This is a genomic window from Pedobacter sp. R-06 (assembly GCF_049913135.1).
Lineage (GTDB): Bacteria > Bacteroidota > Bacteroidia > Sphingobacteriales > Sphingobacteriaceae > Pedobacter.
Genome location: NZ_CP183977.1, coordinates 865070 through 922740, shown reverse-complemented (window position 1 = coordinate 922740; position 57671 = coordinate 865070). Strand labels below are relative to the sequence as shown.

Annotated in this window: 61 protein-coding genes and 1 pseudogene (2 of these 62 running past the window's edge); 37 read left to right on the top strand and 25 right to left on the bottom strand. The window is 37.2% G+C overall.

Features of this window, described 5'->3' with window-relative positions; all coding sequences use genetic code 11:
* Positions 1–1517 carry the 5' portion of a L,D-transpeptidase family protein gene (locus tag ACN9MR_RS03995; protein WP_426328335.1) on the bottom strand. It extends 46 nt beyond the left edge of the window, so 1517 of the gene's 1563 nt are visible here — the first part of the coding sequence; it begins with the start codon at positions 1515–1517; the stop codon falls past the left edge of the window.
* Between the two features lie 275 nt (positions 1518–1792).
* On the opposite strand from ACN9MR_RS03995, the gene hisG reads away from it, so the two are divergent.
* The 10 genes and pseudogenes from hisG (at position 1793) to ACN9MR_RS03945 (ending at position 10845) form a co-directional block, all read left to right on the top strand.
* Entirely contained in the window at positions 1793–2644 is an 852-nt protein-coding gene (gene hisG, locus ACN9MR_RS03990) for an ATP phosphoribosyltransferase (RefSeq protein ID WP_086545283.1), read from the top strand.
* Positions 2645–2693: 49 nt separating this feature from the next.
* The gene (hisD, locus tag ACN9MR_RS03985) at positions 2694–3974 is read left to right on the top strand and encodes a histidinol dehydrogenase (protein ID WP_426328334.1); all 1281 of its coding nucleotides are present in this window, start codon (positions 2694–2696) and stop codon (positions 3972–3974) included.
* Between the two features lie 98 nt (positions 3975–4072).
* On the top strand, positions 4073–5113 hold the full coding sequence (gene hisC / locus ACN9MR_RS03980; RefSeq protein ID WP_426328333.1) for a histidinol-phosphate transaminase: 1041 nt from the start codon (positions 4073–4075) through the stop codon (positions 5111–5113).
* Between the two features lie 139 nt (positions 5114–5252).
* On the top strand, positions 5253–6386 hold the full coding sequence (gene hisB, locus ACN9MR_RS03975; protein ID WP_426328332.1) for a bifunctional histidinol-phosphatase/imidazoleglycerol-phosphate dehydratase HisB: 1134 nt from the start codon (positions 5253–5255) through the stop codon (positions 6384–6386).
* Between the two features lie 183 nt (positions 6387–6569).
* Complete coding sequence (hisH, locus tag ACN9MR_RS03970) at positions 6570–7202, top strand: imidazole glycerol phosphate synthase subunit HisH (RefSeq protein WP_426328331.1); 633 nt, start codon at positions 6570–6572, stop codon at positions 7200–7202.
* 1 nt (position 7203) lies between these two features.
* Positions 7204–7953, top strand: a complete 750-nt coding sequence (gene hisA, locus ACN9MR_RS03965; RefSeq protein ID WP_029278668.1) for a 1-(5-phosphoribosyl)-5-[(5-phosphoribosylamino)methylideneamino]imidazole-4-carboxamide isomerase — start codon at positions 7204–7206, stop codon at positions 7951–7953.
* Between the two features lie 45 nt (positions 7954–7998).
* A pseudogene (locus ACN9MR_RS03960) lies at positions 7999–8388 on the top strand (endonuclease domain-containing protein); the annotation flags it as partial.
* Between the two features lie 9 nt (positions 8389–8397).
* Entirely contained in the window at positions 8398–9195 is a 798-nt protein-coding gene (gene hisF, locus ACN9MR_RS03955) for an imidazole glycerol phosphate synthase subunit HisF (RefSeq protein WP_426330214.1), read from the top strand.
* A 42-nt stretch (positions 9196–9237) separates the two neighbouring features.
* Positions 9238–9861: a bifunctional phosphoribosyl-AMP cyclohydrolase/phosphoribosyl-ATP diphosphatase HisIE gene (gene hisIE, locus ACN9MR_RS03950; protein ID WP_426328330.1), complete on the top strand. Its 624-nt coding sequence runs from the start codon at positions 9238–9240 to the stop codon at positions 9859–9861.
* An 81-nt stretch (positions 9862–9942) separates the two neighbouring features.
* Positions 9943–10845: a WD40 repeat domain-containing protein gene (locus tag ACN9MR_RS03945; RefSeq protein ID WP_426328329.1), complete on the top strand. Its 903-nt coding sequence runs from the start codon at positions 9943–9945 to the stop codon at positions 10843–10845.
* Between the two features lies 1 nt (position 10846).
* On the opposite strand, the gene ACN9MR_RS03940 is transcribed toward ACN9MR_RS03945, so the two are convergent.
* Genes ACN9MR_RS03940 through ACN9MR_RS03930 form a run of 3 tightly spaced genes read right to left on the bottom strand, consistent with a single transcriptional unit; the run spans position 10847 to position 13169 of the window.
* Positions 10847–11569 carry a carboxypeptidase-like regulatory domain-containing protein gene (locus ACN9MR_RS03940; RefSeq protein WP_426328328.1) on the bottom strand — a complete coding sequence of 241 codons (723 nt, stop codon included), beginning with the start codon at positions 11567–11569 and terminating at the stop codon, positions 10847–10849.
* A 17-nt stretch (positions 11570–11586) separates the two neighbouring features.
* Positions 11587–12345, bottom strand: coding sequence for a hypothetical protein (locus ACN9MR_RS03935; RefSeq protein WP_426328327.1), 759 nt, complete (start codon positions 12343–12345; stop codon positions 11587–11589).
* A gap of 38 nt (positions 12346–12383) precedes the next feature.
* Positions 12384–13169 carry an NlpC/P60 family protein gene (locus ACN9MR_RS03930; protein ID WP_426328326.1) on the bottom strand — a complete coding sequence of 262 codons (786 nt, stop codon included), beginning with the start codon at positions 13167–13169 and terminating at the stop codon, positions 12384–12386.
* A 110-nt stretch (positions 13170–13279) separates the two neighbouring features.
* On the opposite strand from ACN9MR_RS03930, the gene ACN9MR_RS03925 reads away from it, so the two are divergent.
* Positions 13280–13729, top strand: a complete 450-nt coding sequence (locus tag ACN9MR_RS03925) for a universal stress protein (protein WP_057932517.1) — start codon at positions 13280–13282, stop codon at positions 13727–13729.
* 20 nt (positions 13730–13749) lie between these two features.
* A complete protein-coding gene (locus ACN9MR_RS03920) occupies positions 13750–14322 on the top strand; it encodes an adenylate kinase (protein WP_426328325.1) in 573 nt (190 codons plus the stop codon).
* 21 nt (positions 14323–14343) lie between these two features.
* Here the strand turns inward: ACN9MR_RS03920 and ACN9MR_RS03915 are convergent, their stop codons facing one another.
* Positions 14344–14694 (bottom strand): 4Fe-4S dicluster domain-containing protein, encoded by a 351-nt coding sequence (locus ACN9MR_RS03915; RefSeq protein WP_025143125.1) that lies wholly within the window; start codon positions 14692–14694, stop codon positions 14344–14346.
* Between the two features lie 78 nt (positions 14695–14772).
* Between ACN9MR_RS03915 and ACN9MR_RS03910 the strand changes: the two genes are divergently transcribed.
* From ACN9MR_RS03910 to ACN9MR_RS03870, 9 genes are all read left to right on the top strand, one after another.
* Positions 14773–15789 carry an acyl-CoA reductase gene (locus ACN9MR_RS03910; RefSeq protein ID WP_426328324.1) on the top strand — a complete coding sequence of 339 codons (1017 nt, stop codon included), beginning with the start codon at positions 14773–14775 and terminating at the stop codon, positions 15787–15789.
* A gap of 76 nt (positions 15790–15865) precedes the next feature.
* Entirely contained in the window at positions 15866–17815 is a 1950-nt protein-coding gene (locus tag ACN9MR_RS03905; protein WP_426328323.1) for a gliding motility-associated C-terminal domain-containing protein, read from the top strand.
* Between the two features lie 51 nt (positions 17816–17866).
* Positions 17867–18070, top strand: a complete 204-nt coding sequence (locus ACN9MR_RS03900; protein ID WP_057932355.1) for a hypothetical protein — start codon at positions 17867–17869, stop codon at positions 18068–18070.
* Position 18071: 1 nt separating this feature from the next.
* Complete coding sequence (locus ACN9MR_RS03895) at positions 18072–18755, top strand: cell division ATP-binding protein FtsE (RefSeq protein WP_029278680.1); 684 nt, start codon at positions 18072–18074, stop codon at positions 18753–18755.
* A 128-nt stretch (positions 18756–18883) separates the two neighbouring features.
* Positions 18884–19465, top strand: coding sequence for a nucleotide exchange factor GrpE (locus ACN9MR_RS03890; protein WP_426328322.1), 582 nt, complete (start codon positions 18884–18886; stop codon positions 19463–19465).
* Between the two features lie 155 nt (positions 19466–19620).
* Positions 19621–20781, top strand: a complete 1161-nt coding sequence (dnaJ, locus tag ACN9MR_RS03885; RefSeq protein WP_029278682.1) for a molecular chaperone DnaJ — start codon at positions 19621–19623, stop codon at positions 20779–20781.
* Positions 20782–21238: 457 nt separating this feature from the next.
* Positions 21239–21535, top strand: coding sequence for a hypothetical protein (locus ACN9MR_RS03880; protein ID WP_426328321.1), 297 nt, complete (start codon positions 21239–21241; stop codon positions 21533–21535).
* 33 nt (positions 21536–21568) lie between these two features.
* Positions 21569–22285 carry a DUF72 domain-containing protein gene (locus ACN9MR_RS03875; protein ID WP_426328320.1) on the top strand — a complete coding sequence of 239 codons (717 nt, stop codon included), beginning with the start codon at positions 21569–21571 and terminating at the stop codon, positions 22283–22285.
* A gap of 315 nt (positions 22286–22600) precedes the next feature.
* Positions 22601–23515 (top strand): exopolyphosphatase, encoded by a 915-nt coding sequence (locus tag ACN9MR_RS03870; RefSeq protein WP_426328319.1) that lies wholly within the window; start codon positions 22601–22603, stop codon positions 23513–23515.
* A gap of 55 nt (positions 23516–23570) precedes the next feature.
* Here the strand turns inward: ACN9MR_RS03870 and ACN9MR_RS03865 are convergent, their stop codons facing one another.
* The 10 genes from ACN9MR_RS03865 to ACN9MR_RS03820 form a co-directional block, all read right to left on the bottom strand.
* Positions 23571–24248: a carboxypeptidase-like regulatory domain-containing protein gene (locus ACN9MR_RS03865; RefSeq protein WP_426328318.1), complete on the bottom strand. Its 678-nt coding sequence runs from the start codon at positions 24246–24248 to the stop codon at positions 23571–23573.
* 52 nt (positions 24249–24300) lie between these two features.
* Positions 24301–24867 (bottom strand): Maf family protein, encoded by a 567-nt coding sequence (locus tag ACN9MR_RS03860; RefSeq protein ID WP_426328317.1) that lies wholly within the window; start codon positions 24865–24867, stop codon positions 24301–24303.
* Between the two features lie 69 nt (positions 24868–24936).
* A complete protein-coding gene (locus ACN9MR_RS03855) occupies positions 24937–25326 on the bottom strand; it encodes a hypothetical protein (protein WP_426328316.1) in 390 nt (129 codons plus the stop codon).
* A 102-nt stretch (positions 25327–25428) separates the two neighbouring features.
* On the bottom strand, positions 25429–26259 hold the full coding sequence (locus tag ACN9MR_RS03850) for a universal stress protein (RefSeq protein ID WP_426328315.1): 831 nt from the start codon (positions 26257–26259) through the stop codon (positions 25429–25431).
* A gap of 423 nt (positions 26260–26682) precedes the next feature.
* The gene (locus ACN9MR_RS03845) at positions 26683–27210 is read right to left on the bottom strand and encodes a KdsC family phosphatase (protein WP_426328314.1); all 528 of its coding nucleotides are present in this window, start codon (positions 27208–27210) and stop codon (positions 26683–26685) included.
* Positions 27211–27281: 71 nt separating this feature from the next.
* A complete protein-coding gene (iscX, locus tag ACN9MR_RS03840; protein WP_426328313.1) occupies positions 27282–27524 on the bottom strand; it encodes a Fe-S cluster assembly protein IscX in 243 nt (80 codons plus the stop codon).
* A 97-nt stretch (positions 27525–27621) separates the two neighbouring features.
* Complete coding sequence (locus ACN9MR_RS03835; RefSeq protein WP_029275355.1) at positions 27622–27954, bottom strand: 2Fe-2S iron-sulfur cluster-binding protein; 333 nt, start codon at positions 27952–27954, stop codon at positions 27622–27624.
* A 40-nt stretch (positions 27955–27994) separates the two neighbouring features.
* The gene (locus tag ACN9MR_RS03830) at positions 27995–28759 is read right to left on the bottom strand and encodes a Rossmann-like and DUF2520 domain-containing protein (protein WP_426328312.1); all 765 of its coding nucleotides are present in this window, start codon (positions 28757–28759) and stop codon (positions 27995–27997) included.
* 4 nt (positions 28760–28763) lie between these two features.
* A complete protein-coding gene (locus tag ACN9MR_RS03825) occupies positions 28764–31229 on the bottom strand; it encodes a heme lyase CcmF/NrfE family subunit (RefSeq protein WP_426328311.1) in 2466 nt (821 codons plus the stop codon).
* 5 nt (positions 31230–31234) lie between these two features.
* The gene (locus ACN9MR_RS03820; RefSeq protein ID WP_426328310.1) at positions 31235–31669 is read right to left on the bottom strand and encodes a cytochrome c maturation protein CcmE; all 435 of its coding nucleotides are present in this window, start codon (positions 31667–31669) and stop codon (positions 31235–31237) included.
* 254 nt (positions 31670–31923) lie between these two features.
* Here ACN9MR_RS03820 and ACN9MR_RS03815 point away from each other — a divergent pair, with 254 nt between their 5' ends.
* From ACN9MR_RS03815 to ACN9MR_RS03805, 3 genes are all read left to right on the top strand, one after another.
* Positions 31924–32604 carry a hypothetical protein gene (locus tag ACN9MR_RS03815; RefSeq protein ID WP_426328309.1) on the top strand — a complete coding sequence of 227 codons (681 nt, stop codon included), beginning with the start codon at positions 31924–31926 and terminating at the stop codon, positions 32602–32604.
* 145 nt (positions 32605–32749) lie between these two features.
* Entirely contained in the window at positions 32750–34750 is a 2001-nt protein-coding gene (locus ACN9MR_RS03810; protein ID WP_426328308.1) for a hypothetical protein, read from the top strand.
* Positions 34751–34820: 70 nt separating this feature from the next.
* The gene (locus tag ACN9MR_RS03805) at positions 34821–36221 is read left to right on the top strand and encodes a hypothetical protein (protein ID WP_426328307.1); all 1401 of its coding nucleotides are present in this window, start codon (positions 34821–34823) and stop codon (positions 36219–36221) included.
* 736 nt (positions 36222–36957) lie between these two features.
* On the opposite strand, the gene ACN9MR_RS03800 is transcribed toward ACN9MR_RS03805, so the two are convergent.
* The 4 genes from ACN9MR_RS03800 to ACN9MR_RS03785 form a co-directional block, all read right to left on the bottom strand.
* Positions 36958–38379: a Glu/Leu/Phe/Val family dehydrogenase gene (locus tag ACN9MR_RS03800; protein ID WP_167293375.1), complete on the bottom strand. Its 1422-nt coding sequence runs from the start codon at positions 38377–38379 to the stop codon at positions 36958–36960.
* Between the two features lie 654 nt (positions 38380–39033).
* Positions 39034–39252 (bottom strand): CcmD family protein, encoded by a 219-nt coding sequence (locus ACN9MR_RS03795; protein ID WP_215125768.1) that lies wholly within the window; start codon positions 39250–39252, stop codon positions 39034–39036.
* 1 nt (position 39253) lies between these two features.
* A complete protein-coding gene (gene ccsA, locus ACN9MR_RS03790; RefSeq protein ID WP_426328306.1) occupies positions 39254–39916 on the bottom strand; it encodes a cytochrome c biogenesis protein CcsA in 663 nt (220 codons plus the stop codon).
* Between the two features lie 89 nt (positions 39917–40005).
* Positions 40006–40671, bottom strand: a complete 666-nt coding sequence (locus tag ACN9MR_RS03785) for a heme exporter protein CcmB (RefSeq protein ID WP_307531777.1) — start codon at positions 40669–40671, stop codon at positions 40006–40008.
* 120 nt (positions 40672–40791) lie between these two features.
* On the opposite strand from ACN9MR_RS03785, the gene ACN9MR_RS03780 reads away from it, so the two are divergent.
* Positions 40792–41271: a methylated-DNA--[protein]-cysteine S-methyltransferase gene (locus ACN9MR_RS03780; protein WP_426328305.1), complete on the top strand. Its 480-nt coding sequence runs from the start codon at positions 40792–40794 to the stop codon at positions 41269–41271.
* Positions 41272–41292: 21 nt separating this feature from the next.
* A complete protein-coding gene (locus ACN9MR_RS03775) occupies positions 41293–41682 on the top strand; it encodes a hypothetical protein (protein WP_426328304.1) in 390 nt (129 codons plus the stop codon).
* Positions 41683–41720: 38 nt separating this feature from the next.
* On the opposite strand, the gene ACN9MR_RS03770 is transcribed toward ACN9MR_RS03775, so the two are convergent.
* The 4 genes from ACN9MR_RS03770 to ACN9MR_RS03755 form a co-directional block, all read right to left on the bottom strand.
* Positions 41721–42119, bottom strand: coding sequence for a hypothetical protein (locus tag ACN9MR_RS03770; RefSeq protein ID WP_426328303.1), 399 nt, complete (start codon positions 42117–42119; stop codon positions 41721–41723).
* A 188-nt stretch (positions 42120–42307) separates the two neighbouring features.
* Positions 42308–42643: a gliding motility protein GldC gene (gene gldC, locus ACN9MR_RS03765; RefSeq protein WP_029275370.1), complete on the bottom strand. Its 336-nt coding sequence runs from the start codon at positions 42641–42643 to the stop codon at positions 42308–42310.
* Between the two features lie 99 nt (positions 42644–42742).
* Entirely contained in the window at positions 42743–43015 is a 273-nt protein-coding gene (locus tag ACN9MR_RS03760) for a hypothetical protein (RefSeq protein ID WP_426328302.1), read from the bottom strand.
* A 265-nt stretch (positions 43016–43280) separates the two neighbouring features.
* Positions 43281–44627 carry a DEAD/DEAH box helicase gene (locus ACN9MR_RS03755; RefSeq protein ID WP_426328301.1) on the bottom strand — a complete coding sequence of 449 codons (1347 nt, stop codon included), beginning with the start codon at positions 44625–44627 and terminating at the stop codon, positions 43281–43283.
* 292 nt (positions 44628–44919) lie between these two features.
* Here ACN9MR_RS03755 and ACN9MR_RS03750 point away from each other — a divergent pair, with 292 nt between their 5' ends.
* From ACN9MR_RS03750 to ACN9MR_RS03735, 4 genes are read left to right on the top strand one after another with little or no spacing between them, the layout of a single operon-like run.
* Positions 44920–46254, top strand: a complete 1335-nt coding sequence (locus tag ACN9MR_RS03750) for a dihydroorotase (RefSeq protein WP_426328300.1) — start codon at positions 44920–44922, stop codon at positions 46252–46254.
* Positions 46255–46289: 35 nt separating this feature from the next.
* A complete protein-coding gene (locus ACN9MR_RS03745; protein ID WP_426328299.1) occupies positions 46290–46487 on the top strand; it encodes a DUF2683 family protein in 198 nt (65 codons plus the stop codon).
* Positions 46478–46747, top strand: coding sequence for a Txe/YoeB family addiction module toxin (locus ACN9MR_RS03740; protein ID WP_426328298.1), 270 nt, complete (start codon positions 46478–46480; stop codon positions 46745–46747). Before ACN9MR_RS03745 ends, ACN9MR_RS03740 begins: the two co-directional genes overlap by 10 nt.
* Positions 46748–46749: 2 nt before the next feature.
* The gene (locus tag ACN9MR_RS03735) at positions 46750–47823 is read left to right on the top strand and encodes a DUF3810 domain-containing protein (protein WP_426328297.1); all 1074 of its coding nucleotides are present in this window, start codon (positions 46750–46752) and stop codon (positions 47821–47823) included.
* 43 nt (positions 47824–47866) lie between these two features.
* Here ACN9MR_RS03735 and ACN9MR_RS03730 read toward each other — a convergent pair whose 3' ends face one another.
* Positions 47867–48448 carry a tRNA-(ms[2]io[6]A)-hydroxylase gene (locus ACN9MR_RS03730; RefSeq protein ID WP_108200728.1) on the bottom strand — a complete coding sequence of 194 codons (582 nt, stop codon included), beginning with the start codon at positions 48446–48448 and terminating at the stop codon, positions 47867–47869.
* 150 nt (positions 48449–48598) lie between these two features.
* Here ACN9MR_RS03730 and ACN9MR_RS03725 point away from each other — a divergent pair, with 150 nt between their 5' ends.
* The 5 genes from ACN9MR_RS03725 to ACN9MR_RS03705 all read left to right on the top strand — a co-directional run bounded on the left by ACN9MR_RS03725 (position 48599) and on the right by ACN9MR_RS03705 (position 54630).
* Positions 48599–49834 (top strand): glycosyltransferase, encoded by a 1236-nt coding sequence (locus ACN9MR_RS03725; RefSeq protein WP_426328296.1) that lies wholly within the window; start codon positions 48599–48601, stop codon positions 49832–49834.
* Positions 49835–49982: 148 nt separating this feature from the next.
* The gene (hscA, locus tag ACN9MR_RS03720) at positions 49983–51839 is read left to right on the top strand and encodes a Fe-S protein assembly chaperone HscA (protein WP_426328295.1); all 1857 of its coding nucleotides are present in this window, start codon (positions 49983–49985) and stop codon (positions 51837–51839) included.
* A 307-nt stretch (positions 51840–52146) separates the two neighbouring features.
* A complete protein-coding gene (locus tag ACN9MR_RS03715) occupies positions 52147–53073 on the top strand; it encodes a M28 family peptidase (protein ID WP_426328294.1) in 927 nt (308 codons plus the stop codon).
* A 10-nt stretch (positions 53074–53083) separates the two neighbouring features.
* Positions 53084–53518 carry a hypothetical protein gene (locus tag ACN9MR_RS03710; protein WP_426328293.1) on the top strand — a complete coding sequence of 145 codons (435 nt, stop codon included), beginning with the start codon at positions 53084–53086 and terminating at the stop codon, positions 53516–53518.
* Positions 53519–53598: 80 nt separating this feature from the next.
* The gene (locus tag ACN9MR_RS03705; protein WP_426328292.1) at positions 53599–54630 is read left to right on the top strand and encodes an Atu2307/SP_0267 family LLM class monooxygenase; all 1032 of its coding nucleotides are present in this window, start codon (positions 53599–53601) and stop codon (positions 54628–54630) included.
* Position 54631: 1 nt separating this feature from the next.
* Here ACN9MR_RS03705 and ACN9MR_RS03700 read toward each other — a convergent pair whose 3' ends face one another.
* Positions 54632–55075 carry a DUF4395 domain-containing protein gene (locus ACN9MR_RS03700; protein WP_426328291.1) on the bottom strand — a complete coding sequence of 148 codons (444 nt, stop codon included), beginning with the start codon at positions 55073–55075 and terminating at the stop codon, positions 54632–54634.
* A gap of 337 nt (positions 55076–55412) precedes the next feature.
* Here ACN9MR_RS03700 and ACN9MR_RS03695 point away from each other — a divergent pair, with 337 nt between their 5' ends.
* Both ACN9MR_RS03695 and ACN9MR_RS03690 read left to right on the top strand, forming a co-directional pair.
* Complete coding sequence (locus ACN9MR_RS03695; protein ID WP_426328290.1) at positions 55413–55772, top strand: endonuclease domain-containing protein; 360 nt, start codon at positions 55413–55415, stop codon at positions 55770–55772.
* A gap of 259 nt (positions 55773–56031) precedes the next feature.
* On the top strand, positions 56032–57671 hold the 5' portion of the coding sequence (locus tag ACN9MR_RS03690) for a DUF2339 domain-containing protein (RefSeq protein WP_426328289.1). 739 nt of this gene lie beyond the right edge of the window; only the first 1640 of its 2379 coding nucleotides appear in the window; its start codon is at positions 56032–56034; its stop codon lies off the right edge, out of view.

The window sequence follows — 57671 nt, the reverse complement described above, 5'->3', positions numbered from 1 at the left end:
TAAACATCAGGTCTGTATTCAATCTTATCGTTTTGCGACCAGGCAGTAATGTAGGTAATGATTAATGGAACATTTTTCTTTGGGGCAAACCAAGCTGGTTTTAATTGAAATGCTTTGGTGGTATCTGCCTTTTGGGCCATGCGTTTTTTATACCATTTTACGTGTGTACTATCTATCGGCGGCAAGTCTACTTCTGCCCTAAGTTTATCATATGTGTAAGAATCTTTAACCAAGAGTTCGGCAAATTCTAATGGCTTTTCGATGCGTACGCAGCCATGACTAATTGCCCGGTTACTCAAATTAAATCCGTTCTTATTATTGGTATCGTGCAGGTAAATACTCGAGCTATTATCGAAGATGAATTTGAATTTTCCTAAAGCGTTTCCACCGCCAGATCCCTGTTTAAATTTAAAGGGTAATTTATCACGCGAATACCTGTTCCAATTGATGGTATCAGGCTCACCAATCAGCTTATCTTTATAGTACACTTTGATGTTACTATTTGATAAATAATATGGATCTTTTCTTGCCATCCAATAGATCTCACTTTGCGCAATACTTACCGGAATATTCCAGATCGGATTGGCCTGAATAGAATTGATTTTGCTGAACAATAAAGGTGTCTCATGGTTCTTTGGTTTATCGTCCAGGTTGCCCGATTTTGCAAAGGCTTTCAACTTCTCTTCGTAACCACTTTCACGCTTCCCACCCACACAAACTTTCATCGTAATTACAGTATCAGATTTATCAAACCAGGTTAACCTAAAATCGGGAATATTTACCTGCACATAGCTGTCTCCTGTCTCTGGCATTTTCCAACGGAAACGTTCCATATTCAATAGTAAAATCCGCTTCTCATTTTCTGCATCTGTATTTAAATAGGCAGACTGCAAAGCTTTATACTGGGCTGATTTTGGCTGGACGGACCTTAAGGTATCCACAAGACTTTTACTATTTAAAAGATTAGTCATCCCCATGCTATCCGGGCGTTTAACTTTAATATAATAACGCGAAAAAATAGTACGTGGATTTACCACTCCATATTTAAGGTAATTATTGTAGTTCAGATAGGCATTAGCCGATAACAGCTCCAATTTGGCTATTACAGGATAACTTTCCTCAACCTTTTTAAATTTATTGGCCGTTAACGCTGCTAACAAACTTTTAATCTCATCTCCCTTAAAAATCTTTGGATTAAAGCCATGCACCTTACTCTGATCTAAATAATTCGCCAACGAGTCTAACTCGCCATTGATGTAAAACTGTGTAACCAGCTTAGGTTGAGCATAATTATTGGCATAAAAGGCCTTAATTGTTTTTGGATTGACGAACTTGCCCGAAAGACTGTCCATTGTTTTCACAAAAATGCTATCATAAGCTACAGTATCGAAATCTTTGTAGATCTTGTTTTTGAAATGTTCAGACAATACTTTCCCGATCTCAGGTGGGCTTTTAAACCATCCACAGGCAGAAACAAATAAAATAAAGGGCAGAATTAGAAAGCGAAACTTTTTCAAAAGAATAAAATTTTAATACAAAATAAGGGTTATTGGCAATAAAAACAGCATAATGGCAAATTAAGTGCCATTATTTTTTGTTTTCCCATTTCAAACACTATATTTGCCAGCGCTTATCAGCTAAAGCATTGATACTGGCAGAAATAATTTATGAATTTAACTTTGAACCATCACTTACATTTACACCATCGCCGATAGGCGATATGATATGTTTGTTTTGTACTTCAAAACTTTTTTCCGTAAAATAATTTCCTGTTCACTCTATATTCAATACTTTGAAAACACTTAAAATCGCTATCCAGAAGTCGGGTAGGTTAAACGAAAAATCTGTAGAAATACTTAAAAACTGTGGTTTATCTTTCGAAAACTATAAAAGTTCCCTCATCTCAACCGTTACCAATTTTCCTTTAGAAATTCTTTTCCTTCGGGATGATGATATTCCTGAATATGTACAGGATGGCATTGCAGATTTGGGTATAGTTGGAGAAAACGTAATTGTAGAAACCAAAGCCGAAGTAGATTATCTACAAAAATTAGGCTTCGGAAAATGTACCCTAAAAATTGCTGTTCAGGCTACCAGTAATATCCAAAAGCTGGAAGAGTTAAATGGCAAAGCGATTGCTACTTCTTACCCGGTGATACTCGAAAAATTCTTACAGGAAAAAGGAATAAAATCTGATATCAGAACCATTTCCGGATCCGTAGAAATTGGTCCAGGTTTAGGCTTAAGCGATGCCATTTTTGATATCGTATCAACAGGTGGAACATTAAAAAGCAATGGACTAAAACCTTTCGCTGATGTGATGCAATCGGAAGCTGTTTTAATCGGAAACAAATCGATAGCCGACAATCCAGAAGTTGCAGAATTGCTTCAGCGCATCCGCTCTGTACTCAGTGCAAAATCTAACAAATATGTGGTACTAAATGTATCAAAAGATAACCTTCAAAAGGTAGTCGATTTACTTCCGGGTGTAAAAAGTCCAACCGTAGTTCCACTCTTCGAACCGAACTGGGTAGCCGTTCACTCTGTAATTGCCGAGGAAGATTTCTGGGATAAAATCAACAGTTTAAAAGCAGCAGGTGCTGAAGGAATTTTGGTCATGCCAATCGAGAAAATAATCAGATAAAATCGTTTAAACTCACATTAACTATTAGTTAATTTTAAATTATAAAACATTGAAAATCTACAATTATACAGATTTATCTAAATCAAAAATTGAAGAACTTTGTTCGAGGCAGATTGAAGACGACAAACTGGTTGAAGAACGGGTAACCGACATCATCAGCACCGTAAAAAAAGATGGCGATCAATCCCTTTTCAACTTCGCAAAAACATTTGATAAAGTTGATCTCGATAAGCTGTTTTTGGATGCAGAAGAATTAAAAGCAATTGCATCTACCATTCCTGCTGAAGCGAAAAATGCGATTGATACGGCTTATCTAAATATCAAAACTTTTCACCAGTCGCAGTTAAAAACTGAAGATAAAATCGAAACAATGCCAGGCGTTGTTTGCTGGCGCGAATCGAGGGCGATTGAAAAAGTTGGCCTTTATATTCCCGGTGGAACTGCTGTTTTACCAAGCACTTTTTTAATGCTGGCTACTCCGGCAATCATCGCAGGCTGTAAAGAAATTGTGGTGTGTTCTCCCCCACAAAGTGATGGCAAAACCAATTGTTATCTGGCTTACTGTGCAGTGCTACTGGGTATCGAAAAAGTATTCTTGATTGGAGGCGCACAAGCTATTGCCGCAATGGCTTTCGGAACGGAAAGTGTACCACAGGTGTATAAGATCTTTGGCCCTGGCAACCGTTATGTAACCACAGCCAAAACCATGGTTCAAAATAAAGTAGCTATCGATATGCCCGCCGGACCATCGGAGGTATTGGTTATCGCTGATGAAACTGCCAACCCATCATTTATTGCTGCAGATCTACTTGCGCAGGCTGAACATGGAACTGATAGTCAGGCTATTTTAGTGGCTACTTCTAATCAGATCATTGCTGATACCTTAAAAGAAATTGAAAATCAACTTGCTATCCTCCCACGCAATGAGATAGCGGCCAAAGCAATTGCCAATTCTTATGCAGTTTTTGCTGAAAATCTGGATGAGGCGATGCAATTTTCTAATGAATATGCGCCAGAGCACTTAATATTGGCTACTGAACATTTCCAAAGCCTTATTCCGTCAATTATCAACGCTGGATCGGTGTTTTTAGGCAACTTTACACCAGAAAGTGTTGGCGATTATGCCTCTGGAACCAATCATACTTTACCAACCAGTGGTTTTGCTAAAGCTTATTCGGGCGTATCAACTGATGCTTTTTTGAAAAAGATCACTTTTCAGCATCTATCGGCTGATGGATTAAATAACATTGGCAATACGGTTGAAATTCTTGCAGAAGCTGAGGGATTACATGCGCATAAAAATGCCGTAACGATAAGACTTAAAAATTAGATAAATTTCTTCATTATACGTCATGCTGAATTTATTTCAGCATCTATATAATAAAAAGACCCTGAATTAAATTCACGGTGACGAATAAAAATATTAAAATGGACATTAACGATTTAGTAAGAGAAAATATAAAAAACCTTCGCCCCTACTCTACCGCAAGGGACGAATTTAAAGGTCAGGCATCAGTTTTTTTAGATGCAAACGAGAACAGTTATGGCTCGCCATTACCAGCAAATTACAACCGTTATCCTGATCCATTGCAGCTTGATCTGAAGGATGCGATCAGCAAAATAAAAGGCGTGCCAATTGAGAACACTTTTTTAGGAAATGGTAGCGATGAAGCAATAGATTTATTGTTCCGCGCTTTTTGTAATCCTGGAAAAGATAACGTAATTGTGCTGCCACCAACCTACGGCATGTACGAGGTTTCGGCCAACATAAACGATGTAGAAATACGCAAAGTTAGCCTGCTCCCGAACTTCCAATTAGACATGGAGAAGATCGCAGAAACGATCGATAAAAACACGAAATTAATTTTCATTTGTTCACCAAATAATCCGACCGGAAATTCCATAAACCGCGAAGATATTGAAACCATTCTAGCCAACTTTAATGGCATCGTTGTGGTGGATGAAGCGTATATTAATTACGCCCGACAAAAGACCTTTATTCAGGAGTTAACCGAGTACGGAAATCTGGTAGTTTTACAAACTTTTTCGAAAGCCTGGGGGCTTGCCGCATTACGTTTAGGCATGGCATTTTCTTCAACAAAAGTGATTGATGTTTTGAACAAAATTAAGCCACCCTACAACATCAATCAGGCTACGCAGGATTTAGCTTTTGAAGCGCTAAAAAACATCGCTCAGGTGAACGATTGGATTAAAGAATCTGTTGCAGAAAGAGACCGTTTAAGTAAGGCTTTAACTACACTAAATATTGTTAAAAAAGTATATCCTTCTGATGCTAATTTTATCTTGGTAGGAGTTACCGATGCTTTAAAAATTTACGACACTTTGGTTGATCAGGGTATCATTGTACGCGACCGCTCTAAAGTAACTTTGTGTGAAGGATGTTTGAGGATTACAGTGGGTACAAAAGAAGAAAACGACAAACTATTAACTGTTCTAGAAAATTTTTAAAATGAAACCATCATGAGCATACCGCTCGCAAACAGCAATGAACCGAACCTGCGAGCTCTTGAACACAAAAATCAAATAGAAAATTGTGAAAAATATGCTCATGATAGCTTCATTACCGTTAGAAACAAATTATATTCCAATGAAAAAAGTATTGTTTATAGACCGCGATGGAACGTTAAATATAGAGCCTGAAGATGAACAGGTAGATAGTTTTGCGAAGCTTAAATTCTATCCGCGCTCATTATATTATTTATCGAAAATTGCCGCCGAACTGGATTACGAACTGGTAATGGTTACCAATCAGGATGGATTGGGAACACCTTCAAATCCTGAAGAAAATTTCTGGCCGATCCACAATTTTATGTTGGATACTTTTGAAGGCGAAGGCGTTCATTTTAGTGAAATTGTGATTGATAGAACTTTTGCGAAAGACAACGCGCCTACCCGCAAACCGGGCACTGCTTTATTAACCAAATATTTTAGCGAAGATTACGATCTAAAAAATTCTTTTGTAATTGGAGACCGACTAAATGATGTGGTTTTGGCCAAAAATTTGGGCGCTAAGGCAATTTTCCTTCGTCAGAATGATGCATTGGGTTCTACTGAAGCATTAGACAAACATGAAACGTTGTTGGATGTGATTATTCTGGAAACCAAGAAATGGGAAGATATCTACAACTTGCTTAAAGCAGGAAGCAGAAAAATTCACCACGAACGCAAAACCAACGAAACCGACATTACCATTAACCTTGATCTGGATGGAACAGGAAAAGCCAAAATCGAAACCGGTTTAAATTTCTTCGATCATATGCTTGATCAGATTGCCAGACATGGAAGTGTAGATTTAGAGGTTATTGCTAAAGGCGATTTACATATTGATGAGCACCACACCATAGAAGATACTGGAATTGCGCTTGGAGAAGCCTTTGCTAGAGGATTAGGCAATAAACTAGGTATTGAGAGGTATGGTTTTTGCTTACCTATGGACGATTGTTTGGCACAGGTTGCCATCGATTTTGGGGGAAGAAACTGGATTGTTTGGGATGCTGAATTTAAACGTGAGAAAGTTGGCGATATGCCTACAGAAATGTTTTATCATTTCTTTAAATCGTTCAGTGATGCTGCAAAATGCAATTTAAACGTAAAAGCAGAAGGTGATAACGAGCACCATAAGATTGAAGCTATTTTTAAAGCATTTGCGAAAGCAATTAAAATGGCAATCAAACGCGATGCAGAGAAAATGGTTTTGCCAAGCACAAAGGGACTATTGTAAGAAAGGTGGAAGGCTGAAAGGTTTAAGGCGGAGGGTTTTGACCCCCATCCGCTGTTAATAAACCCGATAGCAGTGGAAAGCTCCCGATTCTTCATCGGGACTTGAAACGAATAGCGGGACTACAGCACTTTGAAAAGCTGACATTCATTTTCAAAACAAGAACAAAAATATAATGCAAATTGTATGAACGATAAAAATTCAAAGTCCCCTTCAGGGGATTTAGGGGTTGGAATAGTAAATTACGGAGCAGGCAACATCTTCTCCCTTACCGCAGCATTAGATCGCTTAAATGTAACCTACGGCATGGTAAACACCGAAAACGACCTCGAAAAATATAGCCGCATCATCATCCCTGGAGTTGGCCATGCGGGGGCAGCCATGGAAAAACTGAAAGGAACAGGATTGGTTGAAGCCATTAAAAAACTAACAAAACCCGTTCTTGGCATTTGTGTGGGCATGCAGCTTATTACCGAACATTCAGAAGAGGGCGATGCAGCGCTTTTAAATATCGTTCCGGTTAAAACCAAAAAATTTGATAAGTCGCTGAATATCAAAATACCACACATGGGATGGAATGCGGTGAGTCCGAAAAACAATTCACTATTTGAAGGTGTTGAAGATAATACACAATTTTACTTTGTGCATTCGTACTTTATTGAATATAACCCTACTTTTGACATCGCATCTGCTGATTATGGTTTAAAGTTTTCGGCAGCGGTACAAAAAGACAATTTTTACGGCGTTCAGTTCCACCCTGAGAAATCGGGAAAAGCCGGCGAACTAGTATTAAAAAATTTTTCAAACTTAAGCTTATAAAATGTACATAATACCTGCTATTGATATTTTGGATGGAAAAGTTGTCCGTCTTCGTGAAGGCGATTACAACCAAAAAACAGAATATGATGTTTCGATCCCCGAAATGATAGAAAAATACCGCTCAAATGGTACAGATTTCATCCATATTATTGATTTAAACGGAGCCAAAGGCGATTTTAGCAATCAAAAAGCACTTTTCGAGATTATTAAAAAAACCGAAATGAAGGTGCAGTACGGTGGTGGTATCAGAACCATTGAGCAAGTGACCAATTTGCTTGATGCCGGGATACACCGCGTAATTGTAGGTACACAGGCCATTACCAACCCTGATTTCCTACCTCAATTAAGCGAAGCTTTTGCTAAAAAAGACGATTACGCCAACCGCATCGTTATTGCAATCGATGTTTTGGATGAGGTAATTAAATATTCGGGCTGGATGGAAAGTTCGCCGATTAAACTAATGGATTACGTTGACAAATGTCTTTCACTGGGTTTTTTCCGTTTCTTATGCACCGATATCAGCAAAGATGGAAAATTAGGCGGTGCAGCGATAGATTTATACGAAAAACTGCTTGAACATTCGCCTATGATTAAACTGATCGCATCAGGTGGTGTAAGTTCGATGCAGGATATCTACGACCTGGCCAAGTACCCAATTAGAAGTGTAGTGGTTGGAAAAGCAATTTACGAAGACCGCATTACCATCGAAGAAATTAAAGAGTGGAATTTGAAGGCCTTGTCAAGTATCTAACCCCCCAGCCTCCTAAAGGGGGAGTTAATAGCATAGTTAATAAAGATGACCTATAAAATAAATGAGGATGATTTTGATTTTTTACAAGTCAATGAACCTAATATGTTTTATGGTGCATCAAATATAATTTTTGAAAATGCTAAACGCCTAAGAAATAATGTTACTGAAGCAGAAAATTTGCTATGGCAAGTCATCAGTAATAAACAATTAGGAGTAAAATTTAGAAGACAACATCCCATTTCATGTTTTATCGCTGACTTTTACTGTCATGAGGTAAAATTAATTATTGAATTAGATGGAAGCATTCATGATCTACCGGAAGTTTCCAATAATGATATTGAAAGACAAAGGATTATCGAACAATTTGGAATAAAGATAATTAGATTTAAAAATACTGAACTTTACAATAATTTAGACTCAGTTTTGGAAAAAATAAAAGAAACCATACAGGCTAAACAGCTTGCATCTCCCCCTTTAGGGGGCGGGGGGCTTTCGAAAAGAATAATCCCTTGTTTAGACGTTAAAGACGGCCGTACAGTAAAAGGTGTAAACTTTGTTGATTTACGTGATGCTGGCGATCCGGTTGAACTGGCGGCACAATACGCACAACAAGGTGCCGACGAATTGGTTTTTCTGGATATTACGGCCACTCACGAGCGTCGTAAAACGATGATTGAAATGGTTAAATCGGTTGCTCGTCAATTAAACATTCCTTTTACCATTGGCGGGGGAATAACAGAAATTGCGGATGCCGAAGCATTATTAAATGCAGGGGCAGATAAAATCAGCATCAATTCGGCAGCAGTTCGGAATCCTAAATTAATAGAAGATCTGGCTAAAACCTTTGGTGTGCAGTTTGTGGTTTTGGCAGTCGACACTAAATATGTAAACGGTAAAAACATGGTCCACCTAAATGGAGGAAGGCTAATTACCGAACTGGAAACCGAAAACTGGATTAAACAGGCTGAAGATTTAGGCGCAGGAGAAATTTTGTTAACCTCGATGGACCATGATGGCACAAAAGCAGGTTTTGATTGTGGATTGCTCAGTAAAGTTAACCAAATGATCAATATACCGATTATAGCATCAGGTGGAGCTGGTAATATGGAGCATTTTACCGAGGTTTTTCAAAAAGCCAATGTTGATGCCGCACTGGCAGCGTCGGTATTTCATTATGGCGAAATCCTGATCCCTGATTTAAAACAAGAATTGAAAAGAAACAATATTCCTGTTAGAATATAAACCCCTAAATCCCCTAAAGGGGACTTAAAAAAAAATACTTAAATGATTAAAAAAAAAATAGATCTTAGCCAAGTTGACTTTGGCAAAACTCCCCCTTCAGGGGGCTGGGGGGTTCCTGTAATCATTCAGGATTACAAAACTTTAGAGGTTTTAATGCTGGGTTACATGAATGCTGAAGCACTGGAAAAAACCCAAGCCGAAGGCAAAGTAACTTTCTTTTCACGCTCTAAAAACCGCCTTTGGACAAAAGGTGAAACCAGCAACAACTTTTTATTTGTTAAAGAACTTTTTGTAGACTGTGATAACGACACCATTCTGATTAAAGCGGATGCCGTTGGTCCAACATGCCATACCGGAAGCCGCAGCTGTTTTAAAACAGATTTTAACCAAAACTTTATTTTCGAACTCGAAAACATCATCAACGATCGATATGAAAATCCGGTTGAAGGTTCTTACATTAACAAAATGCGTAGTAAGGGACTAAATAAGATTGCCCAAAAAGTTGGTGAAGAAGGTGTAGAAACCGTAATCGCCGCCCTTGCTGAATCGGAAGAAGAACTCATTGGAGAAGCATCTGATCTTGTTTTCCACCTCTTATTTTTATTGAAAGAAAAAGGATTATCGATTCAGGATATTGCTAAGAATTTAGAAAAAAGACATAAATAAGGTTTGAGGTAAAAGATGTAAGGTTTAAGGTGCCAGATGCCCAACCTTACACCCTAAACCCTAAACCCTAAACCTCAAGAAATGCTCAAACACCTACAAACCCTTCCTGGACACCAAAATCCTGTTTATGCACTTGCCAACTCAAATGAGGATGGCGTATTTTTTAGTGCGGGGAACGATAAGGGGGTTGTAGAGTGGTCGTTAAATACCATGGCTTTTGTAAAGGTTAAAATGCCTGTACAGAGCTCGGTATATTGTTTACACTATTATAATAAACAATTATTTATCGGTGAACGCAGTGGTGCATTTAGCGTTTATGATTTTGATGATCAGAAAGTAATTGCCAGAATCAATGCACATACCAAACCCATTTTCAATATACAAACCGTAAAGGGTAAAAATGAACTTCTAACCACTGGTGAAGATGGAACGGTTGCGGTTTGGTCGTTAATAGATTTTACAGAGATTTATCGTTTTCAGGTGGCTTACGATACGGTTAGGGCCATTGCAATTGCACCTAATGAAAGTGAAGTAGCCTTTGGTTGTAAAGATCACCTGATCAGGATTTATAACCTGGCTGATTATAGCCTCAAACAATCTCTCGAAGGGCATTCATTACCTGTTACCTCTTTGGCATACCATCCTACAGGTAAATACTTAATTTCGGGAAGCAGGGATGCACAGCTAAAAATATGGGATCTGCCCAATTACGGACTCAGAGAAACCGTTCCGGCACATATGTTTACTGTTTACGATATTGCCTTTCACCCTACCCTGCCTTATTTCGCTACAAGCAGCCAGGATAAAAGCATTAAACTCTGGGATGCAGAGAACTTCAAGTTATATAAAATTTTAAGTTTAGAGAAAGCAGGCATAGGCCATACCCATTCGATAAATAAAATTATCTGGAGCCATGATGGTAAATACCTCATTTCTACAGGTGATGACCGACAGGTAATGGTTTGGAAGATGGAATATGTTTAACCTAGCCATTTAACAACTGGCTCATTCGCTCTAAAAATGTAGGTTGCTTAATAATGCCCAGTCCACCTAAAATAGATTGATCCATTTTCATTTTAACAAAAATAACATCATTTTTACCGAGATTTACTTTTAGCTCTTTACTTTCAAATCCAATATACCTGATATCCAGAATTACATTATTATTAAAATCTTTTCTATTCAGTCTTAACTCAAAGTCTCCATTTCTATCAGTAGTTGTTCCAATCTTTGAATTTTTAATCCTGATACTCACGGCAATTAACGGCAGCTTATCTTCTTTACCGATAACTTTACCTCGTATGGTAACAAAATAATCTTCGCCGTTTTCTTTTAAAACATCATCTTTTATTAATTTCTTATTATCCGTCTGAACTGTGGGGTATGATGAAGAAATATTTGCATTACCCAATTTCGGAAAACTCAAAAAAGCCAATAAAGAAGCAGCAATCAGGCTAGGTTTAAATCGGCTAATTGCAAAATTCGATTTTACACGAATTAAACGATCAAGCTGTTCGGGCTTAAATCTTCCACAGCTTTTGCCCTGGTTTTCTGTAAACCAAATATGTAATTCGCGATCGGAGAAATTGGTAAAATCAACAACTGATTTTTGACATGAACTGCAGAATTTCCCCGTATTATTATCGATCATCTCGCCCCATTTTTCATGACAAGGATTGGAAATCTGGATTTTAAAATTTGAGCTCATAAAATTTAATTTGCTAATTATCTAAAGATATTTATAACACCGCTCACAATCCTCCTGCTTACAGTTGTTTTTATCGAAATACCACCAAGCCTTCCTTCCAATTGTTCGCTTATCTTATCAACAACCATTTTGTTTATAAAATCCATTTGCATTGCATGTTGTAAAACAACAGAGATCTCTTTTTCCTCTCCTAAAAGAAATAAACTCTTTTTAGTCTCAAATGCGTTCGAAGTAAAAATTAATTCGCCAATGGTGCTGTTTCTTGGTTTTTTAATTTTAATATAGAAGGAGCCATCGGCGGCCGTTTCAGCATAAATATTTTGATTTTTTAATTCGATGTTTATATGATTTAAGCCAATTCCTTCCAGATTATATACTCTTCCTTTTATAAAAGTATATTCCATCTCTAAATCTTCCGAAACTTGCTTGTACTGAAGAAATCCAGTTTCTAATGCATCTACATGTTTTGCGTAACCGAGTTTAGGAATACTTAAAAATGCAAAAATTGAAGCTGCGATTAAACTGGGTTTAAAAACTTTGAAAAATGCTACAGTTTTGCCACCTATATAACGATCAAGCTGCTCGGGCTTAAATCTTCCACAACTATTCCCTTGATTTTGGTTAAACCACCGTTTTAACTCTGTATCGGTAAAATGGGTAAAATCTATTACAGATTTTTGGCAGGAGCTGCAAAATTTCCCGTTTGAATCAGCTTGCATTCCTGCCCACTCTTCATGACAAGGATTTGAGATTTGAATTTTAAATTTAGATGGCATAAAAAATGTATCTTTTATATAGGATACATTTTCAGCTATTATTCCACAAAACGTTTGATAATTCTCAATTTGTGCGAATATTTTCCCAATTCTTTATTAAAAATCCCCTGATCATCAATCGGATCAATTTTTACCTTGGCTGAGGAATGGATAATTTCGTTCGGGCTTAACATAATTCCTACATGGGTAATCCGGCCTTCGTCGTTATCAAAAAAAGCAACATCTCCAGCTTTGCATTCAGCCAGGAAACCCACCAGTTCACCCTGTTCGGCCTGCTGTGAAGCATCGCGGTTCAACTTAATGCCTAACATCTTAAATACGGTTTGTACAAAACCAGAGCAATCTAAGCCAAACAAATGTCTTCCACCCCATAGGTATGGGATATTTTGAAAAAATTTGGCTGTTTCGGCAACTTTATTGGTAAAATCTACAGCACTATTGTCGTATGCTTCGAAATTCAGTTTAAATTTTTCCTCGCCTGCATAACAAAAACCGTCTTTTAAAAAAGGAAGGTTACTTGCCGGACTTAAATGATACGAACTTCCATCTGCAGCTGTTAATACATTATTGAAACTTAATGGAGCAAGTAGTTTACAATCGTGCATTGCTGCAAACTGACTTTGGGTAATCGGGGCCAGTTGTCTGAAATCCATCCAACCTTCGTAACCATCGTAGCCATTTTGAATGAGCCACCAGCGTTCTTCCTTCTGAATAACTTCTACATGATCGCCGAATAAAAGTTGCGAAACAATTTCTGCTTTATCTGATGCATCAGCTCTTAATGCCGCTACAGCAACCCTACAAATACCGTATTGATTTTCCATTTAAATATGCTCGTGAAACTATTGTAAAACTAATAAAATACATCCATTGCCTAACATTTTGCGCACAAATTTGTTATTTTTATGATGATCACCCTTTAAATCTGCTCGCCATGAATTTTAAAAAAATATTAATTGCCGTTGATAACAGTACCTGCTCAGAAAAAGCGGCCAAAGCCGGTTACGACATGGCTGAAAAATTTGGAGCAGAAGTAGCATTGGTTAACATTATCGAGCCTATTCCGGCTAACGTAAACCCCGATTTAACCTTGGCGCCGGTGTTTTTAGAAACATATGACAACAGCGAAGAAAACAGCCATATTTTGCTTAAAGAAATGGAGACGAAATATAGCAAAGGTGCAAAAACCACTTATTTAAGTGTTGTTGACACCGCAGCGCATGGTATTATCCAACAATCGGACGAGTGGGGATCAGATTTAATTGTTATTGGCACTTATGGACGTACGGGCTTGTACCATTTTTTAATGGGAAGTGTTGCCGAACACGTGGCGAGAAAATCTGCTTGTCCGGTTTTGATTATTCCTAATAAATGCGATGTTTGAGCTAAATTCAGTTCAAACAAATGAAAATTCACATATTTGGAGCTTCTGGTTCTGGCGTAACTACACTGGGCAAAGCCTTGGCAAAAAAATTAAACCTCACCTATTTTGACAGTGATGAATACTTCTGGATACCTACAAATCCTCCATTTACAACAAAACGGAATCCTAAGGAAAGAAATGACCTCATAAAAATGGCTTTAACAGAAAGTGATCATTGGGTTTTTGGTGGCTCAAGTTTGAGCTGGGGCGATGATATTTTTCCAGAATTTGATCTGATTGTATTTCTTTGGCTTCCTCCAGAAGTGAGGTTGAATAGATTAAAAAAAAGAGAATTTGAACGTTACGGATCTGTAATTTATCAGGATCCTGAAAGAATAAAAAACTATCAGGATTTTATCGAATGGGCAACTAACTATGATATTGATCCGATCAAATCTGGCTTCACAGGCAGGTCGTTAAAAGTACATGAGGATTGGATTAAAGATTTAAACAAAGAAATTTTACAGATTAGAGGTGATTTTACCGTTAAAAAAAGAATAAAAAAAATTATAGATTATCTGGAAACTAAAAAAGGCACCAAATGGCGCCTTTAATATGTATATATTTTATAAAGCTTATCCTTCCTGGTGTAACCAAGCTTTCTTCGCCAATAATTCTTCTTCTGTTTCACGGATATCTTCGTCGTCTACGCAACAATCTACCGGACATACTGCCGCACACTGAGGTTCATCATGAAAGCCCTTACACTCTGTACACTTATCGGATACAATATAATAAACTTCATCCGAAACTGCTTCTTGAGCTGCATCAGCTTCAATTTGTTGATTACCAAAATCAATGATACCATTTAAATTTGTACCATCAGAAAAACGCCATGCAGTACCGGCATCGTAAATTGCGTTATTAGGACATTCTGGTTCGCAAGCCCCACAATTTATACACTCATCTGTTATTTTAATCGCCATGTTTTCGTCTAATTCTTTTGCTTAGTTTACCTTTGCGCTGCAAATATAAGATATAATCACTTAATAATAATTCTAAATATGTCAGCATTAACTCAAGAAAAAGTAATAATCGCGTTCAGCAAACTGGGCAAATTGCTTACAAACCCTACTGACATACTAGGAAATGCATTTTATAGTGCCGAAAGTACTAATGCATGGTTTACCTCAGAGAACATAAAAAAATCTATTTTATCTTTTGCTGAAATGTTAAATGAGGCTGATTTGGCCATTTGGTTCAAATCGGTTAAGTTTAGCACAACTCCAAAAAAGGTTGGTTTAATACTGGCAGGGAATATTCCAATGGTGGGTTTACATGATGTTTTAAGTGTATTGGCCACAGGTAATATTGCTTTAATCAAACTTTCTTCGGCTGATGATAAATTAATTAAAGCCGTAATTGCCGAACTGATTAAAGTAGAACCTGCTTTCGGGGATAAAATAGAATATGTAGAGCGTTTAAAAGATTTTGACGCTGTTATTGCAACCGGAAGCAACAATTCATCCCGCTATTTCGACTATTATTTCAGTAAAGTGCCCAATATTATCAGAAAAAACAGGAACAGTGTTGCAGTTCTAGATGGTTCGGAAAGTTTCGAGGACATTCAAAATCTTGGTAACGATATTTTTGATTATTTTGGCTTAGGCTGTAGAAATGTTTCTAAAATCTATATCCCAAAAGGATATGATATTGCTAATTTTTACGAAGGTATAGAAAGTTTTCAGCCTATTATTAACCACTTTAAATACAATAATAATTACGATTACAATAAATCTATCTATCTGGTTAATGCGGCTAAACACTTCGACAATGGCTTCTTGTTATTAAAAGAAGATAAGCACCTGACATCGCCCTTGGCTGTTCTTTTTTATGAAGAATACGAGCAGTTACAGGAGCTTGAAGATAAACTGAAAAACCAATCAGAAAACATTCAATGCGTGATTAGCAAATCGCCTTTAAGTTTAAACACTTTCGGTTTTGGCCAAAGCCAGCATCCCAAACTTTGGGACTATGCAGATAATGTAAATACCGTTGAGTTTTTGAATGGGTTAAACTAATATGGTGAGTGACTTTGCTCATTGATGGCATTTAGATTTTAAATTTATTTAATATTGCATAAACCTGAGCCAGTAAATGCACTCTCTATCAAAAGCGTTATTTTTTCTTTCTATCCTCCTGTTTGCAAATTTTGCAAAAGCGCAGCTTTGTAGCGGAACTTTTGGACAACCCCTCATTAGTCAGACCTTTGGGCAGGGAAACAATACCGACAGCTGGTATGGACCATTGGAGCAGTATGCACCAGGCGCTTCTACTTATACAACTTTTGTTGGTCCTCCGGGAGTAAGCCCACGTAATTTAACTGCCAACCAATCGGGTTTAGTTAAAACACCTGCTACCCCTGGTAATCCATACCCTATTTACTGGCAGCCACATGCTGATCATACCGGAGATCCCAATGGTTTGATGCTTTTAATTGATGGTATAGCAACTCGAACTGTATTTTTTGAGCAGCGAATGGATAATCTATGCCCAAATACCACTTTACGTTTATCCATTTGGGTATTAAATACAAATTCGCCTGCTGCCAATGCTCAAAATCCAAATATGATCTTGCGTATAACCGATCCCAATAATAATATATTAGGCGAAAAACCAACCGAAAATGTACCCGCAGATGGAACATGGCATCAATATTCCGTTGACTTTAGTAATAGCAATAGCCCAACGGTAATCTTACAGTTGATTAATAACACACCAACAAATAGTGGTAATGATTTTGCTTTGGATGATATCACCGTACAAGCTTGTGGCCCAGCTATCGCTCCATTTTTTAACACGAATGCCTCTTTATTAAACATGTGTGAGGGGAATACCAGCAATTTCATTTTAGATGCAAATATTACTGCAGGATATACAAACGCATTTTATCAATGGCAGGAAAATACAGGTAGCGGTTGGGCTGACATTGTTGGCAAAACAACGAAACAAGCTGCTATAGATTTTTCAGATCGCATAGCTGGCACTTATCAATATCGGTTAATTACGGCTATGAATGGCAATATCGATAGAACTTACTGCAGGGCAGTATCAGAGCCGATAGAGGTTACTGTAAATCCTTTACCCACTGCCAAAGCCGAAAATTCTGGCGAAGTTTGTATTGGTGGCACCATTCGATTAAATGCCTCTGGAGGAACAAGTTATAAATGGTATGGTCCAGATGGTCAGTTCCTTTCTGCTGAGAAGAACCCAACGATAACCAATGCAACTAAAGCAATGGAGGGCATTTATACTGTTCAGGTGGCTGCAAATGGGTGTACATCACCTGCAACAACAACCGTTGAGGTTTTTGAGCCAGTAATTCCAATAACCAATATTCAAAATGCAACCATTTGTGAAGGCCAATCTGTTCAGTTAGAAGTGTCAGGTGGTTCTGCCTACCTTTGGCACCCATCAAAAGGCTTGTCTGATCCACAAATCCCTAACCCAATCGCCGCACCAACTGAAACTACGACATATACGGTTCAGGTATCTAATTACAGCTGTACTACGTATGCACAAATCACTGTCAACGTAAATAAAAATGTAGTGGCCAATGCAGGTGCAGATCAAACAATCGTAACCGGACAATCAACAATTTTAAATGGTAAAGTGAGTGGCGATGATTTTACCTATTTCTGGACACCATCAGATTATCTTGACGACCCCACCAAACTTAGTCCCATTGCTACACCAACTGAAGATATTACCTATACTTTACATGCGAGTTCAAATTTGGGCTGTAACAGTAGTAGCGATGAGGTTTTCATCAAGGTTTATCCAAAAGTGGTAATCCCCAATACCTTTACGCCAAATGGCGATAATGTAAATGATATGTGGAATATTCCGTCTATTACATCTTTCCCCAATTCAATTGTGAAAGTAACCAACCGATATGGCCAGCTCGTTTACCAGAGCACCGGAACTTTTAAAGCCTGGGATGGGAAAATGAATGGGAAAGATCTTCCTCCGGCAATATATTATTATAGCATTTATTTAAACAAAGATTTTAAAACCTATACCGGCTGGGTAATGCTGATGAGATAAAAAGGACTTCTTACTTTCGCTTATCATTTGGAAATGCTATTTTTGGGCACAATGTATATCGTTAAAGTTAAAGGCATAGCCAAAATTCCAGATTACGTACAGTTAAGAGATGACAAGTTTACACTTTTAGCTTATTTTAGGGTTGATAGGCCTGATAAATCGCTGGAAAAACTCGGACTTGGCGACAAGCAAGAATACATTATGGAAATGGTTAAAGATTTGCCTTTCGGGCAGATTGCAAAATTAGAAATATAATATGGCAGGCAACTCAGTAATTCATTTAAGCAATGTTGATGTTTTTCAACAGAAACATCTAGTCCTCTCAAACGTAAATTTACACATCGAAAAGGACGAATTTGTCTTCCTGATCGGTCAAACAGGTTCGGGCAAGAGCAGTTTGCTTAAAATATTATATGGCGACTTACATATTGGTAATGGCGAAGGTAATATTGCTGGTTTCGACCTTAAAAACCTGAAGGAAAGTCAGGTGCCGTTTTTACGCCGTAAATTGGGAGTAGTTTTTCAGGATTTTCAATTGCTTACCGATAGAACCATTGAAAAAAACCTTGAATTTGTGCTTAAGGCAACAGGTTGGAAAGACGAAAAACTAATTAATGAACGCATTAAAGATGTTTTAGACAAAGTTGGTTTGCGTTCTAAAATCAAAAAAATGCCACACGAAATTTCTGGTGGCGAGCAGCAGCGTATTGTTATTGCGAGAGCTTTGTTAAATGATCCGGAAATTATTCTTGCTGATGAGCCTACAGGAAATTTAGATCCGGAAACATCAGAAGAAATTGTAACCCTTTTAAAACAAATTAGCCAGGCCGGAACTGCGGTATTAATGGCTACACACGATTACCATATCATCCGCACTTTCCCTTCGCGCATTATTAAATGTGAGAATGGAGTTGTGCATGAAGATGCACAAATCGTATAAAAAATTCTGACATCCGTCAGCTAATCAGCCAATCTGTTCAGATAAATACAAATAAATCTGACAGCTTGGCTGATTTCCGTTTATGGCAAAATAGTTGAGATCAAAACAAAAAAATTCAGCCCAGTATTATGTTTAATAAGAAGAAAAATAACGATAAAGAAGAAAATATAATGAATCCTGAAAATACATCAGAAAATACTGCTGAGAATGTAGAGAATACTGATGCTCCTATCGCTGAAACTGAGCAGGCGCCCGAATTATCTGCAGAAGAAAAATTGCAAGCGGAAGTTCAACAACTTAACGACAAATATTTACGCTTATATGCTGAGTTCGATAATTATAAACGTCGTACACAAAAAGAACGCGTAGAATTGTTGCAAACGGCAGGTAAAGATGTAATTGTTTCACTTTTACCTGTTTTAGATGATTTTGACCGTGCATTAAAAGCAATGGAAACTGCTACTGACGTTGCCCCGGTTAAAGAAGGCATTTTATTGGTAAGCACAAAGCTAAAAAACACTTTAGCACAAAAAGGATTGAAAGATGTAGAAAGCATCAGTCAGCCTTTCAATACCGATTTCCACGAAGCAATTACCAATATCCCTGCTCCTAGCGATGATCTTAAAGGGAAAGTGATCGACGAAGTTGAAAAAGGTTATACCTTAAATGATAATGTAATCCGCTTTGCTAAAGTTGTAGTTGGAGCGTAAGGAAATTGAAAAGTTGGAAGGTTAAAAGTTGGAAAGTTGCAGTAGCAATAGCAACAATTAACCCCAAGCAAGAAAATTAATAAAACTGGTGTTTGTTTTTGGGTCAGGAACATTAAACGTTTCAACTTTCAAACATTTCAACGTTTATAAAGAAGATGAGTAAAAGAGATTATTACGACGTATTAGGCGTAACTAGGGGCGCAGCCGCTGATGAGATAAAGAAAGCTTATCGCAAGATGGCGATTAAATATCATCCGGATAAAAATCCAGGAGATAAAGCTGCTGAAGATAAATTTAAGGAAGCTGCCGAAGCTTATGAAGTTTTAAGCAGTCCAGATAAAAAACAACGTTATGATCAATACGGTCATGCGGGTGTTGGAGGCGCAAGTGGCGGTGGTTACGGCGGTGGCGGCATGAACATGGACGATATTTTTAGCAATTTCGGCGATGTATTTGGCGGTCACAATCCTTTCGAAAGCTTTTTCGGTGGTGGTGGCGGTCAGCAACGTGGTGGTCGTCGTGTAGCCAAAGGCTCTAACCTACGTATAAAAGTTAAATTAACACTTGAGGAAATTGCACATGGTGCAGAAAAGAAAATCAAGGTTAATAAACTAATTGTTTGTAAAACCTGCGATGGCTCTGGTGCGAAAGATAAATCATCGGTAAGTACTTGTGGTACCTGCGGTGGTAGTGGCCAGGTACGTAGAGTAACCAATACAATTTTAGGCCAGATGCAAACAGCATCTACCTGCCCTACCTGTAACGGTAGCGGTCAGCAAATTACCTCAAAATGTACAGTTTGTCATGGAGATGGTGTTGTACGTGGCGAAGAAACCATTACCATCAATATTCCTGCAGGTGTAAGTGAAGGTATGCAATTAAGCATGAGCGGAAAAGGAAATGCTGCACCTAATGGCGGTATCCCAGGCGATTTAATTATCTTAATTGAAGAAACGCCACACGAAACCTTAAAACGCGAAGGCAACAATATCGTTTACGATTTACATTTAAGCTTCGTTGATGCTGCTTTAGGGATGAGCATTGAAGTACCAACCATTGATGGTAAAGCAAAAATCAAAATCGATCCGGGTACACAAAGCGGAAAATTATTACGCTTAAAAGGTAAAGGTTTACCAGAAGTGAATTCTTATCATAGAGGTGATGAGATTATCCACATCAACATCTGGACACCAAAAGCTTTAAGTAGTGATGAACGTAACGCTTTAGAGAAATTACGTGAATCGCCAAACTTTAAGCCTCAACCGGGTAAAAATGATAAAAGTTTCTTCGAAAGAATGAAAGAATACTTCGAGTAATTGATTAAATATAAATCGAAAAACCGGTGCCGCAAGCATCGGTTTTTTGTTTTATAAAGCATCGTACCAAAAGTCCCTATTTTTTAGTGAAGTCAGATGTTACCATCTGACTATAAGAACCATTCCAATAAACTTGGGTAATCCACATTTGCCGTATCAGATGGTAACATCTGACACCACGAGTATTTAGTGAAGTCAGATATTACCATTTGACTATAAAAACTATTCCGGTAAACTTTGATAATCCATTTTTCACCCTATCAGATGGTAACATCTGACACCACGGGTATTTAGTGAAGTCAGATGTTACCATCTGACTATAAGAACCATTCCAGTAAACTTGGGTTAATCCATTTTTGCCGTATCAGATGGTAACATATGACACCACAGATATCTGAACATAAATTGCTTACTTTTTTGGGTTACATATCCATAAAACCGGTATTAATTTCAGAACATGAACGAACTCACTACCATTTTCAGAAAGTACCCAATAGCATCGATAATATTTGTATTGTATTTAATCGGTTGGATTTCACCAGTCCTCATTGAGGTTTTCTTTGCTTCGACAAAAAACGAATCGCAATTAAAAAACAATCATCCACCGTTTACTGGATATTTAGCACTTTCAATGCTGTACTTATTAACGATGGTGGTATTAGGTTTTCTAAATAAAAAAGGCAACATTTACTTAAAACTATCAGGCTATATTGGCGTCTCGTTGATTATTTTCGCCGCAATTAATAACGGATAATAAACCTTTCCATTTATAGTCTGTTTTCTATATATGAAATGGAGAATTGGTTGCTCAGGCTTTTATTATCGTGAATGGAAAGAGATTTTCTACCCAAAAGGTTTGGCACAAAAAGATTGGTTTAAATATTACTGCAGACATTTTAATACAATAGAGATCAATTCTACCTTTTATAAAATGCCAACTCAAAAATCGTTCGATAAGTGGTATAATGAAAGTCCGAGTGGTTTTTTATTTACAATTAAGGCGCCGCGATTGATTACACATTATAAACAGTTCAATGAATGCGAACAGCTCATAAGCGATTTTTACGAGGCTATTCAAATCGGACTAAAAGAGAAATTAGGATGTATACTGTTTCAGTTTCCACCAAAGTTCGATTATAATGCAGAACGGTTCAACCTATTGATCGAAAATTTAACACCAGATTTTAAAAATGTGGTAGAGTTTCGCCACATCAGTTGGTTTGATGAAGAAATCTATAAAAAATTCGCTCAAAACAACATCATATTTAGCGGCCAAAGCTATCCTTCTTCTCTACCTGACGATGCGATTCAGAATGTAGAGACTATGTATTACCGTTTTCACGGAAAGCCCGTATTGTATAAATCAGAATATGATATAAATACGATTAAGGGCTTTAAAAATCAGGTTAAAGATAATATTAATGAAGTTTTTGTATATTTTAACAATACCTGGGGAGTTGGAGCATTGCATAATGCAAAACAATTGCAGACTTTGATAAAATAGTATTTTTGTGATGTCAGATGTTACCATCTGACTATCTCGATCATATTAATAAAATTGGATGAAGATTGTTGTTTGATTTTTATATGTAAGATGGTAACATCTTACACCATGGGAAATTTATGGGAACCTGGCAAGAGCATAAACTTATAAGCCACTTGCTATCCTGCTAAAACCAACAGCCACTGAAAAATAAACCTGTTAGCAATGGTATTTCGTTCTACTACCCTTAATTTAGCAATACGAAATTTAATGGATAGCAGGAGGACAGTTACTAAATAACCACTGCAAAGCTTTCCAAAACACGAAATATAAACTATGCGCATTGCAGTTATCGACCTGGGTACGAACACCTTTCACTTACTTATTGCTGAAACAACAGGAAATCAGCCGGAAATTTTATACAAAACCAATGTGCCTGTTAAACTGGGAGAAGGAAAAATTAACGACAATATTATCATTCCTGCAGCCCTTGAAAGAGGTGTGAACTGCCTGGAAACGTTTAGCCATACAATTGTTGAATATCAGGTTAATGAGGTAAGGGCTACGGCTACTTCTGCAGTTAGAAGCGCAGAAAACGGACAAGATTTTGTACATGCAGTAAAGGAAAGAACCGGAATAAACATCGAAACGATTAGCGGCGATGAAGAAGCTGAATTAATTTACCAAGGTGTAAAACTGAGCGGAGCAATTACAGAGACATCTTTGATTATGGATATTGGTGGCGGAAGCGTAGAATTTATCCTGTGCGATCCCGAAAAACTGATCTGGAAGAAAAGTTATAACATTGGGGTGGCACGTTTAATGCAGCAGTTCTTTAAATCAGATCCTATATCCGACAATGAAAAGAATGCCATTTTATTTCACATTCAAAATCAACTTGCAGATCTTTTCGAGATCTGTGAAAAATACCATCCTGAAATCTTAATCGGATCTGCTGGGGCCTTCGAAACATTTGCTGAGCTCATTATTAGAAAAAACAACTTAAAAGCAGACATTAAAACAGCCAAAACTTTTGCATTCAATTTCGATGATTACATTTCAACTTCGATCAAACTACTCAATGCTACGCATAAAGAAAGGGCGGAAATGCCTGGTATGATCCCTTTAAGGATTGATATGATTGTGATTGCGGCGCTAATTACCAACTATGTATTGGGCAGAGCGAAAATAAACCGATTAACACTTTCTACCTACGATTTAAAGATGGGTGTTTTGGCCAGCCTGTTATAAAAAATGATCCATATAAGCTATGGATCATCGGGAGTTTAGAGAATATTAATTTAGGCTATTTCTTTTTTGGTGCAATCATTATCTTGCCCATAATCATCGATTCGGCCTTTTTAAGTTTAAGTTTGTTCTGTTTTTCCTTAGAAAAATCGAGCGTTAGAAACGCGGCATATTGTATACTATCAACCACTAATTGGTTTTTACTAACATCAAACTTATCGCCTAAAGTAATTTCGTAGCGGCCATTTTTATCAGTGAGCGCGAAAAAATCGGTATTTACAATGACTAACCTTATTCCTGCTGCAGGTTTATTGTCAGCACCGATAACGTAACCGTATATTTTTTTTGGTACAACTGGTTTTTTATCGTCTGTTTTGTTGTTTATATCTCTTGTTATTTCAATCGGCGTTTTCAAATTTTCTGCCCTGGCATCCATCATAAAAATACTCATTCCTATAGCCAGTACACCAAGGTATTTCATCCAGTTTCTATTGTTTGTTGGCACAATAGCTAAATGGTAGTTGAGCTGGTTTAATTGAGTTTGGCTCAGGCGACCGCATATTGACGACCCTGCATTTGCTAATACATTGATGATTTCGGCATTGGTATAACCTGAGAAATCAATTACATTTTTACTACAAGCCTTACAAAAATTAAAACCTTCACCTTTTTCCATTTCATCCCAGTTTTGCAAACAGGGTTCTGCTATGGTAACTTCGTTAATTCTCGTTTTCATCGTGGTTGTTTTTAGAGATGATGAAACTTTTAAGAGAATTCCACAATGAGTTTTAAATAAATTTCAGGAGCTCGTTATAAAGCTTTTCTGTTGGCAAGCCCATTACATTTGTATAAGAGCCTTCTATGCGCTCTACTACGACAATACCCCACCAATCTTGCACGCCATAACTTCCGGCCTTATCAAAGGGTTTGTAATTATCAATGTAGAAATCAATTTCATCAGCTGTAACAGATTTACAGTAAACTTCTGTCCTATCGTAAAACGAATGAATTTTATCGCCTTTAACAAGTGTTACACCTGTAAAAACTTCATGTCTGCTTCCCGATAGTTTTTTTAACATTTCTTGTGCATGCGCCCTATCTTCAGGTTTACCTAAAATTTCTCCGTTTAAGGCCACAATGGTATCAGCTGTAATTACTATTTCACCATTAGCCGTAAAGGCCTTAGCCTTCTGTTCTGAAATGTAAACGGCAATTTCTGCAGGACATAAATCCGGTGGGTAACTTTCATCTACATCTTTTAGTTCGACTTTAAAATCTAAGCCCATAAGGGTTAAAAGCTCTTGTCTACGTGGCGATTTAGATGCTAAAATAATGGGAGGGAAATTGGCAGGCATATTTTATTTTTCTGCTAAAATAAGAAAAGCGACATAAAGCCGCTTTTCTTATTTGATATTTTACCAAGATTAGTTATTTCCACCACCTTGTCTACGTTTTTCCATTTCAGCACGTTGCTCTTTTTGCCAAGCTTCGTAAGTTTTTTTCTGATCGTCTGTTAATACTGCAGTTACCTTTGCATCATTGTCGGCACGCATTTTTTGCATTTTCTCTCTCATTGCATCTCTATCACCCCCACCTTGCATTTCTTCACGCATTTTTTTCATGGTTTCTGCCTGCTCAGTAAAAACAGTGGTTAACTTTGTTTTTTGATCATCAGATAATTTTAATTTTTCATCTAGCTGTTTTACCCTTTCTTCAGGTTTCATCATCATTCTGCCTGGTCCACCACCTTGCTGCGCGTTAGCGAAACCAGCTATACCTAGCATTAATCCGCAAATCATCATTAATTTTTTCATGTTGTTCTTGTTGTTTTTGGTTGAAAATTGAGCATGTTGGAGTGTGCAAAAAGACGAAAGTTTAATCTGTAAATGTAACTTAGCTGTTGCAGATTAAAACAGTTAATCTTTTAACAATAATACGGGTACATGTGATTTAATGGTCAATTTTTGGGATACACTTTCGTGAAGCAGACTTTCGAAAAAACTATATTTTTTGGGCAATGCGATGATTAACTGGGCTTCTTCACTTTTAGCGAATTTTACTATTCCTTTAATCGTATCAGGATGATCAGCATAGTGATAAGCGGGAGAAAAATCTTTGAGCATTTCGTGCAAAAAGTGTTCTTCCTTTAAGTCAATAACATCACCAGAATTGATATTAAGCACCAAAAGTTCTAAAGCATGTTTACTTAAAATATTTTTAAGTGCATGCATTGGGATTACCTCTTTAACCTTTTTAAAATCGCAGGCTAAAATGGCTTTACGGATCGATTGATAATCGGCCTTAGGCGGAACAACCAAAACCGGAACTGGGCTTGATTTAGAAATTTTGATCGCATTAGAACCGATATCGCTTTCGTCTTTCGCTTTTTTACCGTTACTACCGATAATAATGAGTTCGATCTCTTCTCTATTTACCCGCTCAATGATAGAACGTAAGATTGTTTCTCTTGTAAGGTAAACTTCTATTTCTGCCTTGGGATTGATCTCAAGCATTTTTACCTTAAGTTTTTCCAGTGCTTCGAGCCTTCTCGTAATTTCATCGGCGATATGTACATCTGTGGTAACAATTAAATCGGGTGTTGGGAGAATGCTTTCGTATTCTGAAACATAGTAGGCATTAAGCAGTATAATTTTTGAGTTCGTCATCGCAAAACTCAGCCTGGCAGCATATTTGGCTGCGTGATCTGCTGTTTTCGAAAAATCTACTGGTACAAGGTATGTGCTCATGTGATTAAATTTAACATTTTTTACATTGATAAATTAATCAATCGATTGATTAATTTATCAATGTAAATTTCGTATATAATATGATGTATTGCAAATTTTAATGTCTGAGATTTATAATCTTTGATCTTCTCTAAAGATGTTTCGATTTGATAAGGGTGACGATAACTTGGTCGTCATTTCGACTGCAGCACCACGGAATGGAGAAATCTTTAACTTAATCAGCTATTTGGATGAATGACGAAAAGATCCTTCGACTCGCTCTGGATGACAATCTCGTAAAGAATTTTACCAGCCGAATATACTACGCTAGGATTAGCTAACTAAAAATTTATTTGCCTGAAAGATCCTGAAACAAGTTCAGGAAGACGATTCGTTATGGCACCTGTACTAATTCACTAATGAACCAATGGCTATTGAACCGATTTACATCCCCGAATCAGCAGCATTTGGATTTTCATCATGCCATCTGCCCTGTATTTTCATTACTTTTTCGATAATATCGCGGACAGCGGTTTTGCCACCATTGTAAGGAGAAATGAATGTAGATATCGCTTTTATTTCTTCTACGGCATCAGCCGGGCAGGTTGGAAGTCCTACGAGTTTCATTACTTTTAAATCTGGAACATCGTCGCCCATGTAAAGCACTTCCCCTGCAGTAATATTTTTATCCTGAAGATATTGATTGAAAATAGCCACCTTATCTCCTGTTCCGAGGAAAATATCGGTTACGCCCAGATTGAAAAAGCGTTTCCCCATGGCAATACCATCTCCGCCAGATATAATACAGATGTTATATCCTCTTTTAACGGCCAACTGCATGGCATAACCATCTTTAATGTTAAAGGTACGCAACGACTGCCCGTTATCAGTAACCTGAACTGATCCATCGGTAAGCACACCATCTACATCAAAAATGAAAGTAGTGATCTCTTTTAGTTTTTGTAAAAACATTCGCGCGTTTGGCGTTTAGGGTTAAGCGCTCGGTGCTGACTCTGGACTGAGGACTCCGAACTCAGGACTAATTATTGATTATCTCTCCACTCGTAAACCCAAGCAGATTGAATTTGCTCTAAATGTCCTTCGCTGCTTTCTTCACGCGTTCCTTTAAAGTTAGGCAATTCTAAAACCCAATCTAAAAGTTCGGTAAAGCGGATACGGTAGATTTTGGCTTCTGTAAAATCATCACCAAATTTCTCATATAAAGACATTGCAATATCTTCATAATCGTTCCAGTAAAAAGGTAAAGCAAATTTATCGTTGTTCATGTTGTTTTGTTGTTGGTTAATTGTTTGAATTGGTTAATCGGTTAACTGTTAAATCGGCTAACCGACTCCCGACTGAAGACTTTGGACTCCAGACTAACTAGTGTCCCATAAAGTCAGACTGATCTGGAATGGTAACTTCGATATCGCCGTTAATTACCACACATTGGCAGCCTAAGCGAGAAGTAATTTTCGGACGAACAGCTCTATCGATAAAATCTTCTTCTTTATCAGAAATCTCTTCGATATTATCCATACCTTTTGTTACGTATACATGGCAGGTACTGCAACCACAAACACCACCACAGTTGTGCTGTAATTCGATTCCATTATCCAGACAAACATCTAAAACAGATTCTCCCGCTGCTATTGGTAATTCAATAGATTCGTGATCTGCTTCTTCAAAATTTATTTTTAGTTTAAAAATGCTCATAATTATTTTGCAAAAGTAAGAAGCAAAAGCCGTAATTATGCTATTTCAGCGTTAATTTTATGCTATCGCTCAATGTTTGATAAATGTTCTGCAATTCGGGCGTATCAGTTAACATGCTCAAATGCTTATTTAAAGTGCTTTCGTCGTTCCTAACTGCTGGTCCAGTCTGCACATTTTCAGGTAGATTGCTCATTACCTTATCGGCGGTTTCGGCAATTAATGGCCTGATGATTTCGAAATCCAAACCGTTCTGGCTTAAAATTTTATTCGCCAAAGCATATAGGTGATTCGGAAAATTACAGGCAAATACCGCTGCAAGGTGTAATACTTTTCTTTTCTCGCCACCTAACTGGTACACTTGACGGCTAATTTTGGTTGCCAGATTGTTTAAAATCGTCAATTGGCTTTCATCGCTCGCTTCGATACAAAGTGGGATATTTTCAAATGAGATCTCTTTACCTTTCGAAAAAGTTTGCAAAGGATAAAAAACACCTGCTTTTTTTACCTGTGACGATAAAATATGAATATCGGTAGTTCCAGAGGTATGCACCACTAAACCATTTACGTTTTTTAATGATTTAGCTATGGTTTCAATGGCATCGTCCTTTACCGATATAATATATAAATCAGCATTTTGTTTAACTTCATTTAAATCGTTTACGGCTTCGGCAGCTATTAAATCAGCCAATAACTTTGCATGATTAAGATTTGGGCTGTACACCTGTACCACATCTTCACTTTTGGCTTTTAATGCTTTTCCTAAGTGTGTGGCAACGTTTCCCGAACCTAATAAAACGATCTTCATGATTTTATGCGGTTTTGGCCTCTTTTCTTCTTCTGAAAATTGAAAGCAAGAAACCAACAACCATTACAATAGTACCTGCCCAATATAAATTGATGAAAGGAAATTCTATCGCTTTAAAAACCACCCAGTCCTTAGACTGCTGAGGTTTTTCAAAGATCTGAAGCTCCACTTTTTTCTCATCTGGCAATACTCTTGCAAAACGGAATTTCAAATCCAATTCATCTACCTTACGGGCGAAATCGAAAGTGTTATTTCCTTTGATTAAGAAAATAGGCTCTGTGTTATAAATCTTGCCAGCAGCATTAACCTCTAACGGTAAACCAACAGCATAATCACCCTGACCTAAAACTAAATCTTTTGCGGTAGGTTTTCTGTTTAAATCTTTAACGGTAACTATACCACTTGAAGTATGAATGGTATCTCCTACCGAAACCTTTACAATACGCGGTGCTTTATAATTTTCATCATCAGAATGACCTTCGTGATCTTCATGTGATGTTTTTTTAATGGCAGCACTGGTGATGTGGGTATAAACATCATAAGTAAGGTAATGCTTGGTATCAGGAGAGGCAATTAGCCCCATTTTTTCATTTTCCTGTACATGTGGATGTAAGTTAAAATCTTCTTTAACCTTACCTTCCTTATCTAAAACTTTAAAATTAAGGGTATAAATGGTATTGGGTGCTACAGTAGTATCGGCAACATATGTTACGGTGTAGTTACCCATTTTCTTGGGTTCATTTTTGTATAACATGATGTTCTCGCCCGGTTTTTCTACTTTTTCGAAATCTTTTACCGGAATAAATTTAGTAGCATTAATTGATAAAGGTTTGTTTGTAGCGGCAGAGATTAGTGCACCTAAGATCAAAAAAGCAAAGCCAATGTGTGCAATTGCCGATCCAGCTAATTTAGCCTTGCCACCAAAAGCCTGATATAATACTGCAGCATTAGAAAGAACAGCGAACAAACAACTAAATGTAATAAGGATGTACATGGTGTTGGTGTAAATCTCAGCCACATATACCAAGCCTGCTGTTAACACAATGGAGAAAATAATTGCCGATACCAGACTACTATAAAATTTGCGTGGATCAGTTCTTTTGTATTTTAAATATTGAGAGAAACCTGAAATCAAAGTAATTAATACCGCAAATGGTGCCTGCCATTGATTATAGTATTTTACAGCATCAATTGGCGGAGTAAAGTTTGTTCCAAAGGCTTTGTTAAACACAGGAACTGATGTAGAGAATATTACCTGGATACAAGCGATGGTTACCACCAAAGCCCCAATAAACATCCAGAATTCGCGAGAATAAGTTTCTTCATCCTTAGTGGTAATTGGCAATTCTTGCCATCTTACTATAATGAGTACAATTGCTAAAACAGCGAAAACAACATTATATAAAATTAAGTGGCCAAACATCCCCATATCGGTAAATGAGTGAACTGATGTATCACCTAAAATTCCGCTTCGGGTTAAAAACGATGCATAAAGCACCAATAAGAAACTTAAAAAAACCAGGGCAATTGCGGTAAAATAAGCATGTCCTGTATTTTTATATGCAATCATTACATGTACCGCACCGATTAGGGTTAACCATGGGATTAAAGAAGCATTTTCAACAGGATCCCAAGCCCAGAAACCGCCAAAGTTTAACGCTTCGTAAGCCCAGAAAGAACCCATAATAATACCTGTACCCAAAACCATTACTGCAAAAAGTGCCCAGGGCATAGCTGGTTTAATCCATTCTTTATACCTTTTTTGCCACAAAGCCGCAATTCCATAGGCAAAAGGTACAATCATACTGGCAAAACCTAAAAATAAGGTTGGTGGGTGGATAACCATCCAATAGTTTTGCAACAATGGATTTAATCCTCTACCATCGGTAATAAATTTTAAATAATTAGCAAAGTTTTCAGGATTTGCGAAAACTACAGGAGCCATTGATTTTAGATCAAGAGAATCTCTTAATAGGATAAACGGAGAACTTCCGATGCGCTCACCAAAAATCTCTACGCCTAAAAGCATTGAAGTTAAAAATACTTGAGAGAAAGCGACAACTGTCATTACAGGGCGCTCCCAGGTTTTAGCTTTCCAGATTAATAAAGTACCTAGAAACGATTGCCAGAAAGCCCACAGCAAGAAACTTCCTTCCTGTCCCTCCCAAAAAGCAGAAATAATATAATGAATTGGAAGCTGTTTTGAAGAGTGCCAATAGATATAACTGTATTCATTGTAGTGGCCCAATACCAGGTAGAACAAAATTGCTCCGATACCAATTATACAGCCAAAATTAGCTAAGAATCCAATCCGACCTAAGTTCCGCCATGATTTATCTTCTAAATTTTTATCGCGACTGGCATAAAAGTATGCGATTGTTGAAAGTAATGATGCACTAAACGCCAGCACAATAAAAAACTGCCCGATTTTACCCGGTAGCAGGTTTTCGCCTACAAATTGAATATCCATTAAAATTAGTTATATTTTTTCTCACCGTACTTACCTACCGTATCAACCTTACCGTCTTTATTAATTTCAACAAGGTTGTCGTTATATTTAGATGGGCATTTCATTAAAATTTTCGACGCGTAAAACTTGTCTTTGTTCATCTTACCGATTAACACAAGCTTTTCTGATTTTTCGAAATCCTGCGGTTTGGTACCTGCGTAAATGACCTCTCTCACTTCCCCTTTTTCATCTTTCATGTGGAATGAAAAATGGTTAGCATCTTTTACGGCGTCGTAGTAAGTACCCATCGATTTTACCCAATAGCCCATAACATGTTCCTCTTTCTCAGAAAGGGTTGCCTGTTTGAAATTAGAGTAAGTATCAGTATTTGCATTTAAGCTAAATAAAATCCCTACGGAAATTGCGATGGTAATCAATCCAATGATTGCACTTTTCTTCATGGTTATACTTGTTGTAAAAGCTGGCAACAAAGATAGAAAAATCGGCTTAGCCAGCATTCTTTTACATTTTTCTTGTCTTTATATTGACAATTATCTGATTTTTGAAGGGAAATATTTTTTCTGAAGCCTATATTTATAACCGATCTTAAGGAATATCTTAAATCGTTTAAAAGTTTGGGCTGAAATTGCTAAGTTTGGCCTATCAGATAATCATTCCTTTTTTACATCCCGCATAGCACATAAACCGGATTAACATGAAATTAAAGCAGTTTTATAAGCTTTTGTTATTTATAGTTTTGATACCTTTTTTAAGCTCTTGTTTTGAAGTAATTGAAGAAATTGCCATGAAAAACGACGGAACCGGCGATGTGGTACTCACCATAAACCTAAGCCAGAGCAAAACCAAGGTAGCTTCGGTAATGCTTTTGGATAGCGTACAAGGCTATAAAGTACCCAGCAAACAAAAAATTCAACAGGAATTAAATGAAGCAGTGGCCTATTTAAAAAAATCGGAAGGGATTTCTAACGTAAAAAGCACAAGCGATTTTAATAATTATATCGCAACCATTAGTTTTTCTTTTAAAGATGTTTCAAATATCAATAACATCACCAAAAATATTCTTGCCCAACAAAAAATTAAGGCTACCAATACCTCCTCGTATACTTATAACAAGGCCACCAAAACCTTTAGCCGAAAATATCAGGCAATAAGTAGCGCTAAAACAGAATTCAATAAATTAAAAGCAAAAGACAAGGCAGTTTTTAACGGCGCAACCTACACCAGTATCTATCGTTTCGAATCTGCTGTAACAAGTAGTACCAATCCGGCATCAAATGTATCGAAATCTAAAAAAGCCGTGATGTTAAAAAGCAGCATCATGGATTTAATTAACGGAAAAATTAACGTATCTAATTCCATACAACTATCTAAATAAAAATGAAACCAACGCTTCATCGGCGATAGTTTCATCTCCATGAAAACAAATTATATCCAATGAAACCATCATGAGCATACTGTTCACAAACCGAGATGAATATGCTCATGATAGCTTCATAACCGCTAAAAAACAATAATATCCAATGAAAAAAATTCTAATTGCCATCGCTCTTTTCTTATCGTTTAATCTGGCCAAGGCTCAGGATCTGGTTAAGAAAATACCTGCAAATGCCTTTACAGTTGCCACCATTAAAGGCGATAACGTATTTAAATTGATGTTTGTAAAAGATTTTAATGAATCTTTCGTAGGCAAGAAATTACTTACCGAAACTTCAAAATCACTTGATAAAAGCTTTACCAGCATAGAAGATTTCGGCATTAACCTGGAGAAAAACATGTATTATTTTAATCAATTAAGCGATAGCATTACCTATAACTGCTTTCTGATCCCGATAAAAGATGCAACTAAGTTTGAAAACTTAATTAACAACAAGGAAAATAAATTTACAAAAGAAGGCGACGTTCGCACTATGATTTTGCCAGATAGTACAAGCATTATTAAGTGGAACAATAACATGATGTACTTTGTAACAGGAAGCATCAGCAGTTCTTTTTTTGCCGATTCAGTTAAATCTGCCCGTTATGGAATTAAGGATATCAGGTTTCAAAATGACCCTACACTGGTTGATAGTGCTGCAGTTGTAGCTACAGATTCTACTTATGTAACTACAGCCGAGCCTATGGTCGAGGAAGTGCCTGCTCCACCTGTTGTAAAAGCGAAAGCTCAGAAAAAATCGACAGCTAAAAAAACTACCGCTAAAAAGAAAAAAGCATCAAAGAAAAAAATTCCTTTAAAACCACAATACCACTATGATGATGTTGCGGTGGCAACTGCTGATACTGCTAGTGCTATGACTCCAGTTCACGGCGTTGTAGATGAACAATATGATGCTTACCAACAGGAGCGTTTAGAGCAGGATGCAAAGAAAAAGAGATTGGCTTTTACCTGGATGACCTCCCAGGCGGATCAGATTTTTAATGGTAGTTACGAGTCTATCGAAACCAATAAATCATACACAGCGAGTTTAGACAACAAAGCCATAGCAGAACTTTGGGTGTCGAGTCTGCAAGATGTTTATAATGCAATCTCTCCAGAATTCGGTGCTTATGGTAAAGCAGGGCTAATGAAAGGTTATGGCAGTTTAAATGCGAAACTTTTTATGGATGACAAAAGTTTCCGCATCTCTACAGGCCTAGAATTGGCGCAGGAACAGGCAGATGCGTATAAAAAAATCATGAACAGAAAGTTAAACAAAAACTTTTTGAAATATGTAAACAGCGAAAAAGCGCTTGGTTTTATGAGCTATTCTATTGATACTAAAGCTTACCTTGAAGAATTTCCTAAATTAATGAAACAGACCTATGGTTCTTTTTTGGGCGCCAGAATGGATGAAGAAATTGACCTGGGCGCTGAACTGCTCTCTCTTTTGCTAGATGAAGAAGCGGTAAGCAAAGTAATTAAAGGTGATGCTCTATTTGTAATTAATGGATTAAACACCAAAGATGTTACTTACACAACTTACGAATATGACGACGATTACAAACAAAAAGAAATAGTTAAAACGAAAAAAGAAACCTTGCCTGATTTCCTTTTCATGTTTTCTTCTGAAGATACCAGATTGATCAATAAACTGATTAAATATGGCGTAAACAAAAATTATGTATCTGTTGAGAACAACATTTATAAAATATTGGAAAAGAAAAGCCCGATTGATATTTACTTTATGATTAAAGATGGTATTGTTTTTTTCGGTAATTCGTTAACTGAAATGCAGGGTATCAGTAACAATCAATACAACAGCAATAAATTAAGTAAACTGCACAAACAACTATTGAGCAAAAACAATTTCAGCTTTTTATTTAATGCCAAAAACCTGGTGGGCAAAGTACCAGATTCTGAAATTGGTGGTGAAGAAACCGCCAAAAAATTTAACAGCACTTTAGAAAAAATGGGCAATGTATACATGAAATCGAACCCGATTAAGGGCAGATTGGTTTCAGCAGATATTAGCGCAGAAATTCCGAACGGACATGAAAACGCTTTGAAATATCTGTTTTCTTTAATTGAAAATGCAGCTAAGTAGTTTAGTTGGCAATTATCAGTTGGCAGTTTACAGTTAACCGATTAACCAATTTAACAGTTAACCATATTCCATGAAGAAATTTTTAAAAATAACAGCAGCAATAGCAATATTGCTGCTGCTTTGTTATTTCGGCTTTTTCAAATACAGACAAATCCAGGCAAATAATATATCTATCCCTGGTTCTACCAATGCATTGCTTAAAATTAATGTTGATGAGCTATACAAAACCATTGCGGTTAGTTATGTAAAACATCCAAGTCAATATTCGGGAGCAGATAAAAAAGGGATTAAGGAAAAGGTAGACGATTTAAACACCGGATTGAAAATTCCGGCAAACATTTATATATATAGTTTAAACGGAAAAGCAAAAACTACTTTTTTTTCGACTTTTGAAATAGCAGATACTTTAGCATTTCACCGTTTTATTCAAAAAAAATCTGCATTGCCGTTGATTAAAAAGGATAGAAATTTCTTTCAATCCAAAGATTCGACCTTTTGTATCTTATTTAACAAAACAACTGCCGCTTTAGCATACACACCACAAAAGGAGCAATTAAAAACTGTTCTGCAAGCAATCCTGGATAAAAAAAATATGGTTAAACTTGGCGATAGTCAATTTAAGAGGCTTGCAGGCCTTTCCGATCATGTTTCGTTTCAAAATACCGAGAACTATAGCAAGATTAATTTTACTGACGGAAAAATTAATTTCAGTAATGAGTTCATAAACCAAATGATCGTGCCAGCAGCCAAACCGCAGCACCGGACTTTAAACCCAGAAAGCACAATAGGTATGTGGCTAAACGCAAAGTTTAAATCAGAATTACATAAGAAAAATCAGACGGGAGCTCCTTCTCTCCTTTCAAAAGACAGCTTTTTCAGATTTTACAAAGATTATGTGGATTTTGAATGGACAAACACCATTACCCAGGTAGATACTGTTGTAGGTTATGAATATAATGATGATTTTGAAAGGGTTGAAAAAAAAGTACTTCAGGACAGGAAAATTCCTTCCATTTCCATGAATCTGACTGCCAATGACCAAGAAGTAAGCGATTACCTTAAATCACTAGGCGCGTTGGATCAATCTACCGGAAAGATTAGTAGTTCGATGATTCCATTGTACCAGGTTTATTTTAAAGGTAATAGTGGTAACATTCAATTAAGCACTATACAAAGCGCTAAACCTGATCTTAAAAGAGTATCATCTGACGATTTCTTTTATTTTAAAGTAGATTTTAAAAAGTTGATTAAACAAACACCAATGCCATTAATTGCAGATAAACTGGGTACTTTTAGTCAACTGGAAATAAAAGCAAAAAGCATAGGGAAAGACAAAATCAGGCTGGAATCGGAACTTTTATTTTTAAACGAGCATGCCAACGCCCTGATCCAGCTTTTAAAAGCGTTTAAAGGTAGCCTCAACAGCTCGCTAGATTTTAACTTCTCATTTGGTAAGCCGGCAAGCAGGTAAGGTATTTCCCGCAGATTTAAGGCTATTTACGCAGACTATAATTGTTTGCGGTGTCAATAAAAATAACATTAGTTCTTCGACAGGCTCAGAATGACAAACATCTTAGTAGATTACCTAACATGATAATTCACTTGTTTGGTGAGCCACCAAACATGGATTCGGATGATTTACGCAGATTAACTGTCCATTGTACGTAAACCTGATGGGACGGATGCCGATCCTTCATCGGCAGGAGGTACAGCAGGACTAGCCAGTCAAATGAAATATAGCGCTTAAAAATATATTCATTATTTGGAGCGCACCGCCTGTACAAAACAAAAAGTTTCATCCCGTTTTGCGTTTTTACGCTTCGCTTCCTCGTGCCTCGTTGCTGCAGGGTAACACTTCAACCGGGGCTAAGCAGCTGAGACAGTGTTTCATTTTTAGGGTTGCATGGTGCACAAACCCCGGTCCCTAAACCCGACAATAGCGGCAGCCTCCGATTTCTTCTATCGGAGCTATAGCAAATGGCGGGACTGCAACCCCGCCAAGAACCACAATCCATTCGTTTTCTTATTAAAAAACTATCGATTTCATTTGGAGCGCAATGCTTCTGCAAATCAAAAATTTCTTTACCACATTGCGCTTCAAGCCACTATGATGATCTTGAACACAAAAAAGCCCTGCAGTTTTAAATTCTGCAGGGCTTTTATTTAGATCTTTATCCTTCGACAAGCTCAGGATGACAAGCTAAGTATTATGGCCAAACGCCTAAATTCATATAAGAAACCGCAATTTTATCTATTGAATTTACAAAAGCAGCTGTTCTCAATGTTTGAGTTGCTGGTTTGTTCATTAATGTTTCGCGGATTTCGTGATAAGAATGGATCATGGTGTCTTCTAAACCAGAGTTTACCAATTCCATTTCAGATGCGCCTTTAACAATCATTAACCGGTGTTCGGGAAGGATTGTTTTGCCCGTTAGGTTTTCTAAAGTATTAATCAGATTGGCATTTGAATTAGCCGCATAACGGTTCTCCATACGACCGAAAGCCACGTGAGAAAGGTTTTTCAACCACTCGAAATAAGAAACCGTAACACCACCCGCATTGCAATACATATCAGGAATGATAATACCACCCATTTCGGTAAAAATGGTTTCCGCTTCTGGTGTAGTTGGACCATTTGCACCTTCAGCAATAATTTTTGCCTTAATATTACGGATATTTAGTTCAGTAAATTGGTTTTCTAAAGCAGCAGGAACGATGATATCACAATCCTGCTCTAAACCTTCCATCGAATTTTTAAAGTCTTTAGCGCCAGGAAACCCTAAGATGGAACCAGTATTTTTACGGTGTGCAAAAACCTCATCCACATTTAATCCATTAGGATTGTAAATAGCTCCCTCAAACTCACATAAACCTACAATAGTAGCTCCAAATTCTGCTAAGAATTTAGCCGAATGGTAGCCCACATTACCTAACCCCTGAACAATTACTCTTTTATCGCCTAAACCAGCTTTAAAGCCTAATTTAGCCATATCTTCTGCCACTTCTACACATTCTCGTACGGCATAAGCAACACCACGTCCTGTAGCTTCTTTACGGCCACGGATACCATGTAGCGCAATTGGTTTACCAGTTACACAGCCTAAAGCGTCTAACTGACCTGGATTCATGGTCATATAAGTATCGGCAATCCAGCTCATTTCGCGTTCGCCAGATCCATAATCAGGAGCAGGAACATCAATGCCAGGGCCAATAAAGTTTTTCTTAATTAATTCTGTAGTATAACGGCGGGTAATGGTTTCTAACTCAGCAACACTGTATTGTTTAGTGTTAATTTTAATACCACCTTTTGCGCCACCAAATGGAACGTTAACAATGGCACACTTGTAAGTCATTAAGGCCGCAAGTGCCATAACCTCATCTTCGTTTACCATTTCACTGTAACGGATACCACCCTTAGTAGGGCTCATGTGGTGAGAGTGTTCTACACGCCAAGCATCAATTACTTCAAAACCGTTTCCGCGGCGGATTGGGAATTGGAAACGATACACACTATTACATGTTTTAATCTGGTTCAATAAACCTTCTGGATGATTGGTGAATTGAGCCGCACTGTCAAAGTTCTTACAAACATCTGCAAAGAACTTGTTCTCGTCTGCTAGATTAGCCATTATTTATTTTTTATATTGAATAAGTTTTCGATGCAAAATTGCCTAAAAAAACTGCACATATCCAAATGCAAAAAGACTTAGTGTAAAGCAAACACCATTCTATTTTAGCCTAAAATTAGCTTTTATACCCGTTGGAGAAACCTGTCTAAAAACTATACCTAAACACGTTTAAACGTAGATATCTTAGTAAGCCAGTACCGTAAAACGACTATTTTTATAGGTTTTATTACAGCTTATTTTGAACAAAAAAAAATTATAAAAAAAATATTCAAAACGGCCTTTTGTTGCAACACTCAACAAATAGAAGCTAGAAAACAGATCAATATTGCGAATATTGCAAATACCTATAAAAAGCAGGGCATAAAAAAAAGTGACCAATTGTGTTGATCACTTCTTAAAGTTAACCTAAATCGTCCCGTTGATTTAATTTTTAACTAACCAAACTTGATCAATAAATTACCAAAAAACAATACTGTGATGTAGGTATTTTACGTGGTTACTGCTTTGTATTTTTAATTAGGCCTTTTAAAATTAGCAAAAACCTCTTTTACAATAAGATAAATATAAAAAATTGATAAATATAGTCTTAAAACATATCGATTTACCAACTACTGAAGGCAAATATGTTTTTAACCAGCATCCGTATTTACGCTATTATTTATCAGTTTGGTTTTCTTTTTCGATTTTCTTTAATCTTTTATCGATTGAGAACAGGTAGGCCAACAAACCTACAAGAATAATTACGATACATATTACCACAACATATATCTTTCCATTGCTGCGAAGGCTATCAGCCATTTCTACGCCATTATCCTGCGCAAATAATTGCATAGCGGCCATCATTAATATCAGGGAGAAAAATATCTTCTTCATTTTAGTTATGTTGTTGTTTGTTTTCTATATTACGTATTCTGAAACGGATGGTATAAACCCAGTAGCCGATTAATATCCAACCTAAACATGCAGGATAAAATACCATACGCATGCGGCTGTCTAAATCGTAACTGTTAAAACCAGGGTTACCGCCATTACCTGGGTGCAATGAATCTTTTAAACGTGGTAAAACAAAAAGTAATACCACCATCATTGGGAAGGCGAAAATATTGTAAATGGCCGAAATCTTGGCTCTTTTCTGTTCTTCGTCTATCGCATTGCGAAGAATGAGGTAGGCAAAATAGAGCAAAATTGAAATGGCAGCAAAATTCTGTTTAGGATCGAAACTCCAAAACTGCCCCCAGGTATATTTCGCCCAGATGGCGCCTGTAACCAAACCTAAAACGCCGAAAACTATCCCAGTGTTTACGCTTTCCACAGCTTTAATATCATCAATTTCACTTTTTGTACTCAATGATTTTACACTGTAAAAAACAGAGATCGAAAAGAGCACAATCATGGCAAACCACATCGGAACATGGAAATACAGATTACGGATTGTTTCGTTCAAAATAGCCAGATGCGGTACACCAAGTAACAAACCTGCTATTGCAGTATAAATTACCAAAACCGAACCTAAAATTTTCCACCAAATTTTATTCATACCTATATAATTATTGAGTTCTGAATGATTGAATTAGTGAATGTTATTCTCTATTCTATCATTCAATCCATCTCTCATTCAATCATTTTTTAATCCCTCCAAAGGTAAGGAAATAACAATAAAGACGTTGCCACCATCAGTACATTCACCACAAGTAACATCGCTATTTCATCGTAACTATTCTCCCACGGCAAACCGTCAACAGCATTTTTGGCCAGTTTAATCAACAAGATCAATACCGGAATAATAATTGGAAAGCTCAAAATAGCCATTAACATTCCTCCATTTCCCGCTTTGCTTGCGATTGCCGAAACCATTGTAAATACAGTAGAAAAACTGATACTGCCCAATACCACGGCTATGTAATACATCACTAAATCGGGCGGGGTAAAAGAATCGAAAACCAGTGTATAAAAGCCTAAAGCAATTGTGGTAAGCACCAACATGAGGAGTATGTTGTAAACCGTTTTAGAAATTAAAACCGCAGCTGGACTTGCCAAAATGTAACTGTATAACTGCTGTCCTTTGGTTTCCTGCAAAAAACTTTTCGATACGCCATTAATTGAGGCAAAAAGCATGATGATCCAAAACAAGGCATTCCATGTTAATTTATCACCCAGGCTAACAAAAGAGAGGTAACAAGTAAAAATGGTAGAAACCACATAGAGCAATACACCGTTAATGGTATATTTGGAGCGCCACTCTAACAATACTTCCTTGTGAATTAAATATTTAACCTCTTTGGCCAATTGCATAACCGCAAAGATACTTTTATTGATAAATATTGCACGCTTAAATTGTTGTATTGTTGTAATTTTGTTTAAGAATAAGCACAAAGAAGATTACCCACAGAAATACTGAAGTCACAGAAAAATATGGATTATGCATCAGTAATAGCATCGCCTGTTGGCACAATAACCATCTTAGCTGATGACGAATTTGTGCATGTAATTACTTTTGCTGAGAAGGATATTACTGGATTATCAGAAAATGCGCTTACGGTAAAGGTAGCCAACCAGTTAAATGATTATTTCAAAGGTGATTTAAAGAATTTCGATTTTCCGATGAAACAAAAAGGGACCGAATTTCAGCAGGAGGTCTGGCAGAATTTACTGACAATACCTTTTGGCGAAACCACTTCCTACGCCAAATTTTCTGCGCACAATCCATTAGCGATAAGGGCTATTGCCGTAGCAAATGGAAAAAACAATATTGCCATTGTAGTACCATGCCATAGGGTAATCGGCAGTAACGGCAAACTGGTGGGTTATGCAGGTGGTTTATGGCGTAAACAATGGCTGCTACAACACGAACGCGAACTTTCCCAAAAAGGACAAACCGAATTAAAATTTTAAATCATACTTTTTTTTTTGCAGATGAATACTGACGAAGCCGAAACAACTAAAAATTATATAAAAGCCATCCGTTTAATTAATATTGAAGATAACAAATGTGCTTTCGAGACGGGTAAAATCCCTATCCGCCAGCATATTAATGCGAGTTATTTTTTCGCACAAACCGATGTATCCTCTTTAGAGAAAATCCCCCACCCTGCACCAAGGCGCCAATATGTAATTACGCTTAAGGGTAAACTTCAGTTTACAGTAAGCAATGGCGAAACTTTTATAGTTGAGCCGGGGATTATACTCATTGCCAATGATACAGCCGGAGAAGGACATACATGGGAAGTAATAGAAGGCAATGAATGGGAAAGGATATATATTCCCTTGGAAAATGATACGGATGACTATTTCATTATAGATTAGCGTTTTCACCAGCTAAGCGCAGAATAACACGAAAAGGTTTAAGTGGTAATCTTCTCTCCGCGTTTCACACTGAAAAGCATAAATATAACACCTACCAAAAGTACAATCCAGCCCCACTGGAAATGAACAACTTTACCGATAAGTTTATTGGCGAAGCCATATTTAGTATAATTATTTGCAGTAAAATAAACTGCAACTACCGCTAAAACATACCAGATAGCCATTACGAAACTCATAAACTTAAAGGCACCTACTTTTCTGATAAACAGAAACAATACCGAAATGGCGATAATGCCATAAGTGATCAAAAACAAACGGGCATCTGATTGATACAAGTTCCAATTGCCTTTAATGGGCACTTTTAACATTGGGCAGAAACCTGCAATAATGCATAACAAAATGCCTAACCAAGCCCTGAATTTATTTAATACTAACATATTTTTTGGTTAATCGGTTAACTGTATAAATCGGTGAATTGCTTTAATGGCTGATAGTTGATGGTTAATAGTTTAATAGCTAACTTGTCTGGCATTTTTTAATGACTAATGACTAATGACTAATGACTAATGACTAATGACTAATGACTAATGACTAATGACTAATGACTAATGACTAATGACTAAAACTACTGCCCTTCAATAATCCCCATCTTATCAGCAAAATGAGCGCAATAATCGCGTAAATCTTCTACAATAAGAGTTTCGTTTGTGGCTTTTAAAAAGCTATCGCCCATGGTTTGTAAAGTTTCGTAGAAGAAACGTTTCATCTCATCAACAGGCATATCTTTTGTCCAAAGGTCTATCTTCAATGTATTTTTATAATTGTGGTCCCAAACCGACAAAAACATCGCCTTTGCAGGCACTTTATCAGCGTTTCCAGAATCTGTACTCTCCCAAAGTATGTTATCTGGGTTATTGCCTTCATCCAACTCAACGGTTATTTTTATTTCTGCTTTTTTCATTTTTAATATTGATAATGCCGATAAAGAGACTACATAAATTTATCGACTAATTTTTCCGGATGCAAAGATGCTTAATATTAGTTTTAATTCATCGTAGCCTTACGCTACTTTTTGTAATATTAACATCAAGATTGCCGCAATGAAGATAAAGATCAACTCTACCACCCAGATCCTTTTAATATCTTTTAACGTGAATCGGAAAATCATATCTGTAATAAAGGTTACAAGGATAAGGCAACCTAAAATTAGGAGATAAAAGCCGCTCATATCCACTTGGCGTGGTGCTGTGCTTTTCTCTGAAACTAAATTTACAGCCACTAATCCCAAACCAATGGCGCTAACGATATTTAAAGGCGTAATCCTAATTTTCATTTATCGATAATATTAAAATAAATATTGGAATTATGACAATAAATATCATTTCTGCTAGCCAAATTCTTTTTAAAACGCTGAAAACAAGCCTAAAAACTATGTCTATAACTATTATCGCAATAATTACAAATATTAAAAGATATGCAATGAGACCATTAGTGTTAATGTTTGGGTAAGATGCAATAGGGTTTAAGTACAAATACCCAGTCCATATTGTTATTACTAACGTAATTACATTTAAAGGTGTAACACTAAGTTTCATTAGCTACTTTTTCTTATCGAATTTTTTACCTTTTTTAAAGCTTTTTATCTGCTTGCCGGCCTTTGCTTTGGCTTTTTCTCTTACCTTTTTTTCTATCGCAGCAGCATGCTTTTTCTCGTGGAAAGCTCCCTTAAAATCAGGATCTTCCTTGCGTTTCTGCATATCGATTTCCTTTGCAATATGTTGGCGTTCTTCGTAAGGGGTTTCATCAATGAAAACGCCTTCCGGAATTTCGGCCACTGGAATATATTGGCGGATCAATTTTTCGATCTTGCGGATATAATATTTTTCGGCATCCGTTGCAAAGGTAATCGCATCACCTTTGGCAAAAGCCCTGCCGGTACGCCCAATACGGTGTACATAATCTTCGATAATGATAGGCACATCGAAATTGATCACATGACTTACATCACTCACATCAATACCTCTGCTTGCTACATCTGTAGCCACCAGAACCCTGATATTACCTTCTTTGAAACTATTTATGGAGTTAATTCTGGTATTTTGTCCTTTATTGGCGTGGATTACACGAACATGCTCAGCACCATATCTGCGCTCAATAAAACTGTAAATATTATCGGCAACGGTTTTTGTTTTACAGAAAATGATCAGACGGTTAAAAGCCTCATCGTTCTTCAGCAAATGCTGCAGTAAATTAATTTTAGTTTTGAAATTAGGAACGTAATATAAAGCCTGCGTTACGTTTGCTGCAGGGGTTGCCTGCGCTGATGCTTCAATGACAAGTGGATTATTCAGGAAATCGCCTGCAATTTTCTGCACTAAATCACTCATTGTCGCTGAGAACAACAAATTTTGGCGTTTACGTGGAACGATTTCCAAAATCCGGTGAATAGAGCCAATAAAGCCCATATCCATCATTTTATCGGCTTCATCCAGCACCAAAAACTTTAAACTCTGTGTATTAATATCACCAGCCAAATATAAATCCAGGAATCTTCCAGGTGTGGCAATCAGGATATCAACACCTTTTGCAATTTGCTCTTTCTGCGTTTTTGGACCGATTCCACCAAAAATCACTAAAGAACGTAAATCCGTATAGGTAGAAAATAACTTCACCTGCTCGGCAATCTGCATCGCCAATTCGCGTGTTGGAGATAAAATTAAAGCCCTCGGATTATCGCCCTGAGCATATTTCAATTGCATTAAAATCGGCAAAACAAAAGCCGCAGTTTTTCCTGTACCAGTTTCGGCGATACCAAAAATATCTTGTCCAGATAATACTGGCGCAATTGCTTTTTCCTGTATCGGTGTGGCAACGGTATAACCTGCATCGGCAACTGCATTTAAAATTTGCCTGTTTAACTTAAATTCTTCGAACGATTTTGCCATAGCGCACAAAGATAGTGATTAAGGTTGAGGGTTTGAAGGTGTAAGGCAGAAGGTTTCAGTCCGATGCATAATTTAAGCTTCTTTTATCAGAACTAGGAGTAAAGCAATTTCCAGCAATTCTTCGGTTCTGACAGCGCTGCTATCCGCTTTATCCCGATGAAAATCGGGATGCCCACTATCAGGTTTATTTAACCTAAAACAGTAACATAAAACTCAATTTCCCCTATCCAAAGCATCAAAATCTCGATATTTGATACTAGCTACTTAACACTAAATTACTACCTTTGAAACCATGAATACTTACCTGATAAAAGCTGCCACAATTGTAAATGAAGGACAAAAAATTGTTGCCGATGTATTGATAAAAGATGGATTGATAACCAAAATCGGTCAGAATCTATCTGCACCTGATGCGCAAGAAATTAACGCAGAAGGACAATACCTTTTACCAGGGATGATTGACGATCAGGTACATTTCCGCGAACCAGGCTTAACCCATAAAGCCGATATTTTTACCGAAAGTATGGCTGCTGTAGCCGGAGGGATTACCTCTTTTATGGAAATGCCGAATACTGTACCAAACACCTTAACACAGGATTTATTAGCCGATAAATATGAAATTGCTGCCCAAACTTCGTTAGCGAATTACTCATTTTACATGGGAGCCAGCAACGACAATATTGAAGAGGTTTTAAAAACCGACCCTAAAAATGTTTGTGGTATTAAGGTTTTTATGGGTTCATCAACGGGGAATATGCTGGTTGATAACGAGAAAACATTAGAAAACATTTTTAGCAAAGCCCCCATATTAGTGGCTACCCACTGTGAAGATGAAGCAACCATCCGCCATAATCTGGCCGAATTTAAAGCTAAATATGGCGAAGATTTAACAATAGAAATGCACCCTTTAATCCGCAGCGCAGAAGCCTGTTATAAATCATCATCATTAGCGGTAGAACTGGCTAAAACTTATCAAACCCGCTTGCATATCTTACATATTTCTACCGCGAGAGAAATTGCATTATTCGATAACACTGCGCCATTAAAGAATAAAAAAATTACGGCCGAAGCTTGCGTGCACCATCTTTGGTTTAACGATAAAGATTACGCTTCAAAAGGAAATTTCATTAAATGGAATCCTGCGGTAAAAACCGAGGACGATCAAAAAGGTGTACTTAAAGGTGTTCTCGAAGGTTATATTGATGTAATTGCGACAGATCACGCGCCACACACATTGGCAGAAAAGCAGCAGCCTTATGCTCAAGCCCCATCCGGTGGTCCATTGGTACAACATGCATTACCGGCATTGCTAGAAATGCATTTACAGGGTAAAATCTCTTTAGAGAAAATTGTTGAAAAAACAGCGCACAACCTGGCCATCTGTTTTGACATCGAAAAACGTGGTTTCATCCGTGAAGGGTATTGGGCAGATTTAGTGTTGGTAGACTTAAAAGATCCTTGGACAGTAACCAAACTTAATAATTTCTACAAATGTGGTTGGAGCCCGTTCGATGGAGATACTTTCCAGGCAAGTATTACACATACCTTTGTATCAGGTAATTTGGCCTACCAAAATGGCAAATTCACGACAGATCAGATCGGAAAACGTCTAACTTTTGCCAGATAGATTTGTTATATTTGTTCTAATACATTGATTATAATATGGAAACGTTAATTGTACATCCAAAAAACGAAGAACAATCAACTGCTTTAAAAGCAGTTATGAAAGTTTTGAAGATTGATTTCGAGACTGAAAAAAGCCCATATGATCCAGAGTTTGTTAAAGAAATATTAAAAGCAAAAGAAGATATCAAAAATGGCAAAGGTGTAAAAATTGCTGTCGAAGATTTATGGAAGTAATATTTGCTCCAAAGGCAATTGAGCACTTAAACTATTGGAAGAAATCGGGTAACAAAGCTATTCAGAAAAAAATTCAGCAGTTAATTATAGCAATTCAAGAAAATCCGTTTGAAGGGATTGGCAAACCAGAGCCACTTAAATATGAGTTATCAGGCTCTTGGTCTCGTAGAATAAACGAAGAACACCGCATTATTTATGAGATTCACAACGATGGATTAATTGTCATCCTGGAAATTCAATCCCTAAAAGGCCATTATTAAGAGTGATTAAGCATTCTGAACATACAAAACTGATTATTCTAGTCAGCCTCGCTATACTCATTTACCTCTTTGGTTTTTACCCTGGTCTTGTCCAAAAATATTACTCAACAGGTTTTTATCCTCACATCTCTTCGGCATTAAGGTTTATATCATCTATTTTCCCTTTTGCCATTGGCGATATTATTTATGCTTTATTGATTGGCTTTGTACTTTATAAGATCGTTAGATTTTATAGGCGACGAAAATCACTGAAAAGACAGGATAGGATTCTTGTTCCCTTACAAGTCTTCAGCTTCTTCCTGATGCTCTATATCATATTCAAAATTGTATGGGGTTTAAATTACAGTCGGCCAAGTATAAGTGAAGAGTTGGGGATAGGCAGTGAAAAATATAATGTTAAAGAATTGGTTGTTCTTGGCGATTATTTCATCAAAAAAACCAATGCACTAAAACTGAAACAAGGCAAAATCCCAGCTTATACAAACAAAGAACTAGAATCAAAATCAGCCGAAGCTTATTTGCTTATGTCGCGAAAAAACAAATTGTTTCGATATCAGAATCCTTGTTTAAAGCCGGTCTTAAACTCCTGGGTAATTAGTAAGATTGGAATCGAAGGTTATTATGCCCCGCTTTCAGGCGAAGCCAATATGAATATGAATTTGCCCGACTTTGTAAAGCCTTATGTAAGCTGCCACGAAATAAGCCATCAACTCGGCATTGCTTACGAAGACGAGGCTAATCTTTTGGGATACCTGACCGCAAGTAACAGCCCTGATGTGAATTATCAATATTCTGCCAATTACGAAATGTTGCGGTATATTTTGTTTGAGATCAGGATGAAATCACCCGAAGACTACAAAACACTTCACGCAACACTTTTACCGCAGGTTTTAGCCGATTTTAAAACCGAAAAAGAATTCTGGCGAAAATACAATGGCGATATGTTCGGCTATATGGATGCCGCATTCGACAGCTTCTTAAAACTGAACAATCAGAAAAAAGGAATTAATAGTTACCAGGATATTGTCATTTGGCTGTGGAACATACATAAAAAGGAGTTGACAGTTGCCAATTAACAGTTAATGATAAAAAACTGTAACCTGAAAATTGCAAACTGAACTATCCGTGTATCGCTTCTTTAGTTCCAAAACTCTGAATCAGTTCTCCTTCAAAATCTAACCATTCTTTCCAGCGTTTATCTACATCAACATCGGTACTGTATTTACGCGCAAAATTTAAAAATGTGGTATAATGTCCGGCTTCCGAAACCATGAGTTCGTGGTAAAACTTAGCCAGTTCCTGATCTTTTATATTTAACGAAAGTACCCTGAAACGTTCGCAGCTTCTGGCTTCAATCATTGCTGCAAACAATAACCTGTCAATAAAAGCCATATTTCGGCTTCCGTCCTTTTTGCTAAATTTTACCAAACGACCAACATAGTCATCTTTCCGCTCGCGGCTTAAAGTATAACCCCGTTTTTTTATAATTTCAATTACCATCTGAAAATGCTGCATTTCTTCAATGGCAATCGCCGTTAATTCATCTACAAGATCCTGATGTTCGGAATTTTGAGTAATTAAAGTAATGGCGTTGGTTGCCGCTTTTTGTTCGCACCAGGCATGGTCAGATAAAATTTCTTCTAAATTCGATTCCGCGATATTTGCCCAACGTGGGTCTGTCAATAATTTTAAACCTAACATGATACTCGTATTGAGCTGCAAAATTAGGAATATTTAACATACGTTTAATATCTCCCGCAGATTTAAAAGATTATGCAGATTTTACATTTCACTCCGAGAAAATCACATTTATCTGCGGGAGCCAAAAAAAAGAGCTTATTTTGCAGGTAAATGAATACAAGCGCTAAGAAATTATTAATTATTGGATTTGTTTGGCCCGAGCCCACTTCATCGGCGGCTGGTACGAGGATGATCCAATTGGTTGATTTATTTCTTTCGAAAGGTTATCAGATCACTTTTGCATCGGCAGCATCAAAAAGCGATTTCAGTTATGATTTTAGTAAGACTAGTGTTGTTGAGCAACAAATCAAACTAAACGACGAAAGTTTCAACGTATTTCTGCAAGAATTAAATCCAGAAATGGTACTGTTCGACCGCTTTATGGTAGAAGAGCAATATGGCTGGCGCGTTCATCAGGAACGCCCTAATGCACTTAGGATTTTAGATACTGAAGATTTACATTGCCTGAGAAGTGCCCGCCAACAAAGCGACAAGAAAAAACAAGTTTTAGATTTATTTTCGGATACTGCTAAAAGAGAAATTGCTTCAATTTTACGCTGCGATTTATCTATAATGATTTCGGAAGTGGAGATGGATATACTGAAAAATCAATTCAAAATTGATCCTTCACTGATTTATTATTTACCCTTCCTCGAAGAAGAAATCGATCAGCAGACCATCGAAAACTGGATTTCATTCGAAGAGCGTGCTGATTTTGTTTTCATTGGCAATTTCCTTCATGAGCCTAACTGGAATACCGTTCAGGTTTTAAAAACCAAGATATGGCCGGTACTAAAGAAAAGGCTTCCAGGTGCGAATTTAAATATATTTGGATCTTATGCCTCGCAAAAAGTGTTACAGTTGAATAACAAGAGTGAAAAGTTCTTAATTAAAGGAAGAGCTATAGATGCTAAAGAAACTATCGCTAAACATCGGATATTACTTGCCCCTATCCAGTTTGGTGCAGGTGTAAAAGGGAAATTTATTGATGCCATGCAAGTAGGCACCCCGTCGGTTACCACATCTATTGGTGCAGAAGCAATGAAAGGTAATTTAGATTGGAATGGTAGCATCGAAGATAATTTAGCGCTATTTATTGATGAAGCGGTAAAGCTTTATCAGGATAAAAGTGCCTGGCAAGTCGCCCAGCAAAATGGCGTACAGATTATTAACAAAAGGTATTCGAAAAAATATTTTGCTGATCAATTCATTAAAGATATTGAAAGATTAGCTTCAGATTTAACTGCACACCGACAAAATAACTTTTTCGGACAGATATTAAATCACCACACAGCGCAGAGTACCAAATACATGAGTTTGTGGATTGAGGAGAAGAATAAAAAGTAGTCCGGAGTCTCTAGTCCGGAGTCCGCGGTGCGAAGATATACTAGTATCAATAAGCTTCCGACTTTCGGACTTCGGACCTCCTACTTTTTCAACTAAAACTTACAACTTAACAACAATTTTAGCACAACATTATTGTAAATTTGCAGCCATGGCAAAAATATCAATTAACCTTGCTACAGGTTCGTTTCAGAAGGAAGAAATTATAGTTGGAATAGATTTAGGTACAACCAATAGTTTGGTAGCCTTTATCAATCCAGATAAAAATCCGCAGGTAATTAACGATGCAGGTAAAGGAATATTGGTACCATCGGTGGTATACTTTAACAGCCAGAATGAAGCCATTGTAGGTAACGAGGCTAAAGAATACTTAACCACTGATCCTTCAAACACCATTTTTTCAGTTAAAAGGTTACTTGGCCGCTCTTACAAAGATGTAGCCGAACACGCAGCTATTTTTTCTTACAAAATTATAGACGATGATAGCGATGCTTTGGTGAAAATCTACGCTGGCGACCGTTTCTATACACCGATCGATTTATCGGGAGAAATTTTGAAGGAGCTTAAAGCAAGAGCAGAACATGCGTTAAAAACACCAGTTAACAGGGCTGTAATCACTGTTCCTGCGTATTTTAACGATAGTCAGCGCCAGGCCACACGAGATGCGGGGAAACTGGCCGGTTTAGATGTGATGCGTATTGTAAATGAACCTACCGCAGCAAGTTTGGCTTACGGAATTGGCTTAGATCCTTCAGAACAAAAAACAATAGCAGTTTACGATTTAGGAGGGGGAACATTTGATGTCTCTATTCTACAGATCCAGAATGGAATTTTTGAAGTTCTGGCCACAAACGGCAATACTTATTTAGGTGGCGATGATTTCGATCGTGCCATTTTAAATTACTGGCTGGAGAAAAACAGCCTTGATGTAACAGTTGTTGCTCAGGACAACATTTTGATGCAAACCTTACGCTTACAGGCTGAAGCTGCTAAAAAAGCATTATCTACCCAAAATTTATATAACGAACAGGTTGGCGAAATCTGGTGCACATTGGACAAACAAACTTTTGAGCAGTTAATTGCTGCAAAGGTTGAAGAAACCATAACCGCATGTAAAAATGCATTAAACGATGCAGATTTATCAGCCAGCGATATTGGTGAAGTAATTTTAGTAGGTGGTTCTACACGTACACCTTACGTAAAACAGGCAGTAGAAAATTTCTTTGGTAAAAAACCTCAGGACAATATCAATCCCGATGAAGTTGTAGCACTTGGTGCCGCCATTCAGGCTGATGTTTTGGCAGGAAACCGCTCTGATATTTTATTATTAGATGTTACGCCACTTTCTTTGGGTATCGAAACCATGGGTGGCCTGATGGATGTAATTATTGCCAGAAATAGTAAAGTACCTACTAAAGCTGGTCGCCAATATACCACTTCAATAGATGGACAGGTAAACATGAAGATCTCTGTTTATCAGGGTGAGCGCGATTTAGTGAAAGAAAACAGAAAACTGGCTGAGTTCGACTTAAAGGGAATTCCTGCAATGCCTGCTGGTTTGCCTAAAGTAGACATCAATTTTTTACTGAATGCTGATGGAATTTTAACTGTTCAGGCAATAGAGTTACGTTCGGGCGTTAAACAAGAGATAGAAATTACGCCAAGTTATGGCTTGAGTGACGATACTGTAGAGAAAATGCTCCTCGATAGTATAGAACATGCCAAAAGTGACGTAGAGCAGCGTATGCTTATTGAGGCAAGAGGTGAAGGTGAGCAATTGCTTTATACTGCAGAACGTTTTATCGCAAAACATGCCGAGCATTTAACCGAAGAAGAAATTTCAGATACCAAAGTACATATCGAAGCACTTAGAGCGGCTTTAGCTACTCAAGAAAAAGATACCATTTTGAAGAAAGCAGACGAGCTGAATGAATTTACCCGCCCATTTGCAGAACGTGTAATGGATGCAGCGATTTCCACTGCTATGAAAGGTAAGAAGATCGAGTAGTTTTCAGTTTCCAATTGTCAGTTTTCAGTTGACAGGTTCGAAGCGAAATCTTTGAGAGCAGCGCGAAGTCGTCATTTCGAGCGAAGTGCAACGCAGTCGAGAAATCTGCCTAGATAGATCTCTCCACTCCACTGCGTTCCAGTCGAGATGACGACGCTTTTTAGAGAAGTCTACCTAGACAATGTTTTTTATAGGAAAATTTAACAAAGGCAAACAAAAAAAACACATTTTAATCTGCCAATAAAACAAACACAAATAATTATCTTCGGTTTAGGATCACGGCATATACTATTCTGATCATTAAACAATGAATAATTTTAAAATCTTAATTGGCTTTCTCTTCATTCTAACTCTTAATTATGGCAGCACTTATGCGCAGTCAGACACAATCTTAATCAAAGATTATCTAAAAACATTAACCAAAACACCTGAATTCCGTAACCATAACAATATCGATCAACTGAACCTCACAGCTGATTATATCAAAACGGTTTTCAAAAAATCATCAGATAGTGTTGCGATACAGGAATATATGGTTGATCAGAAAAGTTATCAAAACATCATTTGCTCTTTTGGTACTGAAAATAAAAAGCGGATCGTTATTGGTGCCCATTATGATGTTTGTGGCGATCAGGAAGGTGCTGATGATAATGCTAGTGGAGTTGTGGGTTTATTGGAATTATCCAGGTTGCTGAATGGCAAAAAACTAGCTTACCGCATCGACCTTGTGGCCTACACCTTAGAAGAGCCTCCATATTTTAGAACCGAATTCATGGGCAGTTATATCCATGCCAAATCCTTAAACGAAGCTAAAGCCGATATTTATGGTATGATTTCACTCGAAATGATTGGTTACTTTAAAGATGAAGAAAAATCGCAAAATTACCCATTGGGCATCCTGGCGGCAAAATACGGAAACAAAGGAAATTACATCACAATCGTTAAAAAATTCGGTTCCGGGCCATTCGTCCATAAATTTTCTAAAAGCTTTAAAGCAACAAAAAGTATCCTGACCAAAACTTTTTCGGGTCCACCAGCCTTGCCAGGTATCGATTTTTCAGATCATTTAAACTACTGGAAATTTGGTTATGATGCCATGATGATCACAGATACTTCATTTTATAGAAATAAAAATTATCATCAAAAAACCGACACCATGGATACCCTCGATATATCAAGAATGAGCAAAGTAATTGATGAGGTTTATAATGGGCTTATTTCTATGAAGTTGTAAAATTGAATCAATGATTACCTCGATAAAAGTTAAAGACAATGGCAGCATATTCATTATGATTTATATCTTCTGCATGTTCCCACTGTTCTTTGTCACACCAATATTTATGTTTGATGTAAGTTATGTTCAATCAGCTTTAATTACCATATCGATATTGACAGTATTTTTCATATTCTATTTCAGGAATTTAATCTCCAAACAAGAGGAATATGCTATCATAGCCAATGAAAATGAAATCACATTGTTAAAACTGGGGAATTTTAAGTGGAATGAAATTAAAACAATAAAAGCTATTGATGATGAGTCATTTGGACGTAGAAGATATTCTTTCATTAGCATTGTTTTACAAAATGGCAGAAAGTTTAAAATTGAATCTACAAATTTCGATTACTCCAACCACGAGCTCGAAACCATTTTAAACAAGCTAGGTAAACTTACAGGTTAATAATTTTCATAATATTTCTTACCATACATCAAAAACTACTCCCCCCTTATCCATTAACTTTGTTAAAATTATTTAACGTTATGGAATTAGGTATAGGTATGTTTGGCGATTTGCAGATCAATGCAAGAGGAGAAATTCAACCCGCTCAGCAAAGACTTCAAGAAATTATAGCAGAAATAAAACTAATGGACGAGGTTGGTTTAGATTTCTATGGCATTGGCGAACACCACCGTACTGATTATGCTGTATCGAGTCCTGAAATTATATTGGCCGCTGCAGCTACAGTAACCAAAAATATTAAATTAAGCAGTGCGGTTTCGGTTTTAAGTTCATCCGACCCCGTTAAATTGTATCAAAATTTTGCCACAATAGATTTAATTTCGAATGGCAGGGCCGAATTAATGGCCGGTCGCGGTAGTTTTATCGAATCGTTTCCCCTATTCGGCTATAACCTGCAAGATTACGACGAACTTTACGAGGAGAAGTTAGAATTGCTCCTTAAAATAAACAAGGAGCCCAAAATCAGCTGGAAGGGTAAATTCAGACCAGAACTGAACAATCAAGAAGTGTTGCCTAGAGCTGTAAACGACAATTTAAAAATATGGGTAGCCGTTGGTGGAACACCAGAATCAGTAGAACGTGCCGGTAGATTAGGTTTACCTGTAATGTTTGCCATAATTGGTGGTCAGCCGATACAGTTTAAGCCGCTTTTCGATTATTATAAAAGAGTTTACGAAGCGTATGGGCACGATATGAGTAAATTTGAAGTAGGTGTACATATGCACGCTTTATTTGGCGAAAACAGTAGTGAAGTTGCAGATTACTACTACCCACTTTATTCTGCCCAAATGAACAGGATTGGTAAATCACGCGGTTGGCCTCCCTATCAACGCAATCAGTTCGACACAGGCCGAAGCAGTAACGGCGCTTTAATTATTGGCGATGTAAACGAATCGGTAGAGAAGATTTTAGCAATGGAAGAAACCTTTGGTTTAACACGTTTCTCAGCACACATGGATGTAGGAGGTCCATCTCACGCAGCCTTAATGAATTCAATAGAATTATTTGGAAGCAAGATTGCACCAAAAGTACGCGAGGCTTTAAGGAAATAAATTAAGCCTCATCCTTTTTCGTGAAAATCTGTAAAAAAGAATAGATATAACAGCCTACACAGATCGCGAATAAGCTCTCTAACAAGGCGAAAACGATCATGATGGAGGTAAAAATTAGGGCTGCATTATAAAAATCAAATAGAAATACCGCGGTAATCAAAAGGCAGAATCCAAAGCCTAATGTTGCCGCGAACTTTTTTGGCGCCAGATCCTTCATTTTCGGCGAAAGCGAAAGCCCGTCAGCTATTTTAATGGCGATAAATTTCAACAAACTAAATTTACCTATTGTAAATGCCCTTAAAGCAAAATCAAATAGCAGGAAAACAATTGCCCAATAATTTGAATATACAACACAGGTAATTGCAATCACAGCAACCATAAAGGCGATAATCCTCACAACATTTTCATTTACTCTTTCTGCTGATACCGGGCAAGATAATTCCATGGGGATAATTTTGCTCTAAAATTAGTGAATTAATCTAATGTGTATACAATCCAACAAAAAACACCCCCAACCCCTCCTTGAAAATAAGGGAGGGGAGCTGATTTATCGATTAAGATTATACGCAGCAAAAGGTTCATACTAACATCTAACCAGCACATCCTTGTAATAAAGAGTAGAGTTATTTCATCTTAAAATATATAGCCAAAGGGTTCAAACTACAAACGCCAACAAAAGGAACTGACCTTGCCTCAGGCACTCCCTACTCCCCTCCTATTTTAGGAGGGGCAAGGGGTGGTAAACTGAGCAAAAATTAATTTAAAAATAGTTATATTGAATCATGGCAATCCATAATCTTAAATATCTAAAAGATAAAAGAAAGGAGCTGAGAAACAACCTCACCCCTGCTGAAGCTACCATGTGGATGTATCTGCAAAATTCAAAACTTGATGGCAAAAAATTTAGACGCCAACACAGTGTTGGAAATTATATTTTAGATTTTTACTGTCCATCAGAAAAATCAGCTATTGAAGTTGATGGCAGTAGTCATGATGATTATTCAGCAGAAATATACGACAAAGAACGAACTGATTTCTTAAACAAGAAAGGAATTACAGTAGTCAGATTTGACAACCTTGAAGTTTTCGAATCTGGAGAAATGGTTTGTGAAGCCATTAAAAATCATTTTAAAAATAAATGACTAATAACCACCCCCAACCCCTCCTTGAAATAAGGAGGGGAGTTTATTCCCCTAGTGAGATTGTACGCAGCAAAAGATTCGAACTACAAATCTTATTACTAGAAAGTAACCTTGCCTCAGCAGTTCCTACTCCTCTCCGATTTTAGGAGAGGCAAAGCTCGTAAGAGCATTAACTCAACTCATTCACAAAATTTTCTGTACCCAATAGAAATACATTCTTATATTTAGTAAAGTAAAATTACGCACTACCAGATATCGAATGGATAATTCAGAAAAATTAAACCTGCTCTCAATTAAGCTGGAAAACTTGTTGCTTAGGCAACAAGGCTTTGAAGCCGAAATTCAAGCTTTAAAAAACGAGGTTAGAGCCCTGCAATCGCCAGGTTCAGTATCTACGCCTCCAACAATAAATCCTGGGCCAATCATTACAGCACCACCAAAAAATACGCCTCCGAGCTTTGTCACACGACATCCGGCCGTACCTAAACCTATTCCTGCGCCTATTCCGTCTCCGGCAAACCAAATGCAACCTAATTTTGCCGAGAGATTTAAGCGTGAAAATATGGTTAAATCTGATTTCGAGAAATTTATTGGAGAAAACCTGATTAGCAAGATTGGAATCCTGATTTTAATCATTGGTGTGGCTATTGGCGCTAAATATGCCATTGATCATGATATGGTTAGTCCACTTACCAGGATTGTATTGGGTTATACCATTGGAGCAGGTTTAATGACTTTTGCCATAAAGCTTAAAGCTAAATACGAAAATTTTTCAGCCGTTTTGGTTAGTGGTGCGATTGCCATTATGTATTTTATCACTTATGCAGCTTACAATTTCTACGCCTTAATTCCGCAGGCACTGGCCTTTGCTTTAATGGTTGTATTCACCTCATTTACAGTTGTTGCAGCAATTAAGTATAACAAACAGGTTATCGCCCATATTGGTCTAGTTGGAGCTTATGCAGTGCCTTTTTTACTGAGCGATGGTTCGGGCAAAGTTGGCTTCTTGTTTACCTACATGGCCATCATCAATATTGGTATCCTTGTGCTTAGTTTCAAAAAATACTGGAAGCCTTTATTCTATGCATCTTTTGGTTTAACATGGATCATCTTTTCTGCCTGGCGCTTAGATTTAAGTGGCACAAACAATTACTTTAGCCTCGCGCTATTATTTTCTACTCTATTCTTCCTCATTTTTTACATTACCAACCTGGCCTACAAAGTAAGCAAAAAAGAAGTTTTTGGCTTTAGCGATGTAATCATCTTACTTTTAAATTCATTTATATACTACGGAATAGGTTATCTAATATTATCAGACAATAAGAACAGCACTGAATTATTAGGCTTGTTTACGTTGGCAAATGCCGTGATCCACTTTGTGGTGAGCTTAATTATTTACAAGAAAAATCTTGCAGATAAAAATCTCTTTTACCTCATTCTGGCAATGGTGATCACCTTTATTACCATGGCTGTTCCCGTTCAGCTAGATGGCGGTTGGGTAACCATTTTCTGGGTTGTAGAGTCCGCAGTATTATTCTACTTAGCGCGGATAAAAAAGATTGTTATTTACGAGAAACTTTCATTCCCATTAATATTTCTGGCTTTTTTTAGTTTACTGGAAGATTGGATAACTTATTATGATATCTATAACGGAAATGCAGCCATAATCACACCAATTCTTAACGTTGGCTTTATAACCGCCTGCATATTTATTGCCTGCTTTTTCTGGATGTTCAGCATCAGCAAAAAAGAAAGTGAAGAACCCGTAACATGGATCTGGATGAGACAGATACTCAGTTATTCCATTCCCGCTATTTTGGTTTTTGTAATCTACATTACTTTTAGGATCGAGATTTCTAAATATTTTAATAACCTCTTCGAACTGAGCAAGATCAACGC

Bases quoted from the DNA above. Each gene is read 5' to 3' on its own strand.
- hisC (WP_426328333.1), top strand. From the start codon at position 4,073: ATGGACATTAACGATTTAGTAAGAGAAAATATAAAAAACCTTCGCCCC.
- hisB (WP_426328332.1), top strand. From the start codon at position 5,253: ATGAAAAAAGTATTGTTTATAGACCGCGATGGAACGTTAAATATAGAG.
- hisH (WP_426328331.1), top strand. From the start codon at position 6,570: ATGAACGATAAAAATTCAAAGTCCCCTTCAGGGGATTTAGGGGTTGGA.
- hisA (WP_029278668.1), top strand. From the start codon at position 7,204: ATGTACATAATACCTGCTATTGATATTTTGGATGGAAAAGTTGTCCGT.
- hisIE (WP_426328330.1), top strand. From the start codon at position 9,238: ATGATTAAAAAAAAAATAGATCTTAGCCAAGTTGACTTTGGCAAAACT.
- ACN9MR_RS03945 (WP_426328329.1), top strand. From the start codon at position 9,943: ATGCTCAAACACCTACAAACCCTTCCTGGACACCAAAATCCTGTTTAT.
- ACN9MR_RS03940 (WP_426328328.1), bottom strand. From the start codon at position 11,569: ATGAGCTCAAATTTTAAAATCCAGATTTCCAATCCTTGTCATGAAAAA.
- ACN9MR_RS03935 (WP_426328327.1), bottom strand. From the start codon at position 12,345: ATGCCATCTAAATTTAAAATTCAAATCTCAAATCCTTGTCATGAAGAG.
- ACN9MR_RS03930 (WP_426328326.1), bottom strand. From the start codon at position 13,169: ATGGAAAATCAATACGGTATTTGTAGGGTTGCTGTAGCGGCATTAAGA.
- ACN9MR_RS03925 (WP_057932517.1), top strand. From the start codon at position 13,280: ATGAATTTTAAAAAAATATTAATTGCCGTTGATAACAGTACCTGCTCA.
- ACN9MR_RS03920 (WP_426328325.1), top strand. From the start codon at position 13,750: ATGAAAATTCACATATTTGGAGCTTCTGGTTCTGGCGTAACTACACTG.
- ACN9MR_RS03915 (WP_025143125.1), bottom strand. From the start codon at position 14,694: ATGGCGATTAAAATAACAGATGAGTGTATAAATTGTGGGGCTTGCGAA.
- ACN9MR_RS03910 (WP_426328324.1), top strand. From the start codon at position 14,773: ATGTCAGCATTAACTCAAGAAAAAGTAATAATCGCGTTCAGCAAACTG.
- ACN9MR_RS03905 (WP_426328323.1), top strand. From the start codon at position 15,866: ATGCACTCTCTATCAAAAGCGTTATTTTTTCTTTCTATCCTCCTGTTT.
- ACN9MR_RS03900 (WP_057932355.1), top strand. From the start codon at position 17,867: ATGTATATCGTTAAAGTTAAAGGCATAGCCAAAATTCCAGATTACGTA.
- ACN9MR_RS03895 (WP_029278680.1), top strand. From the start codon at position 18,072: ATGGCAGGCAACTCAGTAATTCATTTAAGCAATGTTGATGTTTTTCAA.
- ACN9MR_RS03890 (WP_426328322.1), top strand. From the start codon at position 18,884: ATGTTTAATAAGAAGAAAAATAACGATAAAGAAGAAAATATAATGAAT.
- dnaJ (WP_029278682.1), top strand. From the start codon at position 19,621: ATGAGTAAAAGAGATTATTACGACGTATTAGGCGTAACTAGGGGCGCA.
- ACN9MR_RS03880 (WP_426328321.1), top strand. From the start codon at position 21,239: ATGAACGAACTCACTACCATTTTCAGAAAGTACCCAATAGCATCGATA.
- ACN9MR_RS03875 (WP_426328320.1), top strand. From the start codon at position 21,569: ATGAAATGGAGAATTGGTTGCTCAGGCTTTTATTATCGTGAATGGAAA.
- ACN9MR_RS03870 (WP_426328319.1), top strand. From the start codon at position 22,601: ATGCGCATTGCAGTTATCGACCTGGGTACGAACACCTTTCACTTACTT.
- ACN9MR_RS03865 (WP_426328318.1), bottom strand. From the start codon at position 24,248: ATGAAAACGAGAATTAACGAAGTTACCATAGCAGAACCCTGTTTGCAA.
- ACN9MR_RS03860 (WP_426328317.1), bottom strand. From the start codon at position 24,867: ATGCCTGCCAATTTCCCTCCCATTATTTTAGCATCTAAATCGCCACGT.
- ACN9MR_RS03855 (WP_426328316.1), bottom strand. From the start codon at position 25,326: ATGAAAAAATTAATGATGATTTGCGGATTAATGCTAGGTATAGCTGGT.
- ACN9MR_RS03850 (WP_426328315.1), bottom strand. From the start codon at position 26,259: ATGAGCACATACCTTGTACCAGTAGATTTTTCGAAAACAGCAGATCAC.
- ACN9MR_RS03845 (WP_426328314.1), bottom strand. From the start codon at position 27,210: ATGTTTTTACAAAAACTAAAAGAGATCACTACTTTCATTTTTGATGTA.
- iscX (WP_426328313.1), bottom strand. From the start codon at position 27,524: ATGAACAACGATAAATTTGCTTTACCTTTTTACTGGAACGATTATGAA.
- ACN9MR_RS03835 (WP_029275355.1), bottom strand. From the start codon at position 27,954: ATGAGCATTTTTAAACTAAAAATAAATTTTGAAGAAGCAGATCACGAA.
- ACN9MR_RS03830 (WP_426328312.1), bottom strand. From the start codon at position 28,759: ATGAAGATCGTTTTATTAGGTTCGGGAAACGTTGCCACACACTTAGGA.
- ACN9MR_RS03825 (WP_426328311.1), bottom strand. From the start codon at position 31,229: ATGGATATTCAATTTGTAGGCGAAAACCTGCTACCGGGTAAAATCGGG.
- ACN9MR_RS03820 (WP_426328310.1), bottom strand. From the start codon at position 31,669: ATGAAGAAAAGTGCAATCATTGGATTGATTACCATCGCAATTTCCGTA.
- ACN9MR_RS03815 (WP_426328309.1), top strand. From the start codon at position 31,924: ATGAAATTAAAGCAGTTTTATAAGCTTTTGTTATTTATAGTTTTGATA.
- ACN9MR_RS03810 (WP_426328308.1), top strand. From the start codon at position 32,750: ATGAAAAAAATTCTAATTGCCATCGCTCTTTTCTTATCGTTTAATCTG.
- ACN9MR_RS03805 (WP_426328307.1), top strand. From the start codon at position 34,821: ATGAAGAAATTTTTAAAAATAACAGCAGCAATAGCAATATTGCTGCTG.
- ACN9MR_RS03800 (WP_167293375.1), bottom strand. From the start codon at position 38,379: ATGGCTAATCTAGCAGACGAGAACAAGTTCTTTGCAGATGTTTGTAAG.
- ACN9MR_RS03795 (WP_215125768.1), bottom strand. From the start codon at position 39,252: ATGAAGAAGATATTTTTCTCCCTGATATTAATGATGGCCGCTATGCAA.
- ccsA (WP_426328306.1), bottom strand. From the start codon at position 39,916: ATGAATAAAATTTGGTGGAAAATTTTAGGTTCGGTTTTGGTAATTTAT.
- ACN9MR_RS03785 (WP_307531777.1), bottom strand. From the start codon at position 40,671: ATGCAATTGGCCAAAGAGGTTAAATATTTAATTCACAAGGAAGTATTG.
- ACN9MR_RS03780 (WP_426328305.1), top strand. From the start codon at position 40,792: ATGGATTATGCATCAGTAATAGCATCGCCTGTTGGCACAATAACCATC.
- ACN9MR_RS03775 (WP_426328304.1), top strand. From the start codon at position 41,293: ATGAATACTGACGAAGCCGAAACAACTAAAAATTATATAAAAGCCATC.
- ACN9MR_RS03770 (WP_426328303.1), bottom strand. From the start codon at position 42,119: ATGTTAGTATTAAATAAATTCAGGGCTTGGTTAGGCATTTTGTTATGC.
- gldC (WP_029275370.1), bottom strand. From the start codon at position 42,643: ATGAAAAAAGCAGAAATAAAAATAACCGTTGAGTTGGATGAAGGCAAT.
- ACN9MR_RS03760 (WP_426328302.1), bottom strand. From the start codon at position 43,015: ATGAAAATTAGGATTACGCCTTTAAATATCGTTAGCGCCATTGGTTTG.
- ACN9MR_RS03755 (WP_426328301.1), bottom strand. From the start codon at position 44,627: ATGGCAAAATCGTTCGAAGAATTTAAGTTAAACAGGCAAATTTTAAAT.
- ACN9MR_RS03750 (WP_426328300.1), top strand. From the start codon at position 44,920: ATGAATACTTACCTGATAAAAGCTGCCACAATTGTAAATGAAGGACAA.
- ACN9MR_RS03745 (WP_426328299.1), top strand. From the start codon at position 46,290: ATGGAAACGTTAATTGTACATCCAAAAAACGAAGAACAATCAACTGCT.
- ACN9MR_RS03740 (WP_426328298.1), top strand. From the start codon at position 46,478: ATGGAAGTAATATTTGCTCCAAAGGCAATTGAGCACTTAAACTATTGG.
- ACN9MR_RS03730 (WP_108200728.1), bottom strand. From the start codon at position 48,448: ATGTTAGGTTTAAAATTATTGACAGACCCACGTTGGGCAAATATCGCG.
- ACN9MR_RS03725 (WP_426328296.1), top strand. From the start codon at position 48,599: ATGAATACAAGCGCTAAGAAATTATTAATTATTGGATTTGTTTGGCCC.
- hscA (WP_426328295.1), top strand. From the start codon at position 49,983: ATGGCAAAAATATCAATTAACCTTGCTACAGGTTCGTTTCAGAAGGAA.
- ACN9MR_RS03715 (WP_426328294.1), top strand. From the start codon at position 52,147: ATGAATAATTTTAAAATCTTAATTGGCTTTCTCTTCATTCTAACTCTT.
- ACN9MR_RS03710 (WP_426328293.1), top strand. From the start codon at position 53,084: ATGATTACCTCGATAAAAGTTAAAGACAATGGCAGCATATTCATTATG.
- ACN9MR_RS03705 (WP_426328292.1), top strand. From the start codon at position 53,599: ATGGAATTAGGTATAGGTATGTTTGGCGATTTGCAGATCAATGCAAGA.
- ACN9MR_RS03700 (WP_426328291.1), bottom strand. From the start codon at position 55,075: ATGGAATTATCTTGCCCGGTATCAGCAGAAAGAGTAAATGAAAATGTT.
- ACN9MR_RS03695 (WP_426328290.1), top strand. From the start codon at position 55,413: ATGGCAATCCATAATCTTAAATATCTAAAAGATAAAAGAAAGGAGCTG.